Annotated in this window: 48 protein-coding genes and 1 pseudogene (1 of these 49 running past the window's edge); 18 read left to right on the top strand and 31 right to left on the bottom strand. The window is 68.5% G+C overall.

Annotation, left to right across the window (positions count from 1 at the left end):
• Both HG543_RS01500 and HG543_RS01495 read right to left on the bottom strand, forming a co-directional pair.
• On the bottom strand, positions 1–377 hold the start of the coding sequence (locus HG543_RS01500; protein WP_169342817.1) for an SGNH/GDSL hydrolase family protein. The gene continues 382 nt to the left of window position 1, outside the view; 377 of the gene's 759 nt are visible here — the first part of the coding sequence; the start codon lies at positions 375–377; its stop codon lies off the left edge, out of view.
• A gap of 233 nt (positions 378–610) precedes the next feature.
• Positions 611–1045 (bottom strand): YbaN family protein, encoded by a 435-nt coding sequence (locus tag HG543_RS01495; protein WP_169342816.1) that lies wholly within the window; start codon positions 1043–1045, stop codon positions 611–613.
• A gap of 604 nt (positions 1046–1649) precedes the next feature.
• Between HG543_RS01495 and HG543_RS01490 the strand changes: the two genes are divergently transcribed.
• Positions 1650–2477, top strand: a complete 828-nt coding sequence (locus HG543_RS01490) for a hypothetical protein (RefSeq protein WP_169342815.1) — start codon at positions 1650–1652, stop codon at positions 2475–2477.
• Between the two features lie 95 nt (positions 2478–2572).
• Here the strand turns inward: HG543_RS01490 and HG543_RS01485 are convergent, their stop codons facing one another.
• Positions 2573–2773: a hypothetical protein gene (locus tag HG543_RS01485; RefSeq protein ID WP_169342814.1), complete on the bottom strand. Its 201-nt coding sequence runs from the start codon at positions 2771–2773 to the stop codon at positions 2573–2575.
• A gap of 219 nt (positions 2774–2992) precedes the next feature.
• On the opposite strand from HG543_RS01485, the gene HG543_RS01480 reads away from it, so the two are divergent.
• Together HG543_RS01480 and HG543_RS01475 are read left to right on the top strand one after the other, a co-directional pair.
• A complete protein-coding gene (locus HG543_RS01480) occupies positions 2993–5086 on the top strand; it encodes a PAS domain-containing sensor histidine kinase (RefSeq protein ID WP_169342813.1) in 2094 nt (697 codons plus the stop codon).
• A 48-nt stretch (positions 5087–5134) separates the two neighbouring features.
• The gene (locus HG543_RS01475; RefSeq protein ID WP_169342812.1) at positions 5135–6034 is read left to right on the top strand and encodes an efflux RND transporter periplasmic adaptor subunit; all 900 of its coding nucleotides are present in this window, start codon (positions 5135–5137) and stop codon (positions 6032–6034) included.
• Here HG543_RS01475 and HG543_RS01470 read toward each other — a convergent pair.
• Genes HG543_RS01470 through HG543_RS01455 form a run of 4 tightly spaced genes read right to left on the bottom strand, consistent with a single transcriptional unit; the run spans position 6031 to position 13928 of the window.
• A complete protein-coding gene (locus HG543_RS01470) occupies positions 6031–7431 on the bottom strand; it encodes an MBL fold metallo-hydrolase (protein WP_169342811.1) in 1401 nt (466 codons plus the stop codon). The two genes, HG543_RS01475 and HG543_RS01470, sit on opposite strands and share 4 nt — an antisense overlap.
• Before the next feature lie 5 nt (positions 7432–7436).
• Positions 7437–9662: an ABC transporter transmembrane domain-containing protein gene (locus tag HG543_RS01465; RefSeq protein WP_169342810.1), complete on the bottom strand. Its 2226-nt coding sequence runs from the start codon at positions 9660–9662 to the stop codon at positions 7437–7439.
• Complete coding sequence (locus HG543_RS01460) at positions 9655–10620, bottom strand: efflux RND transporter periplasmic adaptor subunit (protein WP_169342809.1); 966 nt, start codon at positions 10618–10620, stop codon at positions 9655–9657. The genes HG543_RS01465 and HG543_RS01460 overlap by 8 nt, the downstream gene beginning before the upstream one ends.
• The gene (locus HG543_RS01455; protein ID WP_246356679.1) at positions 10617–13928 is read right to left on the bottom strand and encodes a lantibiotic dehydratase; all 3312 of its coding nucleotides are present in this window, start codon (positions 13926–13928) and stop codon (positions 10617–10619) included. The genes HG543_RS01460 and HG543_RS01455 overlap by 4 nt, the downstream gene beginning before the upstream one ends.
• Positions 13929–14322: 394 nt before the next feature.
• Between HG543_RS01455 and HG543_RS01450 the strand changes: the two genes are divergently transcribed.
• Both HG543_RS01450 and HG543_RS01445 read left to right on the top strand, forming a co-directional pair.
• Positions 14323–14493 (top strand): hypothetical protein, encoded by a 171-nt coding sequence (locus HG543_RS01450; RefSeq protein WP_169342808.1) that lies wholly within the window; start codon positions 14323–14325, stop codon positions 14491–14493.
• An 84-nt stretch (positions 14494–14577) separates the two neighbouring features.
• On the top strand, positions 14578–15807 hold the full coding sequence (locus HG543_RS01445) for a lanthionine synthetase LanC family protein (protein ID WP_169342807.1): 1230 nt from the start codon (positions 14578–14580) through the stop codon (positions 15805–15807).
• 152 nt (positions 15808–15959) lie between these two features.
• Here the strand turns inward: HG543_RS01445 and HG543_RS01440 are convergent, their stop codons facing one another.
• From HG543_RS01440 to HG543_RS01430, 3 genes are read right to left on the bottom strand one after another with little or no spacing between them, the layout of a single operon-like run.
• Entirely contained in the window at positions 15960–17120 is a 1161-nt protein-coding gene (locus HG543_RS01440; protein ID WP_169342862.1) for an alkaline phosphatase PhoX, read from the bottom strand.
• Between the two features lie 14 nt (positions 17121–17134).
• On the bottom strand, positions 17135–17893 hold the full coding sequence (locus tag HG543_RS01435; protein ID WP_169342806.1) for a PDZ domain-containing protein: 759 nt from the start codon (positions 17891–17893) through the stop codon (positions 17135–17137).
• 28 nt (positions 17894–17921) lie between these two features.
• Positions 17922–18842 carry an SGNH/GDSL hydrolase family protein gene (locus tag HG543_RS01430; RefSeq protein ID WP_169342805.1) on the bottom strand — a complete coding sequence of 307 codons (921 nt, stop codon included), beginning with the start codon at positions 18840–18842 and terminating at the stop codon, positions 17922–17924.
• A gap of 398 nt (positions 18843–19240) precedes the next feature.
• Here HG543_RS01430 and HG543_RS01425 point away from each other — a divergent pair, with 398 nt between their 5' ends.
• The 4 genes from HG543_RS01425 to HG543_RS01410 all read left to right on the top strand — a co-directional run bounded on the left by HG543_RS01425 (position 19241) and on the right by HG543_RS01410 (position 26911).
• On the top strand, positions 19241–20563 hold the full coding sequence (locus HG543_RS01425; protein ID WP_169342804.1) for a hypothetical protein: 1323 nt from the start codon (positions 19241–19243) through the stop codon (positions 20561–20563).
• Between the two features lie 523 nt (positions 20564–21086).
• Positions 21087–24215: a Kelch repeat-containing protein gene (locus tag HG543_RS01420; RefSeq protein WP_500690496.1), complete on the top strand. Its 3129-nt coding sequence runs from the start codon at positions 21087–21089 to the stop codon at positions 24213–24215.
• 39 nt (positions 24216–24254) lie between these two features.
• Positions 24255–26114 (top strand): serine/threonine-protein kinase, encoded by a 1860-nt coding sequence (locus tag HG543_RS01415; RefSeq protein WP_343073244.1) that lies wholly within the window; start codon positions 24255–24257, stop codon positions 26112–26114.
• On the top strand, positions 26111–26911 hold the full coding sequence (locus HG543_RS01410; RefSeq protein ID WP_169342801.1) for a tetratricopeptide repeat protein: 801 nt from the start codon (positions 26111–26113) through the stop codon (positions 26909–26911). The genes HG543_RS01415 and HG543_RS01410 overlap by 4 nt, the downstream gene beginning before the upstream one ends.
• Here HG543_RS01410 and HG543_RS01405 read toward each other — a convergent pair.
• Positions 26862–28100: a Kelch repeat-containing protein gene (locus tag HG543_RS01405; protein ID WP_439332595.1), complete on the bottom strand. Its 1239-nt coding sequence runs from the start codon at positions 28098–28100 to the stop codon at positions 26862–26864. The genes HG543_RS01410 and HG543_RS01405 overlap by 50 nt on opposite strands.
• A gap of 474 nt (positions 28101–28574) precedes the next feature.
• Positions 28575–29006, bottom strand: a complete 432-nt coding sequence (locus tag HG543_RS01400) for a PPC domain-containing protein (RefSeq protein ID WP_246356677.1) — start codon at positions 29004–29006, stop codon at positions 28575–28577.
• Between the two features lie 242 nt (positions 29007–29248).
• Between HG543_RS01400 and HG543_RS01395 the strand changes: the two genes are divergently transcribed.
• Positions 29249–29854, top strand: coding sequence for a Crp/Fnr family transcriptional regulator (locus HG543_RS01395; protein ID WP_169342799.1), 606 nt, complete (start codon positions 29249–29251; stop codon positions 29852–29854).
• Here HG543_RS01395 and HG543_RS01390 read toward each other — a convergent pair.
• The 7 genes from HG543_RS01390 to HG543_RS01360 all read right to left on the bottom strand — a co-directional run bounded on the left by HG543_RS01390 (position 29832) and on the right by HG543_RS01360 (position 37205).
• Complete coding sequence (locus HG543_RS01390) at positions 29832–30497, bottom strand: DUF4386 domain-containing protein (protein WP_169342798.1); 666 nt, start codon at positions 30495–30497, stop codon at positions 29832–29834. The genes HG543_RS01395 and HG543_RS01390 overlap by 23 nt on opposite strands.
• Positions 30498–30605: 108 nt before the next feature.
• The gene (locus HG543_RS01385) at positions 30606–31181 is read right to left on the bottom strand and encodes a hypothetical protein (protein WP_169342797.1); all 576 of its coding nucleotides are present in this window, start codon (positions 31179–31181) and stop codon (positions 30606–30608) included.
• Positions 31182–31223: 42 nt separating this feature from the next.
• Positions 31224–33650 (bottom strand): CHAT domain-containing protein, encoded by a 2427-nt coding sequence (locus HG543_RS01380; RefSeq protein ID WP_169342796.1) that lies wholly within the window; start codon positions 33648–33650, stop codon positions 31224–31226.
• A complete protein-coding gene (locus HG543_RS01375) occupies positions 33650–34336 on the bottom strand; it encodes a hypothetical protein (RefSeq protein WP_169342795.1) in 687 nt (228 codons plus the stop codon). The genes HG543_RS01380 and HG543_RS01375 overlap by 1 nt, the downstream gene beginning before the upstream one ends.
• Before the next feature lie 51 nt (positions 34337–34387).
• Positions 34388–35053 (bottom strand): hypothetical protein, encoded by a 666-nt coding sequence (locus tag HG543_RS01370; protein ID WP_169342794.1) that lies wholly within the window; start codon positions 35051–35053, stop codon positions 34388–34390.
• 168 nt (positions 35054–35221) lie between these two features.
• A complete protein-coding gene (locus HG543_RS01365; RefSeq protein WP_169342793.1) occupies positions 35222–35830 on the bottom strand; it encodes a hypothetical protein in 609 nt (202 codons plus the stop codon).
• A 940-nt stretch (positions 35831–36770) separates the two neighbouring features.
• Entirely contained in the window at positions 36771–37205 is a 435-nt protein-coding gene (locus HG543_RS01360) for a peptidase associated/transthyretin-like domain-containing protein (RefSeq protein ID WP_246356676.1), read from the bottom strand.
• An 870-nt stretch (positions 37206–38075) separates the two neighbouring features.
• On the opposite strand from HG543_RS01360, the gene HG543_RS01355 reads away from it, so the two are divergent.
• Positions 38076–38906: a CPBP family intramembrane glutamic endopeptidase gene (locus HG543_RS01355; RefSeq protein ID WP_169342792.1), complete on the top strand. Its 831-nt coding sequence runs from the start codon at positions 38076–38078 to the stop codon at positions 38904–38906.
• A gap of 63 nt (positions 38907–38969) precedes the next feature.
• Here the strand turns inward: HG543_RS01355 and HG543_RS01350 are convergent, their stop codons facing one another.
• Complete coding sequence (locus HG543_RS01350) at positions 38970–39677, bottom strand: SAM-dependent methyltransferase (RefSeq protein ID WP_169342791.1); 708 nt, start codon at positions 39675–39677, stop codon at positions 38970–38972.
• A gap of 136 nt (positions 39678–39813) precedes the next feature.
• Between HG543_RS01350 and HG543_RS01345 the strand changes: the two genes are divergently transcribed.
• Positions 39814–40938: a sterol desaturase family protein gene (locus HG543_RS01345; protein WP_246356675.1), complete on the top strand. Its 1125-nt coding sequence runs from the start codon at positions 39814–39816 to the stop codon at positions 40936–40938.
• A 175-nt stretch (positions 40939–41113) separates the two neighbouring features.
• Here HG543_RS01345 and HG543_RS01340 read toward each other — a convergent pair whose 3' ends face one another.
• The 4 genes from HG543_RS01340 to HG543_RS01325 form a co-directional block, all read right to left on the bottom strand.
• Entirely contained in the window at positions 41114–41731 is a 618-nt protein-coding gene (locus HG543_RS01340) for a hypothetical protein (protein ID WP_169342789.1), read from the bottom strand.
• Positions 41732–42239: 508 nt separating this feature from the next.
• The gene (locus HG543_RS01335) at positions 42240–42785 is read right to left on the bottom strand and encodes a hypothetical protein (protein ID WP_169342788.1); all 546 of its coding nucleotides are present in this window, start codon (positions 42783–42785) and stop codon (positions 42240–42242) included.
• Positions 42786–42875: 90 nt separating this feature from the next.
• The gene (locus HG543_RS01330) at positions 42876–43268 is read right to left on the bottom strand and encodes a hypothetical protein (RefSeq protein WP_169342787.1); all 393 of its coding nucleotides are present in this window, start codon (positions 43266–43268) and stop codon (positions 42876–42878) included.
• A gap of 428 nt (positions 43269–43696) precedes the next feature.
• Positions 43697–44152: a nuclear transport factor 2 family protein gene (locus HG543_RS01325; RefSeq protein WP_169342786.1), complete on the bottom strand. Its 456-nt coding sequence runs from the start codon at positions 44150–44152 to the stop codon at positions 43697–43699.
• A gap of 232 nt (positions 44153–44384) precedes the next feature.
• Between HG543_RS01325 and HG543_RS01320 the strand changes: the two genes are divergently transcribed.
• Positions 44385–44948 (top strand): TetR/AcrR family transcriptional regulator, encoded by a 564-nt coding sequence (locus tag HG543_RS01320; RefSeq protein WP_169342785.1) that lies wholly within the window; start codon positions 44385–44387, stop codon positions 44946–44948.
• 718 nt (positions 44949–45666) lie between these two features.
• On the opposite strand, the gene HG543_RS01315 is transcribed toward HG543_RS01320, so the two are convergent.
• Both HG543_RS01315 and HG543_RS01310 read right to left on the bottom strand, forming a co-directional pair.
• Entirely contained in the window at positions 45667–45924 is a 258-nt protein-coding gene (locus HG543_RS01315) for a hypothetical protein (protein ID WP_169342784.1), read from the bottom strand.
• Positions 45925–45983: 59 nt separating this feature from the next.
• Positions 45984–46238, bottom strand: a complete 255-nt coding sequence (locus HG543_RS01310; RefSeq protein ID WP_169342783.1) for a zf-HC2 domain-containing protein — start codon at positions 46236–46238, stop codon at positions 45984–45986.
• Between the two features lie 737 nt (positions 46239–46975).
• Between HG543_RS01310 and HG543_RS54370 the strand changes: the two genes are divergently transcribed.
• The gene (locus HG543_RS54370; RefSeq protein WP_211193660.1) at positions 46976–47119 is read left to right on the top strand and encodes a VOC family protein; all 144 of its coding nucleotides are present in this window, start codon (positions 46976–46978) and stop codon (positions 47117–47119) included.
• 9 nt (positions 47120–47128) lie between these two features.
• Here HG543_RS54370 and HG543_RS56730 read toward each other — a convergent pair whose 3' ends face one another.
• Positions 47129–47314, bottom strand: a complete 186-nt coding sequence (locus HG543_RS56730) for a DUF418 domain-containing protein (protein ID WP_253910447.1) — start codon at positions 47312–47314, stop codon at positions 47129–47131.
• Between the two features lie 1048 nt (positions 47315–48362).
• Entirely contained in the window at positions 48363–48503 is a 141-nt protein-coding gene (locus HG543_RS01295; RefSeq protein ID WP_246356674.1) for a hypothetical protein, read from the bottom strand.
• Positions 48504–48582: 79 nt separating this feature from the next.
• Between HG543_RS01295 and HG543_RS01290 the strand changes: the two genes are divergently transcribed.
• The 3 genes from HG543_RS01290 (at position 48583) to HG543_RS01280 (ending at position 52751) form a co-directional block, all read left to right on the top strand.
• The gene (locus HG543_RS01290; protein ID WP_169342782.1) at positions 48583–50577 is read left to right on the top strand and encodes an ankyrin repeat domain-containing protein; all 1995 of its coding nucleotides are present in this window, start codon (positions 48583–48585) and stop codon (positions 50575–50577) included.
• 580 nt (positions 50578–51157) lie between these two features.
• Positions 51158–52207 (top strand): YaaC family protein, encoded by a 1050-nt coding sequence (locus HG543_RS01285; RefSeq protein WP_169342781.1) that lies wholly within the window; start codon positions 51158–51160, stop codon positions 52205–52207.
• A gap of 16 nt (positions 52208–52223) precedes the next feature.
• The gene (locus HG543_RS01280; RefSeq protein ID WP_169342780.1) at positions 52224–52751 is read left to right on the top strand and encodes a TIR domain-containing protein; all 528 of its coding nucleotides are present in this window, start codon (positions 52224–52226) and stop codon (positions 52749–52751) included.
• A gap of 344 nt (positions 52752–53095) precedes the next feature.
• On the opposite strand, the gene HG543_RS01275 is transcribed toward HG543_RS01280, so the two are convergent.
• Positions 53096–53923 carry a DUF6602 domain-containing protein gene (locus HG543_RS01275; RefSeq protein WP_343073243.1) on the bottom strand — a complete coding sequence of 276 codons (828 nt, stop codon included), beginning with the start codon at positions 53921–53923 and terminating at the stop codon, positions 53096–53098.
• A gap of 802 nt (positions 53924–54725) precedes the next feature.
• Here HG543_RS01275 and HG543_RS01270 point away from each other — a divergent pair.
• Positions 54726–55914, top strand: a protein-coding gene (locus HG543_RS01270) for an IS3 family transposase (RefSeq protein ID WP_169342778.1) whose coding sequence is annotated in 2 segments (ribosomal slippage) — positions 54726–55009 and positions 55008–55914 — 1191 coding nt in all. Because the reading frame shifts where the segments join, the coding sequence is not laid out codon by codon here.
• An 80-nt stretch (positions 55915–55994) separates the two neighbouring features.
• Here the strand turns inward: HG543_RS01270 and HG543_RS01265 are convergent.
• Together HG543_RS01265 and HG543_RS01260 are read right to left on the bottom strand one after the other, a co-directional pair.
• Positions 55995–56846: pseudogene (locus HG543_RS01265) on the bottom strand (IS701 family transposase); the annotation flags it as partial.
• A gap of 220 nt (positions 56847–57066) precedes the next feature.
• Positions 57067–57671, bottom strand: a 605-nt coding sequence (locus HG543_RS01260; RefSeq protein ID WP_169342777.1) for an oxidoreductase dimerization domain-containing protein, incomplete at its 5' end; no start/stop codon positions are given.

Genomic DNA, 57671 nt, shown 5'->3' with positions numbered 1-57671 from the left:
GCGAGCGCGATGGTGGGGATGAGGATGTCGTTTCCTCCGCCGTCCATCACCACGATGCGGCTGTTCGGATTGGCGCTCTCGGCGAGCTCGAACTGCCCACGGATGGAGGGGGTGATGACCCCGCCCTCCAGCTCCGCGCCGGAGGTCGTGTAGTTGCGGAACGTCCCGCCCGCCTCGATGTGGATTGCCTTCTGGATGTCCCCCGAGAGCGCGAAAATCGAGTCGCCCAGGAACACGACGTTGTCGTTGTCCGCATCGGGAATCCACGGAGCGCTCATGAGCTGCCCGAGGCCACAGCCAGCGAGGACAGCGGGGGCCGAAACGGCGAGTGACAACAGGAGCAGACGCGCACGACCAGAGACTTGAAGCTTCTTCATGTAGTCCCTCCCGCCGGCAGGTCCGTCACGCCGGCGTGCACTGGAGAGGCATCTCGAGGAGGAGTGGCCTCTCGGGGTGGTTACTCCGTCATCCGGACATTCCGGATGACGTCCCATTGAGCGCGAAGTTGATTCCGATGTCAAAGCGGAAAAGCCAGCGAGACCGGAGAAGTCGACACCCCTCAACCCAGCCCTGTTCGCCCGATGTTCTGTTGCAATTTTGTTACCACAGCTCAGGGTGGACGACTGGGGCGCGACAGGATGTACGCCGCGCCGGTGAGCATCACCCCACCGGCGAAGACGAGGACGGGCCACTCCACGCGCGCGACAAACGTCAGGAGCGCGAAGCTCACCGCCATGGCGGACAGCGCGCTCACCTTGACCTTGACCGGGACGGTGCCGTGCCGCTGCCATTCCTGGAGCCGGGGCCCGAAGCGCGGGTGGGTGAACAGCCAGTGATGGAAGCGGCGCGAGCTGCGCGAGAAGGCCCACAGCGCGATGAGCAGGAAGGGCGTCGTCGGCAGCAACGGCAGGAACGTGCCGAGCGCTCCGAGCCCCACGCAGACGCAGCCGAGCGCGAGGAAGGCGAGCCGGAAGCGCGGTGGCCCCTCCCCTTCCGGGCCAGGGAGACGCGGCTCCTTCGATGGTGGGGGCGGCACAGCGCTCATGCAGGTCTCCCTCCTCCCGAGGGGTGCTCCGCATCAGAGCACGCCCCCGACCCCATCCAGTCGCGCAATCACCGCCGGGTCCACGGCCTCTCGCTTTGCCATCCTTCCAGAACCTTCGCCGGCAGGGGCCTATGCGAGGACTCCCCCGAGTGACAGACTGACCCGGCGGGGGTCCGCGGTGTGCCATTCAGCGGACTCCGGCGCAAACCCGTTGCGTGGAGAAGACCGTGAGCTCATTTGGCGTCAGGATTTGCACCCTTCTGGCTGTTCTCTCCGGACCGCTGCTGGTGGCCTGTGGTGAGGCCCCCACCTCGAGCCCTGGGCCGGGCGATGAGCCCGTGGGCACCGCCGAGGCCGCGGTGTGCTCCGATGGGAGCTGCACCTGTATCGCGCCGGACTGCGACGCCTTGAACTGGACGTACTGTGGGAAGGTCGAGACCTCGACGACGTGCTCCTGGTTCGACGGCAGCACTTGCAGGACCGCCACCTGCGGCTGCAGGTCGGGAAGATGGTTGTGCCCCTGATGGGGCCTGACCCCTGGCTTCACCCACCCCATCGCCCGTGAAGGGAGCAGGGCGGCCAGGATCTGGTTTAATGGCCGCCCATGTCTTCGCTCCCGCTGTCCGACCCGCCTCCCGAGACCAACCGCGCCACCTTCGCCGATGTGCTGCCGGACGACCTCGAGCGGGCGCGGGCCCTGCTCGCGAGCGTCCCGAGAGCGCCTCGCGTGCCCTCGAAGGAGGCCCGGCGCCTGGTGCTCGCCTTCGCGGGCCCCCAGCGCTACGCGCTCTACACCAGCCTCTTCTTCCTGCTGGGCATTGGGCTCTTCTGTGCCTTCTTCCAGTCCCATCGTGCCGTGGGGGACCTGCTGCTGGACCACCACTCCGTCGAAGTCCCCGGCGTCGTCGACTCGGTCGAGGTGGGGATGCGCAGGCGCAGGTCCCTTTCGCCCGTGTACTGCGCGCGCTTCCACTCGGAGGACGGCACGCTGGTGGGGCGTAGTTGCGAGCCGGGCGGCAGCTTTCAGCCGGGCCAGCGCGTGGTCCTCGAGCGGCGCGGAGGCCTGGCCCGTATCCGCGGTACCACCCTCATCCCCATGGGGCGCTGGGGAGGGATCGCGCTGTTGTTCCCTCTCGTGGGCGCCGTGGGTCTGTTGCTCGTCGTGCGGACCAACCACCGTGAGTCGCGCGCGGCCCGCGTGGGCATCCCGATTCTCGCGCGGGTCACGTACTTCGGCGACGGAAAGCCGGTGAACAAGAAGGCGCCGCCGCCCACGGAGCTGCGCTGGAGCTTCATCGCGCGCGGCGAGCGGTATGAGGGCCGTCTCTCCCTGGACAGCGCGTCCGAGTTCGACTTCCTCCCCAGCCGCGACGTCATCGTCGTGCTCTATGACCCGGCGGCTCCGGGCATCAACACCGTCTACGTGCCCTAGGGGGTGTCCCCCAAAGAGGAAGGGGGGAACCGCGGCCGGGGAGCTGTCCTGCCCTCGGTGGCTTGGAGCCTGTCAGTGGTGCTTCGCGTCGCGGCTCAGCTCGCCCCCCAGCGCTTGCCCTGGGCGTAGCTGAGATCGAGCGCCAGCAGCGACTTCTCTTTCTCCACGAGCCGCCTGGCCATGGGAACGAAGCCCCTGTCCCACGACGTGCCCTCCACGGTGCGGGCCCGGCAGGAGCGCATGCTCGAGGGGTTGAGGTTCCGGCAACCGGACATCCCGTGCATGCGGGAACGCAAGGGGAAGCGGCCCTCCGACCCCGCACCGGGATGGCTGGAGCCGCGCGGATGACCCGCAGCGCGCGGCCCTGTTCAAGCCTGGAGGAGAGCGTGCCCGCGCCGCGTGCAGGTGACGCCAGTGCGCCTCACGGGCAGGCAGAGCACCTGTCGCTTCCGGAGGGAGCCAGAGCAACTCCGCCGGCCAGGTCGTGAAGCGAGGAGTCGCCGGAGGGGCAGCACATGATGGAGATAAGCGGGTTGGACACCTCGCTGGAGCCGACGTCCGCCGCGTTCGCGGCCATGCTGGATGCCGTGGGCCATGGCGTCGTCGCGGTGGACCGCCAGTGGCGCCTGTCCTTCGTCAACGCGTGGATGGAGCGAGTGCTCGGCCGCTCCCGCCAGGAGTTGCTGGGCCACGAGCTGTGGGCGGAGTTCCCGACTCTGCGGACGAGCTCCTTTGGCGCCGCCTACCTGCGCGCCATGCGCGACGGTGTCGAAGTCGTGCACGAGGGTTTCGTCCCCATCTCCAATGCCTGGTTCGAGTCGCGCGCGTCTCCGTGTGCCACGGGGCTCATCCTCTTCATCAAGGATGTGACGGAGCGGCGCCGCGCCGCGCAGGAACTGAAGGACCGGGAGGAGCGGCTGCGCGAGAGCGAGACGCTCTTCCGCAAGCTGGCGGACAGCGCCCCCGTCATGCTGTGGATGACCGATGCCAGGGTGTCCTGCGTCTGGCACAACCGCCGGTGGTACGACTTCACCGGCCAGACGGAGGCGGAGGCTCTTGGGTTGGGGTGGCTGGACGCCATCCACCCAGAGGACCGCGCGAAGGTGGGCGGCGTCCTCCAGGCGTCCATCGCGCGTTGGGTGCCGTACCCCGTGGAGTACCGGCTTCGCACGCGCGACGGCCAGTACCGCTGGACCCTGGCCTACGCCAGCCCCCGGGTGGGCGAGTCCGGCGAGTTCCTCGGCTACATCGGCTCCGTCATCGACATCCACGAGCGCAAGCGCGGAGAGGAGCGCCTGGCCTTCGTGTCCGAGGCGAGCCGCATCCTCTCCGAGTCACTCGACTACGAGGACACGCTCGCGCGCGCCACCCAGCTCGCCGTGCCCGTGCTCGGCGACTGGTGCATGGTGGACCTCCTCCAGGAGGGCGGGGGAATCAAGCGGGTGAAGGTCTCCTGGGCGGACCCCGCGCTGGAGCCGCTGGCCCGGGAGACGGTGCGCTTCCCGCCCCAGGTTTCGGGCCACCCGTCGCACCTGCCCAGCCGGGTCCTGCTCGAGGCACGGGCCCTGCTCGTCGAGGACGCGGACGACGCGTACAAGCAGAGGGCGGCCTACAGCCCGGAGCACCTGGCGCACATGCGTGCCATCGGCTTCCAGTCGGTGATGTCCGTGCCGATGGTGGCGCGGGGCCGCACGCTGGGAGTCATCACCTTCCTCGCGATTGCCCCCGGCAGGCGCTTCACCCAGGCGGACCTGGAGACGGCCGAGGACCTCGCCCGCCGCGCCGCCCTCGCCGTGGACAACGGCCGGCTGTACCACGAGGCGCAGCAGGCCGTGCGCGTGCGCGAGGAGTTCCTCCAGGTGGCCAGCCACGAGCTGAAGACGCCGCTGACGCCGCTGTCCCTCAAGCTCCAGCTGCTGGCGCGCACCGCGGAGTCGCTCCCCCGCGAGCGCTTCCCCCGGCTGTCGAGTGATTTGGACATGATGCGGCAGCAGGTGCAGCGCCTGTCGTCGTTGATGGACGAGCTGCTCGACGTCTCCCGCATCAACGCCGGGCGTTTCTCGATGACGCTGGAGGTCGTGGACCTCAGCGCGCTGGTGCGCGACGCGGCGGCCCGCTTCGAGCCCGAGGTGCTCCGCCTCGGCGGCCGGCTGATGGTGGACGTCCCCGAGCCCCTGGTGGGTGTGTGGGACCGCCAGCGGCTGGAGCAGGTGATGACGAACCTCTTGTCCAACGCGCAGAAGTACGGCGGGGGCCGCCCCGTCCGGGCGCGCGTCTGGCGCGAGGGCCACCTGGCCTGCATCGCCGTCCGCGACGAAGGCATCGGCATTGCCCCGGAGGCGCTGTCGCGCATCTTCGAGAAGTTCGAGCGCGCGGTGAGTGAGCGGCACTACGGAGGCCTGGGGCTGGGGCTCTACATCACCCGGCAGATTGTGGAGGCGCTGGGCGGCACCATCTGCGTGGAGAGCGCGCCGAACCAGGGCTCCACCTTCACCGTGAAGCTCCCGCTGACACCGCCCCCGGTGTCCCCTGAGAGGAAGGAAGGCCCATGGGCCCCGGCGCACCCGCTACCCGGGTCCGAGGGAGCGTGCTACGGCCGCCTCCGGTGACGTCCTCGGTGGAGCCGGCGGCGGGATGGGCTACATTGCGGCCGAGCGATGCGTTCCGGGCCCCGGGCAAGGCGAGGAGGACAGTGGCCACGGTGGCTCACCGCGGGCTGGCTGCTGGCGTGCGCGGGCAGCGCCGGGGCGTCCACGCCCGAGGCCCCCGCCCTTCCCGAGCAGGCCCTGAAGGCCTCCCAGCCGCTGCTGGGCGTGGTGGTGGCCAGCCAGACGCTGGACGTCGTCTCCGAGGTGGAGGGCCGGCTGGCGGAGGTGCCCGCGCACCTGGGCAAGCGCGTGCAGGCCGGGGAGGTGCTGGCCTCGCTGGACGTGGAGCCGCTGCGGCTGGAGCTGGAGGCGCGCAAGGCCAACGTCCGCGCCGCCGAGGCCACCACGCGACGCGCGGCCCTGGTGCTCGTCCAGGCGAAGCAGCGGCTGGAGCGCGAGGAGCGCATCCGCGCCTTCTCCGCCGCCGAGGCGGAAGAAGCCGCGCGCGGCGAGGTGGCGGTGGCGGACGCGGACGTGGCGCTGGCCCAGGCCCGGCAGTCCGAGGCGCTGGCCCGGATGGCCCAGGCCGAGCGGGACCTGGCCCAGGCGCGCATCCGCGCCCCCTTCACCGGCACCGTGACGGAGCAGTACCTCACCCCAGGCATGCGGGTGAGCCGCGCCACCCCGGTGGTGCGGCTGGTGAGCGAGGAGCTGCGGCTTCGCTTCGCCGTGCCGGAGGGGCTGGCGCCAGCCCTGCGCGTGGGCGCCACGGTGCGGGTGCGGCTGTCGGCGGTGGGCGAGGAGCTGACGGGCACGGTGGACCGCCTGTCGCCGGAGGTGGACCCGGCCTCGCGTCACCAGAAGGCCGAGGCGCTGCTCCAGGTGCCGGCGCGGCTCAAGGGCCGGCTGTCCACGGGCCTGCTGGCGGAGGTGTTCCTCCACCCCGAAGCGCGCGTGCAGGGCCGCTAGCCTCCGCGTATCGACGCGTAGCGGTGCAGCCGGAGAGCGCCCCGCTCGAAGCGGGCCACGTCCCCGGGCGCCCAGTCCAGCACCTCGGTGGAGGCGCCCAGCCGTGCCAGGTGCTCGCGCACCACCACGCCACAGGCGGCCTCGGACGGCTCGCCCAGGCCCCAGCCCACGTCGGAGATGGAGCGCCCCACGCCCTCGAAGCCGTTGGCGTAGGGCAGGAAATACCGGGCTCCCGCCGCCGCGCACAGCCGGGCGACTCCCGCGGGCCCGGCCGTGGCGCTGGCCAATCGCCCGGCCTGGGAGTCCGCGTACAGCTCCCTCAGCCGGGTCCACGGCAGCGCGGCCCAGTAGTGGCCCAACCCGCCGAAGAAGGGCGACAGGAACTCGCGCTGGCACACCAGCACCGCGTCCACCGGGCCGTGCTCGCGGCACGAGCGCGCCACCACGTCCTCCATGCGCCCGTCCGGGTCCGTCCCGCTGTCCACCAGCAGCACGCAGGAGAAGTCCTCGGTGGTGAAGCGGTAGCAGTTGCCCCAGCTTCGCAGCCCCCGCGCCAGTGGCGGCCCGTCCGGCACCGGCTGCTCGCCGTAGAAGGGCAGCACGTCCACGCGGATGTCGCCCACCCACACCGTCTCGCCCCACGCCGGGGCCCGCACCGGCTCCCCGCAGACGTCCAGCACGCGCGAGAAGTCTTGCATGGTCAGCAGGTTGCGGCGGGGCACCCGGGGCACCAGCACCGGCACACCTCCATGCGCCAGCAGCGAGGGCACATGCCAGTGGTCCACATGCCCGTGCGTCACCGCCAGCGCACCGGGGGCGCCAGGGCCCAGGTTGCCCGGCGCCGAGCCGATGTGCGGCAGCCGCCGCTGCAACGCAATGGGGTCCACCAGCACGGACGTGGTCCGCGAGCAGACCCGCACGCTGGCGTGCTCACGCCGGTAGAGGCCGGGCCCGGACGGCTCCGGCCATGGGCCAGGCGGCGGCGCGGAGTCGAAGAGCGAGTCGCGCCAGTCCTCGTCGCCAAAGGGCCACGCGGCGCGCGCCTCCTCCAGCGAGCCCGCCTGTCCGGCGGCGCGAAGGAAGGCGGCGACGACGGGCACCGCGTCCACCTCCAGCCGCGTCGTCCACCGCGCCTCGCCCTGCTGGAGCACCCACCACCACGGGCCCTCCTCGGGAAACAGCACGTCCTCGTCCACGAGGAAGCCGCCGTCGTCCACCGCCCCGGGTCGCAGCAGCGCCTCGCCCGCGCGCGCGTTGAAGGCCTCCAGCGCCCGGCGCGAGGCCTCCGGCTCGAAGCCGTCGCGCAGCAACTGGTGCAGCACGGCGCCGAAGGGCACCCGGCCGGCGCGCTCCGGCAGCGGGGTGAGGTCCAGGATGACGTCCGGGGCGAAGCGCATGCGGGCTACCCCGCCGCCTTGCGGGCCGGGCCGCCGTCCTGGGCGGTCACCAGCTCGGCATAGTCCCCGCCGCGCGCCAGCAGCTCCGCGTGCGTGCCGCGCTCCACCAGCCGGCCGCCCTTCATCACCAGGATGAGGTCCGCGTGCTTCACCGTGCTCAGCCGGTGGGCGATGACCACGCGCGTGCACTTCAGCTCGGCGATGGCGTCCTGCACGGCGCGCTCGGTGCGCGCGTCCAGCGCGTTGGTGGCCTCGTCCAGGAGGAGGATGGCGGGGCTGTTCACCAGCGCCCGCGCCAGGGCCAGCCGCTGCCGCTGGCCGCCGGACAGCGAGGAGCCCATCTCGCTGAGCACCGTCTCGTAGCCCATGGGCATGGCGATGATGTCCTCGTGCACCTGTGCGCGCTTCGCCGCCGCCTGCACCTGGTCCAGCGGCAGCTGCGCGTCCGCGTAGGCGATGTTGCGGCGGATGTCCCCGCGGAACAGCGAGGGCGCCTGGAGCACCACGCCCACCTGCTGACGCAGCTCCTTCAGCTCCAGCTCCGTCAGCGGCACCCCGTCATAGCGGATGGTGCCCGAGCTGGGCAGGTACAGCCCCAGGAGCAGGTGCGCCAGGCTGGACTTGCCCGCCCCCGAGGAGCCGACGATGGCCACGAACTGCCCGGGCTCGATGGTCACCGACACGTCCTGCACCACCAGCGGCGAGTAGGGGCCGTAGCGGAAGGACACGTTCTCCACCTCGATACGGCCCTGGAGGCGGTGGCCGCGCCGGGTGACTCCGGGGGCCTGCTCGGCGGTGGCCTGGAGCACGTCGTCCACGCGCGTCAGGTAGCTGCCCACCAGCTGGAGCTGGAAGGCGGTGGTCACCAGGTTGGACACGGGCACGAGGAAGCCCGCCGCCAGCGCGTTGAGGGCCAGCATCTCGCCCAGCGTCAGCGTGCCCTCCATCACCAGCAGCGTGCCCACCGCCAGCACCACCAGCGGCGAGGCCATGCGCAGCGTCGCGGTGAGCGAGTCGGTGAGCGCCTGCAGCCGGCCTCGCTCCAGCGACACGTTGAGCACGTCCACGTAGAGGTTGGACCAGTGCTGCACCGCGCGGTCCTCCAGCCCCATGGCCTTCAGCGTCTGGACGCCGGTGAACATCTCCACCTCGTAGTTCTGGGCGGAAGCGCTCACCTCCAGGTTCCGCGCCATCAGCTCGCGCTGCCGGCGGGCGGCGAAGGCGAACACGCCGTACTGGAGCAGCGCCAGCCCCGCCACCAGCGCGCCCATGCGCGGGCTGCCCGCGAACAGCAGCGCGAGGTAGAGCAGCACCAGGCCTCCGTCCAGCAGCGCCGACAGCGCGCCCGACGTGAGCAGCTCGCGCACGGTGGTGTTGCTGTTGAGCCGGTTCATCAGGTCGCCGGCCGAGCGGAGCTGGAAGAAGGAGAACGGCAGGTGGACCAGGTGGTCCAGGAAGCCCAGCGTCAGCCGGGCGTCCAGGTGCGTACGCAGCTGCAACAGCAGGTGCGCGCGCACCAGCGAGGACAGGAACTGGAAGACCACCAGCATCGCCATGCCCGCGCCCAGGATGCCCAGCAGCGGCAGGTCCCCTCCGGGCAGCACCCGGTCCACCACCGCGCCGGTGAGCGACGGCAGCGCCAGGGCGAAGAGCTGGAGCAACAGCGACATCACCGCCACGCGCAAGAGGGCGGGCCGCTCCTCCAGGAGCAGGCGCAGGTAGCGGCGAGGCCCCCGGCGGGGCTTCGCCGTCTCGAAGGTTTCCGACGGCTCGAACAGCAGCGCCACGCCGGTGAAGGACTTGCGAAGCTGCTCGGTGGGCACGAAGCGGCGGCCGATGGCCGGGTCCACCACCTCCACGCCTCCGCGCACCACGCGCTCGAAGACGACGAAGTGGCGGAACTCCCAGTGCAGCACGGCGCCCGGCTCCAGCAGGTCGAGCTGGTCCATGTCCGCCTGCACCGCGCGGCCCACCAGGCCGAAGCGGCGGCCGGCCTCCAGCAGGGCACGGGCGCTGATGCCGCGGATGGTGAGGCCCGCGGCGACGTGCACCTCGTCCAGGGTGACGTGGCGGCCCCAGTAGCCCAGCACCATGGCGATGCAGGCGGCGCCGCAGTCCACCGCCGTCAGCTGCGCCACGTACGGAATGCGGCGGCGACGCAGGGTGGCGCCCAGCCGTCCCAGCGCGGGGAAGCGCTCGGACCAGGAAGGTGAGTCGTTGGGCTCAGTCACGTGGCTTCCCGAGCAGCTCCAGGACGGGCAGCAGCGTCATCCAGCCGTTGCGGGCCCGCACCGTCACCCAGGCCTGGCCGGGCATGCCCGTGTAGTACGCATAGGTGCCGTCGCTGGCCTGGAACGAGTCCGAGGGCAGCTTCGCCTCCACCACGACGACGGGGCCGTCATCCACCTTCACCGCGTCCTGGAGGCCGGGGCCCAGGTAGCGGCGCACCTCGGCGGGGCCCACCAGCTCGTCGCTGACGGTGGCCACCTGCAGGGACTGCCACGAGTACGCAAAGCCCGTCAGCTCCATGCGCAGCGGCAGGCCCGGGTGCAGGAGGGGGCGGTACTGGCCGGGCAGCAGCGCCACCGCCCAGGCCTCGGCGCCCTCGCGCACCAGCGACACCACCACCTCGCCCACGGCCAGGAACTGCTGCTCCCGCACGCGCACCTCCCCCACCTGGCCGTCGCACGGGGCCTTCAGCACGCGCTCGCCCATGCGCGCCTCGCTCAGCTCGAGCTGCGCGCGCAGGGCGGACAGCTCCTGCCGGGTGCCCATGTTCTGGGGCTCCAGCAGCCACGCGGCCAGCCGGGAGCGGAACTCCTCCTGCACGCGGAGGCGGTCGGCGGCCTCGCCGCTGGAGTACAGCTCCACCAGCGGCTGACCCGCGCGCACGCGCTCGCCCCGGCGCACCAGCACCCGGCTGACGCGCCCGCCCGCGGTGGCGGTGACTTCCTCCAGGCCCTTGATGCGCACCAGCACCGGCCCGCGCGCATGGTCGTTGATGTCCACCAGCGCCAGGCCCACGCCGGCCACCAGCACCAGCGCCACCACCACCCACCAGGCCGCGTCCATCCACGCGGGCATCACGCGCAGCAGCGTGCCCCGGGCCTCGGGGCGCGCGTGGTAGTCCAGCGCCTCCTGGCGGAAGAGCTTCGGTTGCGGCTGCGGGGGTGGTTGCGGCTCGCTCATGCCTGCTTCATCCGGGCCTGGCGCGAACGATACAGGCGGGAGAGGAAGTCATAAAGAATGAGCTCCTGGGCCCGCTGGTCGGCTGGGAGCATCCGGTTGACGTGCATGTGCAGGAAGCTTCCGGCCAGCGCCTCCACCGGCACGGTGAGCCGGCCCGCCGCCTCGGCCCGCCGCAGCGCCTCGGCCACCGGCGCCAGCCGCCCGGCCCGGCGCTGGAGGATCTCCAGCCCCGGGCGCCAGGGGCCGCCGTCATCGGGCGTGGCGCGCAGCAGCGCCTCCAGGGCCCGGCTCTCCTTACGGTAGCGCGTGTTGAGCTGCTCCTCGAAGCGCTTGTCCACCTTGTGCTCGGCCCCGAAGCCCTGGCGCAGCTTCCGCGTCACGGCCAGCTTCTGCTCCAGGCTCAGCGACAGGGCGTCCAGCAGCCCGTCCAGTCCCCTGAGGGCCAGGCGCCAGCGGGCGTCGGCTCCCGCGTCTCCCGCGTAGGCTTCCAGGAGGGAAAGCACCGCCTCGCTGTCGGCGTGGAACAGGGCCTCGCACGCCTCCATGCCGGCGGGGCCGCCGTAGCGCTCCAGCTCGCGCTCGTAGGTGTCGAGCTGCACGCGCCACGCCTCGTCCACCGCCAGCGCGGCCTCGCACGTCTCGCGCAGCACCGGCCAGACCTCGGACTCCAGCCGGCGCGGGTCCCCGTGGAAGCGCAGCCGCACGTGCGGCTCCGGGTCGTGGTAGCGGAGGAAGAACCACCGGTCCGCCGCGCCCGAGGCCTCCACCTTCCGCACGGCCTCCCGCAGCGAGGTGCGCAAGAGCCGCTCCAGCGTGCTCGTGCCCGCGTACAGCTTGAGGTACAGCCACTCCGAGCCGGGCGGGAAGCGGCGCTTGAAGGGCGCATCCAGGCTGGCGCTGGCCGGAGCACCTGAAGCGCGCGCGCCGCTCACGACCCCGGGCGCCGCCACGGGCCGCGTCTCGCGCGCACCCGCCACCGAAGGCACCTCCTCCGGCTGCCGGCGCACGAAGGGGATGACCACCTCGTGCGTGTACCGCCCCGTCTCGCCCTCCACGCACACGTCGTCCGGGCCGGGCAGCAGCTCCTCCAGCGTGGCACCCGCACGCGAGCGGACGAGCTGCACCAGCGTCTCCACGCACAGCACGTTGTCCAGGTCCACGGGGAGCTGGTTGTCGCCGTCGCGCAGGCACACCCAGCGGGGTAGCCCCACCTCCTCGCGGTAGCGCTGCACGGCGTCGAAGCGGGCCACGCCGCGCGCCTCGCCCCAGGCCCGCAGCGTGGCGGCCCGCACGGTCCACGTGGCCGGCTCCAGCACCACGCGCCCCAGCACCACCCGGGGCAGGAAGGGCGAGTCCGCCAGCGGGCCCCACCGGAACGACAGGCCTCCGCGCCCCTGGGACTGGAGCGCGCAGAGGAAGCGGTACGCCCCCAGCCCGTGCACGCTGAAGTTGTGGGCATTGGACATGCGCGGAATCACCTCGCGTCCCAGCCGGTGGGAGCGCAGCACCACGCGCCCCTCCTCCACGGACACCCACAGGTCCGACATGGGAATGCGCGCCTCCGGCGCCACGCCCGATTGCCCGAGGAACACCAGGTCATGCCCGCGCAGCGCGGGGCGGCAGATGACGTTGCCCACGCGGCCCTCGGGCAGGTGCACCACCTCGGCGAAGAGGGCATCCGGGCGCAGGGCCTCCTCGGCGCGCAGGTAGCGGCGCACCGCCTCCTCCAGCGTCGCGTCGCCGTGGCAGAAGCGCCCCAGGTACACGGCGCCCGACGGGCCGTGTACGTTCTCGAAGAGGAAGCGGAAGCGCCCCGCGTCCACCGCCGCGGCCGACTCCGCCAGCACCGAGCCCACCACGCCGAAGGCCTCTGGCAGCTCCGCGGCCTTCGGCGCCTCCATGGCCTTCACGTCCGCCTCGTCGAGCACCAGCTCCCGCGCACCGCGCCGGCGCACCTCCTCCATCCGGTGCAGCAGGTACGTCCAGCGCGGCTCCCAGCGCGGGCTCTCGCGCTCTGCCCCGGCGGGGAAGCGGAAGCCAGCCAGCAGCGGGCCGGTGCCGGCGCCGGGGGCCTGCGAGGCGTTGAAGCCGATACCGCTCTCCTCGTCCAGCGCCTCCAGCAGCGGGACGGCGCGGCCCTCGTAGCGCTCCTGTAGACGCTGCTTGAAGCGGGTGATGGGGTGCGTGCCGTCCTGCGCGGGCACCATGCGCCGCAGCGCCGTCACGCCGCGCAGCACCTCGTCCACCACGCCGCGCGGCAGGCGCACCTCGCCGGGGGCGCGGAACATGTCCACCTGGAAGAGGCGGGACATCTCCAGCGGCACGGGCAGCGACTCCAGCGGGCGGGCCGCCTCGCGGTACGTGGCGGGCGGCAGGCCCACGGGTTGGGCGTCGATGCGGGAGAGGGCCTCGCCCACGGCGGCCAGCTTCTCGCAGACGGGCGCCAGCACCGGCATGGCGCGGGCCTGCTCCAGCAGCGCGGGCAGCGGCTCGGGGCCGGTGACGAGCGGCGCCCAGGCCGGCACCAGGAGCTGCGCCGCGACCAGGCTCTCCAGGTACTCCAGGGCCTCCTCGCGCGGCACGTCCGCCTCCGCCGCCAGCGGTCCTGCCAGCTCCTCCAGCGAGACGCCGCCCAGCGCGGCCCCGGCGCGCTCCAGGGTGGCGTCCAGCACGGGCTCGGGCTCCACGGCCACCAGGTGGTAGGAGCGCTCGCGGTGGTGCTGCCGCGAATCCAGGTAGCGGAGCTGGCCGCCGGCCCGGTAGATGCTGGAGTTGGGCACGTAGCGCAGCTCGCGCACCGCCTCGGGCGAGCGGCACACGTGGGCGACGAGCGCGGTGACGTAGTCCATGTCCAGCCGCGTGTGCCGGCGGATGCCGGAGCGCCCACGCATGCGCAGCGCGGCGCCCTCTCCCAGGCTGCCCACCGCGTGCCCGGCGAAGAGGCCGAAGGGCGTAGCCCGGCCCGCCATGCGCGCCAGGTAGCGCACCAGCGTGTGCTCCACCTTCAGCCCCGCCTCCGAGTCCGGCCGCTCCAGCCACGCCGGCAGGCTCTCGTCCAGGGAGGGCGAGGCGATGAAGAGCGCCTCGCGCACCACCGGGTCGGCCACGTGCGCGCGCAGCCGTTGGCGCAGCAGGGCTCGGTCCTCGGCGAGCGCGGCCTCGCGCTCCTCTGGGCGGGCCCCGGGGGCCTTCAGGCCCTGGCTCCATTCCACCAGCACGTCCAATGGCAGCAACGGGGTGCGGATGGCGATGAAGCCGTCATCACGGAACGCGGCGGCGTCTCCGGTGAAAGGTCTGATGTGTTTCAAGAAAGGTCCCGGGTGGAGGGTCGGCGCCCCCGGGTGAGTGGATGCACGAAATGAGCGTCGATGCCAACCCCCGCCCGGTGGGGCCGAAGGAACAGCCTCCCATCTCCCCTTTGCGTAGCGCCTGAGCCGCTCGCGACGCGGCCTCCGAAGCGGATGTAACGCGGAGCGCCGTAGAGCCGAAGGCAGAAACAAGGTGTGTTCATGAACCGCGGCCCGCCGCCCGAGAACAGGGTCTGAGCAGACTCGGCAAGAGGTTATGGCAAAGCCACGTCACCAGGCTGATAATCGTTTTCGTGGCTCAAACCACGATGTCGTGCGTGGTCAGCCACGCGTCGAGCCTGACGCCGCGGAGGCACATCCCGTGCCCTCGCGCATCCCTTCGAAGGAGCCCCCCATGGACCAGAAGGACCCGAAGCCCCAGAAGACGAAGCTGAAGCTGAAGCGCGAGACGGTGCGCACGCTGGACAACAGCGCGCTCAACCTGCTGGACGCCGTCGCTGGCGGTACTCAGCCGAGCACCGAGCCGATGTGTGATGGATCGGCGCAGAGCTGGTGCTACTGCTAGCGCGCTGACGCCGAACGGCACCGCCCTCCCCGAGGCCCGCCCTCGCGGTGGGCCGGTGCCCGTCGAGCCTCGCGTGTCCCCCCCATGTCCTCTGCCCCTGCCTGGCATCCCGTGCTCGACGGCGCGGAGCGTCTCCGAGCGCTCGAACTCGCCCGGGGCGTGTACGAGGCCCTTCGGGCCGGCGCCCTCCGCCGCGCCAATCCCTCCCTGGACGACGGCCTGCCCTCGGCGGCGCTGCTGAGCGCGTACCTCGCGCGCGCGGGGCTCGATTCGGGGGAGCCGGAGGCGCTGCTGGAGGCCGCCGCGGCCCGCGCGGCCGACGTCACGCTGGACGCGTCGCTCTTCCGGGGCTTCACCGGACTCGCATGGGCACTGGCCCACCTGGACGCAGCGGACGCGGACGGGCTGGAGGATGTGGACGAGCAGCTCGAGGAGGTCGCCGCTGGCGCACCCGCGCCGGGACGCGGGTTGGACCTCATCTCCGGGCTGGCGGGCGTGGGCGTGTACGCGCTGGAGCGGCTGCCTGACCCGCGTGCGCGCGCGCTGCTCGCACGCGTCGCCGTCCGCCTCACCGAGGCCGCGCAGCGTGCGCCGCAAGGCCGCGGCTGGTGGACTCCCGCCGAGCACCTGCCCCCAACCAAGCGCGAGCGCTTCCCGTCGGGTGCCTGGGACCTGGGCCTCGCCCACGGGGCCGCCGGGATGCTCGCGGTCCTGGCGGGGGCACACCGCGCCGAGGTGCTCACGCCGGCCGGTCGCGACGTGTTGATGGGCGCGCGCACCTTCCTCGAAGCGCAGTGCGAGGCCCACCGCGCTCCCGCCTACCTCCCGCCGACCGGTCCCGCCGCCAGCACCCGGCCCGCCTGGTGCTACGGCACGCCCGGCGTCGCGCTCGGGCTTTTCTGGTGCGCGCGCGCTCTGGATGACGCCGAGGGCGAGGCGCGCGCGCTGGTGCTCGCGCGCGCCGCCGCACGGGAGGCACGGGAGGAGGAGGCCCGCTTCGAGGAGCCAGGGCTGTGCCATGGCACCGCCGGTCTCGCGCACTTCTTCAATCGCCTGTACCAGGCCAGCGGGGATGCCACCCTGGGGGAGGCCGCGCGGCAGTGGCTGCGACGCACGCTGGATTCGCACCAGGTGGGACAGGGCGTGGGGGGCTTTCGTGCGCGAGGGCGGCAACCCGACGGGCGCCTCGGGTGGACCGAGGAGCCGGGCCTCGTCGTGGGAGCCACGGGCGTCGCACTCGCGCTGCTGGCGGGGGCCTCGGCCATCGAGCCCGGGTGGGACCGGACGATGCTCTTCTCCGTGCGAGGCCTTTGAGCGGCGCCGCGGGCAGCGTGTTCCGGGCGGCGCCCCACCCTGCCAGACCGTGGACCTCGCTCCCCACCGAGGTGGGAGCGCGGGCCCACGGTCCGGCATGACTCATGATTGGGTCAGCGACTTCTCTTCGCGGCTCACCGCATGAAAGGGCCTCAGCGGAAGGGCCCCGTCACCTCGAAGGTGATGCCCTGGCCCTGGCCATTCACGCCACGCTGCGAGCTGAAGTAGAGCCGGTGCCCGTCCGGGCTGAACGCGGGGCCGGTGATTTCCGAGCCTCCGTGGCCCTCGATCTGGAGGAACGGCGCCACCATCCGGTCCGGGGTGATGATGCAAATCTGGAGGTCGCCGCCGTCCTCGACCACGTAGAGGTCGCCCGAGCGCGACACCGTGACGTTGTCCACGCCCGTGAGCGGCGAGTCCGGGTAGATGTTGTCGTCGTAGAGAATCTCCATCCGCCCGGTGGCTGGCGTGTGGGCCCACACGCGGTTGTCGCCCTTCGTGGTGAAGTAGACGACGCCGCTGTCGTACCAGCAGCCCTCGCCACCATTGAAGGCGGAGGTCCGGAGCCCCGCGAGCTGGAGCCACGCGGGCAACGACGCGGACACCCTGTACCAGCTCAGGCTGGCGGTGCCCGCCAGCGCGTCACCGGAAATGCGCGCCGCCTCCAGGGTGCCGGACGCCAGTGACGGCCAGTTGGACGGCGTGAAGCGGTAGAAGCGCCCGTTGGCGCGGTCCTCCGTCAGGTACAGCCGCCGGCCCTCCGGGTCCACCGCCACGGCCTCGTGCGCGAAGGTGCCCAGCGCACTGCGCCGCACGCCCTGGGAGGGATTGTACGGGTCGCATTCCCAGACATGGCCTCCGTCCCACTCCTCGCAGGACAGCCACGTGCCCCACGGTGTCGGGCCACCGGCGCAGTTGCTCACGGTGTTGCCGAGGATGCGGTACGCGGACACCACGTTGCCGCCGCCGTCGAAGCGCACCGCGGACACCCCGCCGCCCACGGGCAGCTCGCTGTTGGACGTGTAGACCCAGCCGCCGTCACCCGTGGCGAAGCAGGCGCCACCGTCCGGGTTGCCGTGCCACGTGTAGCCCGTGCCCGGAACCACCTCGCCCGTGCGCGCGATGATGCGCGAGGCGAAGCCCGCCGGAAGCCGCACGCCATTGACATCCGCCGAGCCGGAGATGGCCCCATAGGGGCACGGTCCGGGCTGGGCCGGCGCCGCGTAGGCCTTCTTCCAGAAGCCGGGGCCCAGCACCAAGGCCCCCCCGCCCACCGCGGAGAGGTGAAGGAAGTGACGACGGTTCAGCCGCATTCCGCCGGGCTGGCTCATGGGCCGTCCACCGTGAAGGTGAGGGTCTGGAACGCGGACTCGCGGAACACCTCGAGGCGCACCGTGCTTCCGGGCTCGGTGAGCCGGTCGGCCAGGGAGCCCAGGTTGTCGGGAGTGAGCCGCTCCCCGTTCATGCTGAAGAGCAGGTCGCCCTCGCGGAAGCCGAGCCGCGCGAGGACGCCAGCTTCCTGGACGTGGGTGAGCCGGATGGCCGGTTCCGGAAACACCTTCACGGACTCCGCCCGTGCGGCCGGGCCGAACTGGCCGCGAATCCGTGCCACCACGTCTCCCTTCACCCGCCAGTGGAGCCGGCCCTCATGAACGGCGGCCCTGTCGAAACGATGGTGGATGACACGAAGGGGCACATCCCGGCCCACCGAAAGCACCCGGGCGCCCTCGGCCCCCGTCAGCTGAAGGCCCTCGGGGGTGATGGCCGTCACCCGGAGGTTGCGGCCCAGCAACTCACCCACGTACAGGTTGCGAGTCTCCCAGGTGGAGGTCTCCGCCAGCGTCGCGAAGGACTCGGACGGGACCTGACTGAGCTGGACTCCGAAGAGGCGATACCGGTGGGTGCGTGCCTCGTAGTCCGCCGCCGTCGCGCCTGGCTCCGGCGCCAGCAACATCGAGAGCTCCGCCTCGCTCACGCCCGTGTGGAGCGCCTCCCCGGTATTGCCCTCACGCGGAAGCGTCTCGGTGGAGCAGGCGGAGAGCATTGAAACAGCAATACCCAAGGTCAGCATGGAAAGGATTTTCATGGTCGTTTCCCCCGTGATTGCGATGCACTTACTGGAGGCATTCCGAGGCGGTGCCAGCGCCATGCGGATTGGAGGCCCATGCCACGCAGGCCAGCTTTCTCTGCGCGGACACGCTGGGGTGGAAGCAGTCCGTGCCGTTGATGTCCGCCGCGCGGAAGACATACGTGCCCACCGAGGTGTTGGCATAGCCGTTCTCGATGGAGCCCTGCCAGTCCGCCACGAAGTGGATGCCTCTTGGATTGCGGCCGTCGGCGTTGGCCCGGTACAGCTCGACCTCGGCGCGGGTCGCCTCGTTGTACTCATTGACGCGGGCGCCGATCTGCGCTCGCCGGGCGCCGCTCCTCTCCGCGGTGACGATGCGGCAGATGCCCGCGCCGGGCCAGACGACATAGGGGCACCACAGGCCCTTGGCGTACCCCGCGCTATAGAGGAAATCCACCCGCGGGAAGCTCAGCACGTGCACCGTCGCGCCAGGCGGGAGGCACGCCGCGAGCTGGTCCAGTCCCGCTCGTAGCGCGTTCACCCAGGTGTCGAGCGAGTACATGTTCGCGGTGGCATCCGCGCTGGAGGACCTCGGCCGGTTGCACACATCATTCGACCCGAGCAGGACCGAGACGGTCTGCGGCTTCTCCTCCTGCGCGCAGACTCGCGCCGCCTGGGCCGCGAAGTTGTTGCCCCCACCCACCATCTCGGCGCCCGAGACGGACTCGGGCTGCTGGGTGAAGGACGGCACCAGCTCCTGATAGCGCATGAACACCGAGTAGACGTTGCTGGACGTGCCTCGCACCCAGCTCAGCTCGGGGTGGTCTCCAGGCCACCCATCCGCGCCGGCGCCCTGGGACATGCTGTCACCGACGTTGGCTTGTTTGGTGGGTAGCTGCGCCAGCGATGCACCCGCCAGGAGCCACGCCGCCACTCCGCAGAGAATCTGCACTCGAAATGCGTTCACGCCGTTTCCTCCAGTCCGTGGAATCGACGCGGCGTGTACAGGAAGGGCCGCGCGCAACGAACTGGCGGCTCGGGCACGGCGTTGCCCACCACACGCGTTCAGGCGCGTGAATTCACGAGTGACCGTCCCCCACGCCAGGAGTCTGGCGTGGTGACGTCTGGTGAGCAGGTGGAACGGCGCGGGGTGCGTCACCTACGGGCACGGGGCATCCGTTCGCGTTTCCGTCGTGGTGCGCGAAAGCCATTGCTCCAGTCTCACTTGCGGCACTCAAGGCCCGGATTGGGCCGCATCGGGAGGAGCTGCGCTTCTGCATGGAGTTCTTCGCGGCGGCGTGGCGAACTCCATCTGAAAATGGATATGCTGCGCCGCGATTCATCGCAGCAGCCCAGGGAACCTTCGTGAAAGCCCAATCCGCATCACTGCTCCGTCTGGACGGTGCATCGCTTGCCGCGCTCCGTGAGCGCCGGCTCCTGACGCTGGCCTTTCTCCTGGGGCTGCTTGCCACTGCCTTGCGCGACCCCATCTTCTTCCTACACCCCCGCTTCTGGGCGGAGGAGGCCACCGTCTACTTCGCCATGGCCTTCAACGACGGGGGCTCCGCCCTCTGGCGGCCCGCGCTCGGCTACTACTCGCTCATCGACAACGTGGCCGCCCAGCTCGCGGCGAACGTGGTGCCGCTCGAAGATGCGCCGCTCGTCACCACCCTGATTGCGCTCCTGGTGCATGCCGTGCCGCTGTGGCTGGTGCTCTTCGGCCGGCTCTCGTTCCTGCCCACGCCGTGGCACCGGCTGGTGGCCGCGGCGCTGGTGGTGGTGACGCCGCCCTGGAAGGAGGTGCTGCTCAACACCATCAACTCGCAGTTCCACCTGGCCCTGGCCACGGCGCTCATCCTGCTCGAGGACGAGGCGCCCCTGGAGACGGGAGCGCGCTGGGGACGGCGCCTCGTCCTGGTCGTCTCGGGACTGTCCGGGCCGGTGTCCTGCTTCCTCGTGCCGCTCTACCTGCTTCGGGCGGTGTGGCGGCGCCGGCGCGAGCACGCGGCACAGGCCGCGCTGCTCACCGTGTGCGCGCTGCTTGAAGCGGGGGTCGTGTGGCACGGCCGGGCGGAGCATGCCAAGCGGCGCGCGGAGTTCGACCCTGCGATGGTGGCCACCGCCGTGGGGACACGGGTGGTGGTCGAGCCTGTGCTCGGAAGCCAGTGGGGTCGAGAAGTCGTCGCGTCCATCCAGGCGAAGCGCACCACGAAGGTGCGCAGCCGCAACATCGGAATCACGGTGGCGGTGGCGGTCGCGGTCCTCTCGGCCCTGCTCCTGGTGCGCCGCCAACCGCGCGGCACCGCCATCCTCCACCTGGGGAGCGCGCTCGTCCTCGCCGTCCTCTGTCTGGTGGGTTCGATTGGCACGGTCAAATCCGGCTACATCAACGTGGGGGGCGGAGAGCGCTACTTCTACGCACCCGGGGTGCTGTGGAACCTGCTGCTGCTCGCCGTCGTGCGCTGGGGGCCGAGCCACTTCGAGCGCGCACGGGCCCTCGTGGCGGGAGGGCTGCTCGCCGCCTCGCTTGGGGTGAACATCCTCGCGGTGAGCCGCTACTCCGGCCACCTGGATGACATGCCACGCTGGCGCGAACAGGTGCGGCGCTGGCGCGAGGACCCTCGCCAGCCGCTCGAAGTCTGGCCCGGCGGCTGGTTCGTCCACCTGAATGGGCAGAACGCGCGCTGAGCCGCGAGCCGCGCGGTAGGCGGACCCTCCTCAAGAGGTTGCAGGCAGCTCCGACGAAGCAGGCGGCCATGGGAACGCAGTGCTCCCATGGCCAGCAGGCAGGCAAAGGTTCAATGAGTGGGTTTGAAGTCCCGCGTGGAAGGGTATGTGGACTCATCCTCTGGCCCCATCTGGCAAGCCTGCCCCGAACAAGGGCAAGATGCACGGAGCCGAGAGGTTTGCGGTGCCATCCAGCACACGGGCATCGAGCAGCTCTCCGCGCCCCTCTGCTCCTCCCGTCGCCCATTCAATGGCAATCCTTCCGCTAAGACAGCTTCCCCTCCTGCTGTGTCTTCTGGTGGCCTGCATCCAACCTTCCGAACCGCTTCAGGGCGCCAAGGCCTCTCCCCTGGCCACCCACGCGAGTTCCCTGGACGCCGGCTGGGTCGAAGTCAATAGAGAGCCCCTGAAGACTCGCACCCTGCACACCGCCACCCTGTTGCCTGATGGCAGCATCCTCGTCGCGGGCGGGGTCGAGCTGCTCATGGCGCAGGCCCCCCCCCGCGTCAACTCCATCTCCTCCGCGGCCCGGTATGATCCAACCACCGGCACGTGGTCCGAGCTGAAGCCGTTGAACCAGTACCGGTTCGCACACACCGCGACCTTGCTTCCCAATGGAAAGCTCCTCGTCGTCGGCGGGGTGGCGAATGAGGCCGCCATCCGGCACTGCGAACTCTACGATCCGGTCACCCAGCAATGGGAGGTCGCGGATTCATTGAACGAGGCGCGTGCCTACCATACCGCTACCTTGCTACCGAATGGGAAGGTGCTCGTGGTGGGGGGAGTGTCTCTGGATGGCGAGTTCCCCTCCACCGCGGAGCTGTATGACCCCAGCCAGAACCGCTGGACCCGAACGAAGGATCCGCTGAACGAGGGACGGGCCTTCCACACCGCCACCCTGCTTCGCGGGGGGAAGGTCCTCATTACAGGCGGGATGGCGAAGACCGGGAATCCTGATGACACGCTGGTGGTGCCATGGGACGGGGGAGGTCAGATCACCTGGGCCGGGACGAGCATCGTCAAGACAGCGAAGCTCTACGATTCGACCAGTGACCATTGGAGGGACGCCGCGGCGCCCCTGCTCGAGGACCGGGCCGCACATACCGCCACGCTGTTGCCCGATGGAAAGGTCCTCGTGGTGGGGGGCTGGGGACGAGGCGATGGAAACAAGATTGGGGTGGTCCTGCCGTTCATGACCGCCTCTGGAGTGACGAGCCCCCTCTCCGCCGAGCTGTATGACCCGGCGGCCAACAGCTGGTCTCGCATGAGCCAATTCCTGGAAGCCGGCCGGGCCTTCCACACCGCGACCCTGCTCCCCGGCTCCAGGCTCCTGGTCACCGGGGGAAGTGCTGGCACCGGCCCCCTCGACTCCGCCGAGGTGTACCTCCCGGAGGCAGGCGACTCGGGCACCTGGCTCAGCATGAAGATGCCCGAGAGTCGGGTCGGCCACTGCGCCACCCTGCTGCCTGGCGGCAGGGTCTTCATCACGGGCGGCGCAAGTGCCACCAGTACCAATTGGCAGGTCCTCTCATCTTCGGTGCTCTACGATCCGTCGAACCGCGGCTGGTCCAGTGTCAGCGGGATGGATGCGCATCGGAGCGGGGTCACCGCCACCCTCCTGCCTGGCGGCGGAGTCCTGGTGGTCGATGGGCTCCCCGAGAGTGACGGAGGTGTGGCGTCGGAGGAGTATGCGCATGACCCCGTGATGCGCACCTGGTCCCGCCAGTCCGTGGCAGCCAGGAACCAGGCTCGCCGCGGGCACACGGCCACCCTGCTGCCCAACGACAAGGTTCTCGTCATGGGCGGCGAGTTCGCGGATGGCGGGCTCCTCAACTCCACCATGCTCTACGATCCCGCCACCCAGACCTGGTCCGACGGGACGACGCCACGGAATGGCCGCAGCTTTCATACCGCCACCTTGCTACCGAATGGGAAGGTTCTCATGGTGGGCGGATACACCCGGGACTCGGGTTTCAAGGACACGGCCGAGCTGTACACGCCGGATGACCATGGCGGGCGCTGGGCGCCTGCCATGAAGATGCCGGTGCCAGACAATTCCCATCCTTTAACAAAACTCACCCACCACACCGCCACCCTGCTCCCAGATGGCAGGGTCCTCGTGACGGGGGGAGCGGCTCAGGAGTCGCCCCAGCATCACACCTATCTCTACGCTCCCCTCCAGGATGAGTGGCTTTACGCCGGTCCCCTGAGCCGCGGCCGGCGTTCCCACACGGCCACCCTGCTCCCTAGTGGGGAGGTCCTCGTGACAGGCGGATATGGAACGGGGGGCGAGAGCCTCGACACCACGGAGCTGTACACGCCAGCTCCTGATGGGGGCGTGGGTCACTGGCAGACCGCTGCCACCATGACCTCGCCTCGCGCCGAGCACACGGCCACCCTGCTCCCCACGGGCCAGCTCCTGGTGACGGGTGGCTATAAAAAAGAGGGGGCGGAGCGCCAGTCGCTCAGCTCCGCCGAGGTCTACGACCCGGTTTCGCAAAAGTGGTCCCAGGTCGAGCCCATGCGGGAAGCCCATGCCGGACACGCGGTCGTGGTGTTGCTCGATGGCACTCCGCTCATCGTGGGAGGTGAAGGTGAGGATGGCGGCCTTTCCTTGGCCGAGGTGTACGAGGAGCGCTACCACCGGGAGCTCCCGGGCCTCTCCATCCGGCCCCTGGGTGCCGACGCCTCCCTGGAGCCGGGTGCCGAGGTGCTCATCGAGGGGCTTGGCTTCCGGAACCAGCCGGAAAGCAGCAGCGGCAACGGGTCATCACCTGGCAACTCGCCGCTGCTGTCCCTGCGCTCGCTCGACAACCAACTGTGGGCCCCCTTCCTGCCCTGGGCTTCCTCGGAATGGTCGGACACTGCCGTCCGGACAGAACTGCCAGTCCTTCCCGGGGGGCGCTATGTGCTGAGCGTCACCACGGGCGGCATGACGGCCAGCCAGGTCATTCGCATCAACAACGCCCAGTTTCCCTCGGTGCAGTGCAATGAGCCGCCTTCCGGGCCCACGCTCCAGACGCGGATGGCCTTCTCGTGCGCTTCCACCGCCAAGGACCTGACGTCCCTGGAGTGCAGCCTGGATGATGCCTCCTTCACCCCGTGTGCCGCCGCCCTGCCCTTCACGGACCTGGCGCATGGCGACCACTCCTTCCGGGCGCGCGCCACGGACACGGCGGGCAACCAGAGCCTCGTCGAGTACTCCTGGACGGTGGACCGCGAGGCCCCCGCTGTCCTCCTCCGCTCGAACGTGAGCGGGGAGACCCGTGCCACCAACGCGACCTTCTCGTTCGTCTCGGATGCCAGCGACGTGAAACGCTACGAGTGCAGCCTGGATGGGGCTCCTTTCAGTGAGTGCCGCAGCCCCGTACGCCACGAGGGCATGAGCCCGGGGCCGCATCGCTTCGCGGTGCGTGCCATTGATGAAGCCCGTGACCGGGAGCCTGCTGGCACGGATCGCCAGGATGCGTCACCCGCCACGCATGAGTGGACGGTCCTCGACATGCGCGGCTACTACGATGCGGGCTGCTCCGCCGGTGGCTCCCTGACGTGGCTGGGAGGACCCTGGGCCCTGTTGTGGGTGGGGCTGCTGAGGCGTCGGCGTTCACGGTGAAGTCCCTGGGAGCCCGGCCAGGCAGTCAGGCAGTCGGGGATGTCCCCTGCCTCGTCGGGCTTTCACGCCTGCAGTACGCTCCGGCGGGCGAAGCACTCGACAATGATTCGGCTCGCCCCCCGTTCCTGCCTCCTTTGTGGCACGCCCCTGCCCGATGCGGCTGTCACGTGCACTCACCCGGGCTGCCCCGCCGCTGACAAGATGCCGTCCGAGCCAACCCAGACATTGCACCCCGCCGGGGCCCGGGCACAGCCTGCCGGATTCGAGCCCGGCCCGGTGCCTCCAGCCCCTGAGAGCCCCGGTGCGCTGAGCGGCCGGAGGCTCGGCGAGTACGTGGTCCGCGGGTACATTGGCAGCGGAGGCATGGGTGTCGTCTATGAGGGCGAGCACGCCACCATCGGCCGGAAGGTGGCCATCAAGCTCATCCGTGAGGAGCTGACACGCGGCCCCCATGCCCGAGACCTGTTGACCGAGGCCCGCGCGGCCAGCGCCATCCGCCACCACGGCATCATCGACGTCCATGGCTTCGGCCATGAGCCGGGGGTTGGCCAGTACCTCGTCATGGAGTTCCTCGAGGGCCACTCGCTGGACCGGGTCATCCAGAAGCGCGCGCCCTTCACCCTGGCCGAGGCGGGAGGGGTGCTGTGCGAGGTGCTCGACGCGCTCTCGGCCGCTCACGCCGAGGGGGTCATCCACCGCGACCTCAAGCCGAGCAACATCTTCATCGCCCGGCAGTCCAACGGCGCCGAATACGTCAAGGTCCTGGACTTCGGTCTGGCCAAGCGCACGGACGTGCCCCATGGCACCACGAGCCAGACCCACTCGAGCCTCATCGTCGGCACCCCCCTGTACATGGCTCCGGAGCAGGCGCGTGGCGAGGCGGTGGGGCCTCGAACCGACCTGTATGCGGTGGGCGTGATTGCGTTCGAGTTGCTCACCGGGAAGAGGCCCTTTTCGGGCCGCTCGCCGATGGAGATCGTCGCCCACCACCTGCGGAGCCCACCGCCAGCGCCTTCGTCGCTCGTCGAACTGCCTCCCGAAGCCGATGCGCTGGTCCTGCGGTTGCTCGCCAAGGAGCCCCATCAGCGCCCGTCCACGGCCATCGAGGTGGCGGAGGCCCTGAGGGCGCTGCTTCCACAAGGGGCGAGGTCTTCCCCAACGCCAGCCCGTCGCTTCCTCTCCACCCTTCCTCCCGCATCCGGTGTGGCGACCGCCGATGCCACGACCGCCACACTCCCGCCGCCGCCCGGCGATTCGCGGCCGCCGGGAGCGCTTGCTCCACAGGGGGCTCGAAGGCGCTGGAGCGCGGCCGCGGGCGGGCTCCTCGCGCTCGCGCTGGGGGCCGGGCTCATGGCGCTTCGCGGACCCACGGAGCCCGTGCCCGCGGCGGCCTCCGCTCCGCCCGTCGGGAGCGTCCCCCCGGCGACCCAACAGGCCCCGACCGCACCTGCCGTCGGTGCGCCTGGCACCGAGCTCCAAGCCCCTCCAGCGCGTGAGCCCGCGCCCGTGGCCACCACCCATCCAGGTTCCCCGGTGCGCACGGCCCCGGCAGCCCGGAAGCGAAAGGCGCCGGTGGCCGCACAGCCCTCTGTTGCCACCGCCGCCGCGCCGCCACCACCGACCGCTTCACCCGAGCCGGCTCCCGAGCGTGCCGCGGCCGGGACCCTCCATCTCACAGTGAAGGGAGCCTGGGCGGATGTCTGGGTGGATGACCAACTCCGAGGGAGCGTGCCGCCGCTGCACAGCTACCCACTGCCCGCGGGCGAGCATGTCCTCGAGCTGCGCAATCCCGCCTTCCCGCCCTACCGGCGGAAGGTTGTCATCCCTCCCAATGGGAGCCTTTCGCACACGGTGGACTTCACGTCCCCAGCCCAGGACTCCTCCGAGCCCGATCCATGAACCGCCACCTGCCGCTGCTGTTGTTGCTCCTTGGCCTGCCCGCGTGGGCCACCCCCACAGGCATCGAACTCTATGAGAGGGGTGAATACGAGGCGGCCGTCCAGGGCTTCCAGCAGTCACTGGAGGCTCCCGAGCTGTCTTCCGAGAAGCGCGGGCTGATGCGCGTCTACCTGGCGGCATCCCTGTATGCCCTGGGCCGGGTGGACCAGGCGCGCGAGCACCTGGAGCTGCTCGCGCGCGAGCACCCCGAGCAGCGGGTGGACCCTGTGCGCTTCCGTCCCGAGTTGGTGGGGATGGCCGACATCGTCCGCCAGCGGGTGGAAGCCGAGCAGGCATTCGCCGCACGTGCCGCGGAGATTGAGCGGAGGGCGCAGGAGGAGGCGCTGCGGAGCCGCCCCCGGGCTTCGCTCCACCTGCGGCCGGAGGCGGTTGGCCTCTACGAGAGCATGGCTCGCGATTGGACGGTGGGCGCCGGCCTTGCCTATCAGCGGCAGTGGCTGGAATGCGGGTTCCGGGTGATGCTCGGCGCCGCTCCGGTCCTCAACGTCCAGGGAGGTGTACTGCTCGGCGACAGGCGCATGAAAGCCCTCCTGGGCCTGAGAGCCAGCCTCGTTCCGGGCCTCGACAGCCATGGCGCGGGCCCGCTGGCGGGCGCACGGTTCGCCTTGCCAGCCGGCCTGGTGGCCCTGGCGGACGTGAGCGGCGAGTACTTCTTCCTCGGGAGGAAGGACCGCTATCGCTTCGCTGTCACGGCCCAGGCGGGACTGGGCTTCGGCTTTGATCTACAGCTTCCCTGAACAGGAGGGCTTCGTCGAGATTCAGGTTCTCTGGCGGGAGAATGCTCTCGTTGTCGTATCCGCCGCAGACAAGCACCTGGCCATCATCCAGCACCACGGCCGCGCTCTCACCTCTCACGCGCCCCATGGCCGCCGTGGCCGTCCAGGTTTGCGTATTCCGGTCGTACACCTCGGCATGGATGGCACTGCTGGGGCCGTCGAGAGAGCCGGAAAGGCGGCGGTACCCGCCCACGGCGGCCACGCGGTCGCTGCTCAACTGCAGCAACCTGTAGTTCGTGCGACGCGTGTTCATCGCGGCGGTGATCGACCACTTCCCGGTGTGCGGGTCGTACAACTCGGAGGAATCGAGGGGGAGGACCGACCAATTGATGCTGGGGGTGGAGGTGTATTCCCCCCCTGCGACAAGTACCTGGTTGCCCAATCGCGCCGCCGCGTGAAGGGAACGAGCCGCCTTCATGCGACCCGAGGTCACCCACTTCCCAGTGACAGGGTCGTATACCTCGGAGGAATCGAGATAGCTGCCATCCGCCGCTCTCCCCCCTGCGACGAGCACCTTGCCATCCGGCAATACCGTTGCCGTGTGCGAGGAGCGACGCGTGTGCAGTTCACCGGTCTCCAACCAGTGTCCGGTCTCAGGGTCGTACACCTCGGCGGAGTCGAGCGCGTCACCGCCGTCCTTCTTGCTGCGTCCTCCGGCGACGAGCATCTTGCCGTTCGGCAACAATGTCATCGTGTGGAAGTGGCGCGCATTCTCCATGGCGCCAGTGTCCGACCAGTGCCCGGTCTCGGGGTCGTACACCTCGGCGGAGTTGAGCGCTTCCATCTTCTCGCCGTCGAGTCCTCCGGCGACGAGCACCTTGCCATTCGGCAACAATGTCATCGTGTGGTACCGACGGGGCGTACGCATGGAGCCGGTGTACGACCATTCCCTGGAGACCGGGTCGTACAACTCAGCGGAGTCATGGATCAGGTTGTCCAGACCCATTCCCCCTGTCACAAGCACCTCGTGGTTGGGTAGCACCTGCGCCTGGTGCATGTGGCGAGGCGCTTTCATGGGCTGCGTCTGGCTCCAGGCGCAATCGTCGGCTTGTCCATTGCAATCGTCGTCAAGGCCGTTGGTGCAATGTTCCGGACGGGGCGTCAGGTCGTCCTGGCAAGCACTCCAATCCGTGCCCTCGGCATTGCACATGCGAAACCCCGCATGACACGTGCCCACGCCCTCCGTAGCCGGCGCGCCCGTGTAGCACGCTTCCCTCTGGCCTGGAGTGCACAGGAGGACCTCTCCGCTCGGCTCGCACCCCGTCATGCCGAGGACCAACAACCCCGCCAACCATGTGGGAGCAGAGGCACGCCCGGCACGGCCGGGACGCGTGAGGACAGTCATGAGTGGTTCCTGTTGCGATGACATTCCAGCCATCTCCTGGCCCGCGGCCTGGGAGGCTTCGACAGAGTCTAGCGCCCCGGCATCAGGGGACACCACGGCCTGCCTGGCCATGAGGGATGCCAGCCGGGCTGGAGATGAGGCGAGCAGCCTCGGAAGCTGTGCCCGCGTCGAGCCGAGCGCCACGAAGCGCGGCGGCGTGGGCGCGGTCGGCTCAGTTCATCCCCGTTCGCGGTGCCGTCGTGGTGCACGGAGCGCGGAACCACAGAGAGAAGCCGCGGTTCAGTAGCTGGCCGTGAGCGTGGTGTTGCTGTAGGCCGAGAAGCCATGCAGCATGATGTAGATGCGCTGATCGCTCGATTGAGGAGCGATGTTGCACGTCTCATTGTTGCCGCTGCGGTACGGACGGCAATTGTAACTCGTGGTCGTTGGGGCCGCACCGACACTCACGTACAGGTCCGCGTCCCCCGTGCCGCCGGACATCACGTAGGACGAAGCGTGCCCGGCCGGCACGTCGAGGCAAAAGTACTGCCTTCCCAATCGAGTGGCGGAGAGTCCTGTGACGGTGACGCCGTTGTCCAGCGGCTGGCAGAGGTCCTCAATCAGTGCCGCCTGCGCCGAAGTGGTAGCGACGGCTGAGTCCGCATCCTCCACGCCACAGGCGGCCAAGGGCATGGCGAACAGCAGTGCAGCAACGAAACGGATGCGAACCAAGTGCGTTCTCCTGCCAGGCGGAAGTGTGGCGCCATGGCGATGCCATCCCTAGCAGGCCTCACCTCCAACCAGGCAATGTATGGGTCCAAAGCACCACGACCCTGGCTGACGTCAATCCAGCGGTGGCAACGCTTGCCCCGCCGCCTGCTCGAACCCCCATGCGATCGCGACCCGGGCTTTTTCGGACCACGTCCGCCGGCCCGGTGGGATGATGGGGCTCCCGCCGGTCTCACAGTGCGCTCATGAAAAACAAGCTCGTCGACTACTTCCGCCGCATCTCTCCTCTGTCGGACGAGGAAGCCCAGGCCATCCTGGACAGCATGGTGGTGAAGACCTGTCCGAAAGGCACGCACCTGCTCATGGCGGGCCAGGTCTGCACCGAGGCCTACTTCGTCCTCCAGGGCTGCGTCCGCCAGTACTTCGTCGTCGACGGTGAAGAGCGGAGCAACGGGTTCTTCACCGAGGACGAATGGGTCCTCTCGATTCACAGCATGATGAACCAGACCCCGGCGGATCACTTCCTGGTCTGCGCGGAAGACACCACGGTGGTGGTGGGCACCGAGCAACGCGAGGGGGACCTCTATCGACGCTTCCCTCGCTTCGAGAGCATCTCCCGAATGGTGATGCAGAAGGTCCTGGCGGAACAGCAGGAGCGGTTCGCGTCCTATCTCACCGATACCCCGGAGCAGCGCTATCTCAGGCTCTCGAAGACGCGGCCGGACATCCTCCAGCGGATTCCCCAGTACCAGCTGGCCAGCTACATCGGCGTGAAGCCCGAGTCGCTGAGCCGTATCCGAAAGCGTATCGCCACGCGCGGCAAGCCGGCTACGCCGCGACGGAAGGGGTGACCGTCCGGAACCCCTTCGCGATGAGCCAGCCGCCGAGGAACAGCTCGAACAGGCCCCCGGGCCCGGAGAAGAGGATGCCCCACGGCAGCCCGAAGAGCTCGAGCACCGCCCCCAGCGCCAGAAGCCCGTAGCCCACCGCGCCCACCAGCGGGAGCAACGAGGGAAGAAGCCGGGAGCGGTACAGCGACAGGCAGAACGCCACGCTGCCGACCCCCAGGATGATCATCGCGAGCTGGTACGCCCAGAAGTTCCCCTTCGAGAGAAGTTCGAGCAGGGTCACCAGCTCCGGCGTCGTCTGCCCCCGCGCGGATTCTCCGAGCTGGAGGATGCACAGAAGGAACACCACTCCGACGGTGAGGACCAGCGCCTCCATGACCCGCGTGCAGACATACGCGAGGGCAACGCTCGGGCTCCGCTCGCGGAGTATCGGAAAGAACAGCACGCCAATCCCGACGACCATGAGGGAGTTCAACAGGAGCAGCAGCGCGCCGACGACGAACGGCGTCCTCTGACCGGCCAATACGGCCAGGTGCTCCGGCTCCTTCAGGACGGAGGTGACGAGCGCGGTGCCGATGCCGTAGGCGAAGAACGGAAGGAGAAAGAGAGCTCCCAGGGAGCGGGAATGAAGGCGGGGGGTGTTCATCGCGAGGGCTCCAGAACGTTCAGCGACGTTGTGGCCTCGAGAGTAGGAGGGGGCGCCCTCGCCCGCATTGATGAGGGTCAATAAACCGGTTCTCACGCGACGGAGGTGCTACGTGCCCGTCTTCCCACCCGCGCGCCCTCCCCCTTCGAGTCCCTCGGAGCGCCCTGACGGCCGATAGTCATCAGGCGCCTCGCCAGGGACACGGCTGTCGCCAGAAGGCGAGAAGTCGAACGGCGAGGAGGGAGGCAGGGACGGCACGACGCCGGTGTACCCGGACGGGGAGGTGCTCGCCGCCGCGAGCCTGGAGCTGACCCAGGTCGTCAACCCCCAGATGAGCATCGGGACGCCGACCGAGGCGGGAAGGAAGGTGCCGATACAATAGGGGGTACGGGCGTCGCCACGGAGTTCACGACACGTCTCGAAATTCGTCGCGATGTTCAGCGCGCCATAGGCACTGAGCAGCCCGCCAAGCACCGCGTCGCCATTTCCAGGGTGGTCGATGTCGGAGATCTCCAATCGTGGAACGGGGACCTCCACCCCCGCCACTGTTTTGAGGACAAGCGCGTCCTTGGTGCCGTGTTGAATCTTCGCTTCGACCCGCCCTCCGTTGATGAGGGAAATCGTCGCGGTCGTCGAGCAACCGCAGAGCACTGTCAGAAGCGCGGGAATGAGTCTGGTAGGCATGGTTGCAACTCTCCTTGAAACAGGATGCAGCCCGTCGGCGGGCTACTTCCCCGATGACTTGAGAGGGCCAAACGACAGCACGCGCAGGGGGGCATTCTGGCCCGCGGTGATGAAGGGCGCCCAGTAATGCGGGTGAGGATGGATGCGCCGCAACTCGCGCATCGCCTGGTGCAGTGCCGTGGCACGGCCCTGCCCCGCCAGCAGGTGGCGGTAGTAGCCCTCCATGAGCACCCGGGTTATCGCGTCGTTCACCTTCCACAAGCTCATCACCACCGTCTCCGCGCCCGCGGCGATGAAGGCCCGGCGCAGCCCATAGACGCCCTGGCCGAGCTTGACGTCCCCTCGCCCCGTGTCGCAGGCGGACAGGACGACCAGCTGGGTGCCCCACAGGTTGAGTCCGGCCAGCTCCAGGGCCGTCACCATCGCGTTGTCGGGTGGAGGCCTGTCCGCGCCAGAGGCGCCGAGCGTGGCAGCGCGCGCGCCCGCCAGGATGAGGCCGGAGCGCAGCAGCGGGTCGGCAGGGGACGCGGCGTGGGGGTCCTCCCCCAGCGCACCAAAGTGGCCTACGGCGCGGGTGGCCTCCTGCACGGTGGCGTCCTCGAGGAAGAAGCCGTGGGTGGCCAGGTGCAGCACGCCCGGGGCGGAGACGTGCAGGAGCCGCTCCTTGGTGGCCGCGGGCCCCAGGAAGAGCTGAGCGCCAGGAACCATGCGCTGAATGGCCTCGGCCTCTCCCCGGGTGCCAGGCAGGGGCGCCCACGGACGTTCGGCCACGTCGGCACGCAGCGTGGAGAAGAAACGCTCGACAGGAGCGGAGCGCTCCGCCAGCTCCGTCTTGTCAGTGGGGAGAGGGGCCGGGGAGTTGAAGTCCGGGTCGGCCAGGACGACCACCGACTGCGAAGGCGCCACATTCCAGGCGCGCGGCATCAAGTCCCTTCCCGAGGTGAGGTACGTGAAGTCGTGGACGTCCACGAGGAACTGGTGGCCGTTGTGGAGCGCGGCGAAGGGAACGAGGCCCAGCTGCCCGTCCGGCGCGAGGAAGACGTGCTGGGTGCCATCCAGGAACCGCCAGAGCGGACGGAGGACGCGCTGATAGAGCTCGCGCGTTGAGAACAAGAAGTCCGCGTCGCGGTTGGCCAGGGCGTCTCGCATCCTGGCAGCGGCGCTGTCGATGAGCGCGGCGGGGCCAAGGTCCGCGGCGCGGATGTGCCCGTCCGGGAAGAGCACCAGCGCCAGGTAGCGGAGCTGCGGGGTGCGAGGCTCCTGCGTGCCAGGCTTGCGGAGGATCGCGCGGTCCATGTAGGCGACGAACTCGACGAGGACGCTGCTCTTGGGGAGGGCCGCCGCGACGCGGCGGACGATGTATTCGGGAGGTGGCAGCGAGGTCAGCGCGCGCAGGGGCGCGGAGCGCATGGCCAGCTCGGCTTCGAGCGCATCGCCCCGGCTGGCGAGCTCCTCGAGGCGCTGCCGGTAATCGCCGGGCGTCAGCGGACCGGGCCCTTGAAGCGAAAGGCTTGCCAGCTCGCTGCGCAAGCCTCGCAGCCGCTTGAAGGTGTCACGGTCCTGAGCACTCACGCGCAGGAAGGCGGTGCGCGAAGTATCCGCAATCTGCTCGACGGAGCGCCCCTTGCGCATGAGCGCGGCGGTGAGCGCCAGGTGCCGCACGTCATCGTCGTCGGGTGCTGCTCGCAGCAACTCGTAGAGCAGCTCTTCCTGGGTGCGCAGATGCGCGATGAAGTGGGCCAGACGGGACTCGGAGAAGCCGAGTGCCTCCCGGCGCAGGCGTAACTCGGAGATGGCGAACGCACGTCTCAATGGAGGAAGGGCGTCATCGAGGCGAGCGTCGGCCATGCGCAGCCGGGCCAGGTCGTTGAGCAGCTCGGCGACGTAGGGATGGTTCCTGCCCTGGGTCACTTCGACAATCTTGAGCGCGCGCGCGTAGGCCTGCTCGGCCTTGTTGATGGAGCCGGGTCTGGCGAAGACGAGGGCGAGGTTGTGGAGCGTCGAAGCGATGGCTGGATGGTGCTTGCCGAGGGCCGCCTCCTGAATGGCGAGCGCGCGCTCGTAGAGCGGCGCGGCCTGTTCATATGCCCCCTGCGCCTTGTAGAGAGAGGCCAGGTGGTCCAGCGAGGAAGCGACGTCCGGATGGCTCCTGCCAAGGGCTGCTTCCCGAATTGCGAGCCCGCGTCGAAGCAGCGACTCGGCCCCTGTCGGGTCTCCCTGCAGCTGGTGAAGAACCCCCAGCAGGTCCAGACACCGGGCGACTTCTGGATGTGAGCTGCCCAGCACGGCCTCACGCAGCACGCGCGCGTGCTCGCCCTGGACAAGGGCTTCGGAGTACCTGCCCGCCGCGTGGAGCTCTTTCGCCCGCGCAAAGGCCACCTCCGCCTCCACCAGTCGCGCCTCCCCGTCCGCGGCTCCCGACGCGCAACAGAGGACCGCGACCGCCATCCACGTGAGCGCCGGCCGCATCACAAACTCCCGGCAATGCCGACCGTGCCCCCCAGCCCCCGTCCCGTCAGGGTCAGCACCGGAACGAAACGAGGCGCCGGAGGGGCACTGCCCGACGCATGGCCCTGGGACAGCCAGGAACGGGGCGCCGAGGTCTCATAAGCCAGGGTCGCTCCAACGGCGGGCAGCAGGCCTATGGCAAGGGCCAGAGGTATCAGGAGGGGACTGCATTGACTGAGTTCGTTGAATGGAGTGGAACCGTGGCTCTCGCAGCCCAGGACCAGGACCGTGCCGAGGAGCGCCGGCGCCATGAAGCCCATGACGCTACCGAGCATGGCGTAGTTGTGGCTGCCACGTCCGTCCATCGCCTCGCCCGTGAGGGACACGGCCAGGCCGGGTCCCACCGCGAGCAGCAGTAACGAGGTCACCATCAACTCGAACCTCGGGTATTCGGTGAGCACCAGGTAGCTTGCCGCGGAGATTGCGGTACTTGTCCCGATTCCCGCCAGGAGTTCGAAGACGACACGGCTGCCGGTGTTCTGCGTGTAGTCCTCATCGAAAGACTTCGTATCCAGCAGGTGGAGCGTCCCACGCTGGGAGTCGGGCAGCGTCAGGGCAGGAAGCGCCTCGAGGCGAGCGGGAATGGGGGCATCCGCGGCTGGAGGCAGGGAGAAAAGAACGGCGGACAGGAGCAAGAGCGTGTGCACGGTGTTCTCGTGGGGTGGGTTGTGTAGGAAGTCAGGATGCGCGCTGATCTCTTATTGTCCGCTGCAGCTCGCAAGCATCTGGTCCCTCTCCGCGGCTGACGCATTCCTGAACCCTGGCGTATCGGTGCATGCACTGAGCGGACGCTTTCCGAAGAATTCCTTCACGAGGAAACCCTGCGCGTGGGTGATGGCCTGGGCGATGGCCGCCGTGACATTCCTGTAGTCCGGTGGCTCATCCCACTCGCCCGAGACCTTGACGGTGACGGACGCGTCCATCTCCGGGTAGGCACGCCACCGGACCGCGTTTGTCTTCAGGTCAATCATCTCTCCCTTGCTCATGCAGATGGCCACGGGTGCGCCCAGGGGGATGAAGGCGTAGTACGAGCGGAGGGTTCCGCACTGATAGACTGAGAGCAGGATGAGCGTGTCGATGTCTCCGCTGGCGCCCAGGGACCGCAGGTCCCGCTCCGCGAACTCCCCGGACGACTCGGACTTGAACGCCGGCAACGAGGCAAGGTCCACCGGCAGGGGAAGCCGCCGTGCGCTGAAGCCCCACGCATTGAGTTTCTCCACGTACTCGTCGGCCACGGTATGGAAGCGGCTGGCATCCAGGGTCTGGAGATGCGCTCCCAGGCCTTCGCTCATCGCACTGTTGATGGCCTCGTCGAGAAGCCCCTGGCTTCCGCCGCGGTAGGCCTGGAGTGGAGGGATGACCACGGTAGCGACGCCAATCCGCTGCTGGGTCTCCTTCCAGAAGTCGGGCTTGAGTGACAGACGCGAGGGGGCACATCCGGCTCCGCACAGGAGGAGCACTGAGATTGCCAGCCCACGAAAGGTAGAAGTGTTCATGGAATTGTATCTCCAGGGTTCGCCAGAGGGCGCCGGCTACAGGGGAAGAGTGAGTTGGACCGAGTACTCCTGGTCGGCGGAAACCAGGGGCTCGACACGCCAGTCGTTCTCCCCGGCGCCGACCGCGAGCCCGATGAGCGCGCCCAGCAACGTGCCCCCGCCGATGACCGCGGCCGAGACAGCGGTGGCGCGGTCGTCGCGAAAGACGTCTGAGTTGTCGACGTGGACCCGCAGGACGATGAGGCCGGAGACCAGCAACCCGGTCCCCGCGCCGGCCAGGGCCAGGGTTCCCGCCCGCGACCCCTCCTTGCGATAGAGGGTCTTGATGTCTTCCCGGAGGACGTCGAGCTGCTTTCCATCAGCCGTGCTGCCGGTGAGCCGGGCCGCGCTCAGGGAGCCGTCACGCCCCTCGATGCGCTCTCCATCCTTGCGCAGGAGCAGGAACTCGCCGAGTTCCCGTGAGTCGTCCGGAGCAGACGCGGCGTTGCGAGTAGGAGCCTGGGCCTGGCGACTGCCCACCGCATTCAGCGTCCTGCTCGGGCCGCAGCCCGTCCACATGCAACCCAAGGCCAGCCACACCCACCAACCCCCACGCGCGACAGGCGCGCGCGGCAGGCCCGGGTCCTCCCCATCCTCCGTCGTCATGGCAACTCCCCCCCTGAAAGGTCCTTCAGTGGGCCTGAATCCCCCCGCCCACACAGTCAGGAGCCCGCGACGTGAAAAATGATGCAGAGAAAGTTCGCGGACTCCGCTCCACCGCGCGCATGACTGCGCAACCGCGAGGTCCGGATCCACCCGTTCTCCCGGTGGGTCCGACTGGGGCGCAGGCGGGTGACTACGACACCGGGATGAAGGAGCTGGTGCTCGCGATTGATGCCGAGCTGGCCGCGCGGCTCAAGGCCGAGGCCGACGCGCTCCAGCGCGACAAGGACCTCATCGCCAGGGCGCACGCCGGGATTGTGTCGCTCGAGAGCCGGATGAAGCAGTCCCGGTACGTGCCGCCGAGCGTCCGAGAGGCGCATGCGTGCGCCGTGTCCGCGGCAACGAGCGCCCAGAGCGCATTCGGAGAGACGGATGCGCGCAAGGCCTTCGACCTGGCGGAACGCGCCGTTACCGGAGGGAGACGCTTCGAAGCCTCAAGGCCCGTTGAACCTCGTGATGAAGGCGTCGGTGTCGCCACCGTAGCCGTACACGTTCGTCGGGAAGTTGTTCGAGGAGGTCGTGCCCGTGACGTAGACCTTCAGCGAAGCATCCAGCGCGATCAGCCCCCGTATCCAGGCTGCTCCCGCCGAGGTAGGTCGAGTACCAGAACGCGTTGCCCGAGGGGCTCACCTGAGTCATGAAGGCATCCGTGCCGCCCCAGTACGTGGGTTGGAACGCGGCTCCCAGATAGCTGGCATAGGCGAGCCCTCCGGACGCAGAACCCCACGCGGTGCCTTGGGAGTCTCCACCGAGGCACCGGGGCGGTTGCCGCGACAGCCCTCGTCAATGTGTCGCACAACGAGGGTCTGGGTCCTGCCTGGCCGCCAGGATGCACCGCGTTCGGCTCGAGGCGCGGCGTGCGGGCCCGTCGCCTGGGCGCGCTTCAGCGGTGGGTGGCGCGCGTCTTGTCGGTGCTCGCGCGGCGTGCCCGAACGGGGGCCGCGGGCGCATCCGTCTCGGTGTCGGGCAGCGAGTTGAGCTCCACGTGGTATGCCTCCCGGTAGTCGGCGGCCCAGAAGAGGGTGGCGAAGACGGGGAAGACGAACAGTCCCCCGACGATGCCGCCTGCGGTGCGCGCCCCGTTCCACTGGTCGCGCCGGATGGTGACGTACTCCGGAGCGTAGCCCTCCAGCTCCAGCGTGAAGCTCTCGGTGTGGTTGACCGTGGCCGAGTCTCTGTATTCGTACGGCGTCCGGCCAAGCACTTCGCCCGAGTGCGACCGGACCAGGGCGCCACTGGGACTGGAGCGAATCACCGTCGAGCTGGCGCAGCCAGTGGACAGGAGGACGACGAAAACGGAGACGATAGAGCGCTGCATGGGATGGACCTTCCAGGTGAAAGGGGTCGCGCTCTCGGTGCAGCCCTTGGACCAGTCCTCACCGCCCGTGTTCTGGCCCACTTGCGCGGGCCGGGGCATCCACGCACGGAGCCACCTGTCCCGGATCGTGGATTCCGGTCCCGGAGCGGCCGTGGCCGGGGAGCGTCCAGGGGTCATCAGCGGTTCACAACCCTCCCCGAAAGCAGCCTCGGTGCGCCTACCTGGAAGGCTTCTCCCTGCATGCCAATACGCACCTCCCTGCCACGGCGAGGGCGCGCCTGGCCCCTGCCCCGCCCCGCCTGGCAAGGCCGCTGGGCCAGGCGGGCGTGTGTCTGCTGGAGCTGAATCGCTTCTGCCCGAGCCCGCCGTACGGCTCATGGGCTCCCCGTCAGCGTCCCTCTCCTCCCCTCACTTCAGGAGCGCGTCTCGAAGCTCCGAGACCTTCGCTGAGTGGTGGGTGCCTGCCGCGCTCCTCCTGGGAGGGCGGCCAGGGCCGATGGTCAGGTGCCCCCGTCTGCGGGGGCCGGCGGGTCCCCGGGCAGGGTGAAGGCGCCCTCCTCCACCCAGGCGCTCTGCTCCATCACCTTCTGGTCTCCTTTCACGGAAACGTGCTCGCGCCCAGGTCGACCGCCGTGCACAACGCGTCGAGTCTCTCGATGGCGACGGTGGAGCACGGGCGCGTGCACAGTTGCGCGGTGAACCACATGACTCCTCCTTCTCCGTCTTCCGTCCTTCACGCGCAGTGGGTTCTGTTGCGGTGCTCGCCCTGCAACGGTGGAGAGCACGGCGGCAGGGTCCGCGCGATGGGCAGGTCGGTGCACCAGCTCGCCCCTCAAACAGGCCCCCATTCCGGCTGGGTCGGAGACTTCGATGATCGGCATCTTCAAAGATAGCGTCGGCCGGCTCCGCAATGGCTGGTGGCTCCTCGTCTTCTACCTCACCCTCGGTGCCTTGGTCGTACCGGCGACCCTTTACGCTTCCTCATCGGGAAGCTCCGTCAGCCCAGCCCTCCAGGCGTTATTGGCAGTCATCGCCACCTGGATTTGTCTGTCCTTCAGGCGCGAGCGTCTTTCCTCCGTGGTCGGGACCGCGGCCAGCTGGAAGAGGGACGTCCCGCTGGGGCTCGCGCTCGGCGCGTTGATCTGGGCGTTGGCGGCGGGAACGGTTTGGCTGATCGGCGCCGTCGAATGGGAGTGGGGCCAGAGCAATGCCCGAGCCGTCATCGACGCCCTTATCGACTGTGTTGCAGTGGCCGTGGTCGAAGAGCTCCTGTTTCGCGGCTTCGTCTTCCAGCGCCTCATCGACGGTTTGGGTGCATGGGCCGCTCAGATCCTGATGGCGCTCTACTTCGTGCTCACGCACTCGACCGGAATCAGCACCGCCGGGGAATTGCAGGTGCTCGCCATGACGAACATCTTCGCCGCCAGTCTTCTATTCGGAACCGCATACCTGCGGACGCGCTCACTCGCCCTGCCGATCGCGCTGCATTTCGCGCTCAACTTCGTGCAGGGCCCGCTTCTGGGCTTCGGTGTGAGCGGAAATCAGGCCCAAGGCGTGTGGATGCCCGTCCTGGCGAATGGCTCCGAGTGGTGGACGGGGGGTGCATTCGGCTTGGAGGCGAGCATTCCGGGTACGGCCGCCATCATTCTGGCACTTGCCACGGCGCTGATGTGGCGCCGACGTGCGGCCCCAGCGGCGTGAGCACGGCAATGCGGAGCTGGTTGCGACCCCACGACCGATGGCCCGGACGGGCCGGCGAGTGGCTCAGACACGCTCGAAGATGAGTACGTACTGGTGCGGGAGCTCCCGCTCACCGACCTTCCGGTAACCGGCGGCGGCCAGCTCCTCGATGACCTGCTCCGGCGCGAGCTTGTGCTCCTTGCGCGGCCCCAGGGGCGAGTCGACCTTGAAGTCCACCACGATGACCCGGCCCCCGGCGCGCAGCGAGCCCGCCAGCGCGCGGAAGTACGCCGGGCGCTCCTCGATGTGATGGTAGGTGTCGACCAGGAGGATGCGGTCCACCGGCTCCGGAAGCTTCGCGTCTCCGGGCTCGCCCAGCACCGCATGGATGTGGGTCAGGCCCTCCCTCCTCGCGCGCTCGTCGAGGTAGCGGACCATGTCCGGCTCGATGTCCACGCCGTACACCTTCACGTCGGGATGGGCCCGGGCGATGCGCACCGGGAAGTAGCCCGTCGCCGCGCCGATGTCCGCCACCCTGCTCCCAGGGGGGATGTCCATCGCGGAGATGACCACGTCGGGCTTCTGCCACGCGTCGCGCTCCGGGTCCTCGAAGCGCGCCGCCCACTGCTCGGCGTCCTCGAAGCGGTGCGCCGCGGGGCCGCCGTGATGATGGCCCTTCGGGGGATGCCCCTGCTCCGGCGGAGGCGGGGCCGCCGTCCGTGAGGCACAGCCGGAGACGACGAGCGCCAGGGACACGAGGAGGATTCGCGTGAATTCAGCGGCAGGGGGCATGCCCCCGAGCCTACGCCGACCCGTGACAACGGTGCGCGAAACCGATGCGGCGGCGTGTGGTCCTGGCGGCCCCCTACCGGAGCGTCCCGGGCGGCGGGTAGAGTGGGCCGGGTCCTCACTTCTCCAGGCCCACCTCTTGAGCACCCTCCTCTCCCCCGCCGTCCGCACGAACCTCGGCAAGCGCGCCGGAGTCACGGCCGGCCTGCTCGGCGTGCTGTGTGTCTTCGCCGAGTTCTGCTTCCTCTTCCCGCACCTGCTGGTGACGAATGACGCCCGGGGCTTCTACGCCGACCACCTCGGCGTGTTCCGGGCCCTCCTCCAGGCGTCCATCATCGCCACCTTCGCGCTGGGCATGGTGAGCGTGCTGGCGCTGCGCTCCAAGGCGCACGGGGGCATCGCCATGGGACTGGCGCTGGTGGCGCTGCTGCTGGGCGGCGCGGAGGCGGAGCCCCTGACGCACCAGGCGCGGGCCATCAGCGCCGGGCTGGACTACTTCATCCTGGAGCTGCTGGTGCTGGGGCTGCTCTTCGTCCCCATGGAGCGGCTGTGGGCGCAGCGCGAGCAGCCCATCTTCCGCCTGGGCTGGCAGACGGACCTCAAGCACCTCTTCGTCAGCCACATGGGCGTGCAGCTCATCTCCTTCGCCACGCTGATTCCGGCGCAGGTGTTCTTCGCCTGGGCGGTGAAGCTGGACTTCCAGGCGGCGGTGGCCGCGCAGCCACTGTGGCTCCAGTTCTTCGAAGTCCTCTTCGTGGTGGACCTGGTGAGCTACTGGCTGCACCGCGCCTTCCACACCATCCCCTGGATGTGGAAATTCCACGCCATCCATCACTCCAGCCAGCACATGGACTGGCTGGCCAGCTCGCGCTCGCACCTGGTGGACGTGCTGCTCAACCGCACGCTGGCCTTCGTGCCCGTCTTCATCCTCGGCTTCGCGCCGCCGGCCATCTACGCGTACCTCGTCTTCGTGTCCTTCCACGCCGTCTACATCCACGCCAACGTCAACCACCGCTGGCCGGTGCTGCGCTGGGTGTTCGCCACGCCCGAGTTCCACCACTGGCACCACACGTCCGACGAGGAGGGCATCGACAAGAACTTCGCCGTCTTCCTCTCCTTCATCGACTGGATGTTCGGCACCGCCCACCTGCCGGACCACTGGCCGTCGAAGTACGGCACCACGAAGTTCCAGCCGCCAGAGACGTACCTCGGCCAGCTCGCCTACCCCTTCCAGAAGCACGAGGAAGAGACCCCGTACGGGTAGCCCCGCCCAGCTCGGCTGGAATGTCCCTCCAGGGAAGCTTGATGTACCCAGGTGGTCGGGAAGGTGTGGCTGGCGAAAAGCCTGCGCGCGTACGCCCGGCACGTCTACAACGTGCCGCCGGAGCTGGCGGGCGACACGTCCTCCTCCAGCCGCATGCCGACAGTCCCGGCGAGCCTCAACTGCTTCGCTTCGCCCTCGCCGCCTTCTTCACCACGCTTCTCTCCTTCGCGGCCTTCTTCACCACGCTCCTCGCCTTCGCGGTCTTCTTCACCACGCTTCTCTCCTTCGCGGTCTTCTTCACTCCGGCCTTGCGCGCGGCCTTCTTCGCTCCCGTGCTCCCGGTCTTCGGGGTCTGCTTGATCGCCTTGGCCACGGCTTGCTGCGCGCGGGGCGCCCGAGGTTCGGCGGGTAGGCCCGGGCCCATGTCATAGGCGGTCGTCCGCCACGTCATGCGATTGCGAAGGTGCTCACCCCACGCCGGGTGCGTCAGTTGGATGTCCAGAAAGGAGCCGGACCGCTTCACCTTCGCCACGAACGCCTGCGCGTTCGCGTTCACCCACGCGTCAGTGAAGCCATTGTGCGCCCGCACCTCCCGCGCGAGCGCCGAGTCCTCCAGGTGGCGGTACTTGCTGAACTCGGGGTCCTTCGACTTCTCGATGGGGTCGTACATCAACATCAACGCGAACACGGCGTGAGGCGCGGGCCGCTCGGCGTCGGGGTGCACGCGGGTCACCGACAGGCGGACTGCCTTGGGCTTCACTGAGAGGACACGGACGGAGAAGAGATCAGACATCCCACGATGATACCGCCTCGGCGCGCCGGCGCGGTCACCCAGTGCGTCATCGTGGGCGCCGCATCTGCTCTGAAGTCATGGCGCCGAGCGGGCGCGTCCTGCTGAGTCTCGACAGGCTCGTCCTCGACGAGACTGTGCTCGGCGACGTGCCGCTTCCGGAGCGGATTGCCTTTCGGCTCGTTGGCTGGAGACCCTGAAGACCTCCAGCCCGTAACCGAATGATTCAGACGACTTGGGTGGTCGGGGAGTCAGGAACTGAACCTGCGCCTCCTTGGTCCCGAATCACCTGATGTTTCATGGCTTCATCATCGTCCGCTCGTTGCGCCCGCTGAGCGTGTGCTTCATGGGCTTGAAGCTACTGACGTAGACGTCCACCTGCCCGCAGCGCTCGCGCGCCTCCAGCTCCTCTGCTGGAGCTCAATCGCTTCTGCCCGAGCCCACCGTAAAGGGTTGGTAGGCCAGGGCCGGGCTCTCCTCCTCCAAGCCCTGGCTCCGCCCCCGCCCAAGCTCAGATGGGTGAGCCGGGCTCCTCGAGTCGGAGCTGCTGGTTGTTGAAGGCCGTCAACAGCTTGCGCACCAGCTCCATGTACTGAGACGCGCTCATCTGCCCACGAAGCGTCCGCAGCTCATGAATCTGTGCGCGGCCCCAGCTTCCGGCGGAGAGGCGGTCCTCCACCAGCCGATGGGCCTTCTCGTAGGCGGCCATGTTCTCGGGAGTGGGCGGCGGTGGAGCCTGCTCCTTCTCCGGGAGCCGGTCGTCATCGGCGGAGGCCACCGCCGTGCTCAGCTCCTCCCGCAGCATCTGGCGCAGCTCCACCCGCAGCCCCGACAGGTCCATGCCCACCCTGGCCTGGGGAGCGGGAACCCCGGAGACACTCGCCGCTGACGCCTCCAGTCTGCGCGCCAGCGCCTCCATCCGCGCGTCCTGCTGGTCGAGCCGCCTCATCAGCTCCTCGGCGGGTGGGCTCGGAGTGAAGGTATGGGCGAGGCCGAAGCCCGCCAGCGCCGTCAGGAACGGGATGCCAATGCGAGACACTGTCGATGGGATGCGCATGAGAACCTCTCGGTCGGGGAAGGCGTGCCACCAGCGAGCCTCCGCCGCGCCTCCCCGCGACAGGCGGGAGGCGCGACAGGCCGGTGAGGACTACGGGGCCTTCAGCTCCAGATAGGACGTCGCGCGCACCTCGACGAAGGTGCAGTTGTTGTTCGCATCCCAGGTCACATAGATATACCCGTCATCCGTGATGGTCCTCAGCGCCGCCAGGATGGAGGGATTGGACGCGACGCAGACCCCCATCTGCCCCGACGCGTTCCGGGCGGCGACGATTGCGTGCTCGACGACGCTGCTGCCCACGAACACGACTTCGACGAACGAGTTGACGTCGGAGGCGTTACGCGCCCCGCCCATGCTCGCGTAGAAGTTGCGATTCGTGGTGTCGAGGAGGACAGGGATGTTGTCCCGGTACCCGGCCCAGGCCGTGCCGCCAGCACCGAGGATCGCAAGAACGACTCCCAGGCCCATCATTCGCTTCACCATTGATACAACCTTTCGTGTGTGCGGCCCACACGGCCGTCAATCCATGAATGGCTTTGCTGCCCTCATGGTGACGCGCACCCTATGCACCCCGTCTGACGTGTATCTCCAGAGGTTACAAACCCATCCACCCTGTAACATGAATGGCTACAAAGGCTGTCATGCCGCAAGCCCTTCCAAGGTGTTCGCGGCGCTCCAACCCGGCGCCGAAGCTGACGCTTCACGCGCCTCCAGTGCGCCGGAGCGAAGCGCCTTCTCGACGACGTGCAGCCAGGGGGCATGATGTGCCCCTTACAAGAGCATCCGGTGTGCCCGAACGGCTCGCGGAGGAGCCGAGCGATTTCCCGGGACTTGCGCGCCGCCCCGCGCCGCCGGGTTGCGACCTGCACGAAGCGTCACGGGACGTCGTGCACGATGAAGGCCCGCGGGCCTCAGCCGAGGTAGGCGGCGCTGATGTTCTCGGCGCCCATGGCCTTCATGGCGACCAGCGGGTTCCAGAAGTCCACGTAGCGGGTGATCTTCCCGTCCCGCGTCTCCACGAGCGAGATGTACGTCTGGTTGTAGGGGCGGCCGGTCTCCAGCGCCTTGCCCTCGCTGGAGAACTCCGCCACGACCAGCGACGGGTCGGTCGTCTCGTGGAAGCGCAGCCCGGTGAAGCGGACCTGGAAGTGGCGGGGGAAGTTCTTCATGTACGCGTACAGCTCGCCCTTTCCGGTGACCTTCTTGGGGAAGCCCTCCGGGCCGTAGGGGAACTCCAGCACGCCGTCCTCGGCGAAGAGGTCCACCCACTCGGAGATACGGCCGCTCGACAGGTACTCGAGGTGGTTGGAGAAGGTCTGCTGGGCCTGCTTGCGGATCTGCTGCGTGGCGGTGTTGGCGGTGCTCATGGTGACGTCCTTTCAGGGTGCTTCCGAATTGAGAGTGGCTGACCACTCACAGTTGAGGTCCGAAAAACGGGCCGCCGTTCGCGACCCATGGAGAGTAATTAACCACTCACAGTTTCCATGTCAAGCGGGCAGGTTCATCAGCAGGGAGGAAGGCCGGGCTTGGGGGGTTCCGCGCGTGGACCGGGGGCGCCATCCGCTTGACGGTGCGGACAATGAGCGATTACTTACTCATATGCCTATCGCGTCCCGCAAGCTGTCCACCGCCGAGGAGCGCCGTAGCACCGTCCTCCGCACGGCCATCCAGGCCTTCGCGGCGCGGGGCTATTACGGCACGACGACCGTCGAGGTGGCGAAGGCCGCCGGCATCTCCCAGGCGTATCTGTACCGGCTGTTCCCCGACAAGGAGGAGCTCTTCGTCGCGGTCATCGACCACTGTGCGGCGCTCCTGCGCGACAACATGGTGGACGCCGTGGCGAAGGCCCGGAGCCGCGAGCCCGAGGCGGTCCTGGACGCGATGCGGACGGCCTACGCCCAGCTCATCGACAGCGACCGCGACCTGCTGCGCGTGCTGATGCACGCCAACTGCGCGGCCTCGGAGCCTCCCATCCGAGAGGCCATCCGTACCTGTTACGCGAAGCAGGTGGAGTACGTGCGCAGCGCATCGGGTGCCTCCGACGACCGCATCCGGAGCCTCGTCGCCGACGGACTCCTGACCAACGTGCTCGTCGCCGTGGGCGCCGATGAGGTCGACGCGCCCTGGACACGCACCCTGCTCGCGGGACGCCACCCCACCTGAGCTCCGGGGGCGCCGTGAGTCGGCGGCCCCGTGCGGCCGGTGCGGACGATTCGCTGACGGGGCGGGGACCTCGCGATGACGCCCGGCTCCAGGGGCCCCGCCGCCAGGAAGCGCCCCTGCTCCGGGAGGAAGGTCCCCGCGCGCAGCAAGGCGGGAGGCGGGCTGCGATAGGCCTCCGAGTCGTCGCCACCCTCGGTCCTGGGGGCGGGAGGCCGCCATTGCAGCAGTGGCAGCCCGAGCCGCGCGGCCTCGCGCCACGCGGACTCCAGCCTGGGAAGGCGGGCCGTCAGCGCCTGTCCTGGCGCGCTCTCGCGCAGCGCGGTGAACGCCGGGTCGGAGCGCCAGGCCAGCGCGAAGCGCGGCAGGTCGGCACGCAGCAGCGCATCCATCCGCCGGGCGGCCGTCTCGAAGTCCCCCGCCCTCGCCCCGGCGTGGGCCTCGCGCAGGAGTTGCTCAGCGTGCGCGGGCCCGTCCGACGGGGCCATACCGAGCGCGGCTGTGTCCAAGGACGGAGCAGCGGGAGACGGAGTCGCTGGGGGTGGAGTCCCGGTGGGCTGGCGCTGCTCAGAGTGACACGCACCCACCATCAGCGGCAGCGCCAGGGCCAGGAGCAGCGACAAGCGCGGGCGCCAGGCACCGGGCCAGGGCTGGCGCGGCGTGGAAGCCTGGAGGTGCTGTCCGGCGAAGGCGGGCATGGGGCGCATCGGGGCCCTGAGCGTCAGGGCTCCACGCCGTGGGTGCGCAGCCACGCGTCGGCGTGGCGCAGCTCGCGCTGGATGAGCGGCAACGTGGACGTGGACAGGCCCTGCTTCGCCTCCTTCACCAGGGCGATGGCGCGGGGCGTGGCCTTGCCGGGGGCCAGCCCGTAGGCCTCGATGACGTCATAGACGGACACCACGTAGGGGCTGGCGAGCTGGGCCATCAGCTTCGCCTCGCGCAGGAGCTGCGCCGGGTCTCCCGCCGCTCGCGCAGGCACTTGAGCGCGACACGCCGGTCCAGCCGCGCGTCGTGCGCCGCGTAGACCAGGCCCGTGCCTCAGGCATCCAGCGGCCCGTCGAGCTCGAAGGGCCCGACGCGGGTGCCTCGCGGCAGCACGGACAGGTTGCCCACCTCGCTCCCGCTCCGCGAGCCCGTGACTCCCGTGGACCGGGACATGCCCGCCTTCGCCAGCATGGACACCCACTCACGGCAGGCGGAGCAGGTGTCGATGTGCTCCTCCACGGCTCGGGCTTCTTCCGGTGTCAGGGCGTGGGCGGTGTAGGCGGCGATGTCGGCGTCGAGGCAGGCCAAAGACAGTTCCCCCGGGGAATTCCGCGCGAGGCTACTACAGCCGCCGAGGCGCACCCCAAGCCCCTGGACTCACAGGCGCGCGCTGACGCGACGCTGTACCGGCTCCCTCCCTACAGCTCCAGCCCATTGAGCGGCTGTAGCGGACTCCGCGCGCCAGCGCGCCACACACAACGTCCTCTTCGGCGGGATGACCGAATCGCGGCACGCGCTGCGCTCGGGGCTCGGCTACTACCGAGCGGGGATGTGCGAGACACCCTCTGTTCCGCCGGGAGGCCCGAACAGGTGTGTACCGGGGAATGAGCCGCGCACCTCGTGGTGCCCTGCCAGCGACGCTGTTACGCTCCTGGCCCCGCGATGGCATACACACCGTACGCAATTCCACCTGACCTCCTGCGACGGCTGCGGGAAGTCCAGGAAACCCGCCAGCAGCGCGACGATGTGACCGATGCCGAGTCGGCGTTCCTGCTCGACCCCGGCCTGGGCCCTGCTCTCTACCTGACGTCCGACGGCCGAGTGCTCGTCGACGGCCGGGGATGGGATGGAGACTCGGTCCGCGACGCAGACGAGGACCTGTCGGTCGCCGCCATCGTGTGCGGTGCGAAGAAAACGGGCATCCCGGAGCTGTTGACGCTGCTGCCCCCGAGTCCACCTGGCGCCGTCACATGCTCGCAGTGCTCGGGAAGCCGGTGGGCGCTCATCGGCAATGGTGTCAATACAGGCCGGCCCATTGAAATCGTGTGTCCCAGATGCTCTGGCCGCGGATGGACCGCGGGACCGCGCGCACATTCCTGATGCGTGGCGAGCCGAAGAAGATGGGGCCGGTCACCGTCGTGTCCTTCGAGGACACGTGCGGCAACCTCATCATGAGGGTCCAGGGCTGAGTTCACGCATCAGCTCACCGAGGGCTCCACGGTGCTCCGAGGGGCCAGACGCATGGGCTGTGCCCGTCCGTAGGTGAGCGAGCGCCACAGCCACTCGGCCGGGCCGAAGCGGAAGCGTGCCAGCCACCACTGGCTGAGGGGCACCTGGAGCGCGAAGAGTAAGCCCAGCTCCCCGAGAGTGGGCAGGGCGACCATTCAGTGGTCCTTCGCCGGATCCACGACCCCCGCGATGCGCAGGCGCTGCGCCCCCCCATGCGCTGTTGCCCAGCACGCCCACCGCTCCACCCCAGACGAGCATCCGGCGGTACGAGGCCCGGTGGCGCTCCACGTCCTGGAGCAACAGGTACCGCCCCGCGAGCAGGCCCAGCAGGAAGCGGCCCAGGGTGACGCCCATCCAGAGCAGCCGTTTGAGCTGGGGGAGGACGAACACGGCGTATTGCGCGTTCGCCGCCTGGGCCATCTGGAAGGAGCCACTGGAGAGTCCCTCCAGGAAGAGTGTCCGCGCCTGGGCCTCTGCCCAGCAGCACCAGCAGCCGCCGCGAGTACAGGGGGACGATGGGGACGCACCGGGCCTCGGCGCGCGTGAGCTGGATGGAGAAGCCCAGCCCGAAAAGGAAGAAGAAGAGGACGACGAACTTCTGGTTGACGAAGAAGTAGTAGAGCGCGGTGACGACGCTCTCGAGGGGAGGCGCCGACAGCGCCTGGATCTGCTCGCGTGGCAGGAGCGCGCGGCCGCTGAACCACGAGAAGCTGTTGGAGACGAAGACGCCGCACAGCGCGAAGCCGCGCAACACGTCCACGAGGAGTACTCGCTCGGTGACGTCCACCGGGCGGGCGTGGGCTCCGGAGGGCGGCGCGGGAGGAGTGGGCTCGGACATGCGTCCAGCAGATGCCCGAGGGACTCCTCCGTCAATCCGACCCTCCCCGTCGTACGGGGGGGGCGACCGTCCACCACACGACGGCCCTGTCGTTGCACTACGCGGGGGTCATGCGGAACTCTTCCCTGATGAACACCCGCGGCCCGCCTCGACGAGTTGCTGCCGCACCGATGGCGACCTGCGTCTGCGCTCGACTCGTCCTGAGGCGCAGCAGACGAGCGCGACGTGGGCCTCTATCAGGCGGGCGCGATTACCACACTGCCCACGAGCTCCGGTGTGCTCGCCGAACGCCGGCCATCGGTCGGCTACATGCAGGCATCGTCCGTCAGCTCCATGTAGTTCTGGATGGGGACCGGCACGCCGCCTCAGCTCGTAATTCCCGCCGTGCAGCCCTTGTGGGAGCCCTGGTCCTGGTACCACGTCGTGTCGCAGTAGGACATGACGTCCGTGCTCGGGTTGCCCGAAGGGTCCACGGTGGCGAGGAAGAACTCGATCTTGCCATCCACTCCGGCGCCTCCCGGACTGCGTGAACCTCGCCGACGTTCCTCGCGCATTCGTCTACAGCTCGTGCCAGATTTCCGCGCCATGGCACGCGCCCAGGCTTCAAAGAAGGTCGATGTCGCTGCGTTGATGAAGAAGGCGGACAGTCTGCTGGATGAGATGCCGCCGCAACTGGACCGGGCGATTCCCATCCTGCGCGAGGTGGTGGCGGCAGACCCCGAGCACCTGCTGGGGCTCCACTCCCTGAGCTGGGCCCTGGACCCGACGCGGCGCATGGAGCCCCATCGCTGGGAACGCGAGCTGAAGGCCGAGCACTGGGGGATTCGCGACCGGGTCCTGAAGCTGACCGAAGACACCCGGCCCGGCGGCGGGAAGCTGACGACCGCCCAAAAGGCGCGCTCGCTGGCCCTGAGCCAGTGGGCGGAGGACGTCGTCCGGCGCAAGCCCACCGCGGCCCAGCTCGAACAGGTGGAAGCCGCGCTGGACGAGGCCACGAGCCTGCGGCCACTCCCGGACCATGCTCGTGGGCGCCGAGGACTTGAGGCCTGGCGTGCGCTGGCGCGGGGCACACCTGAGCAGGGCTACCGCCAGTTGCTCTCCAGGGTGGAGGAGTTCCCCCGCATGCGCGCCCATGGCGTGACGGACGACGACGACCCGCTCAACTTCCAGGGCCTGGAGGGTGTCTTCTCCGATGAGGGGTTCCTGGCCTGGCTACGGAAGCAGAAGCCCGCGGCGCGCCCCAAGGGGAAGAAGGGCAAGGACCTGGATGAGGGGCTCCTGCTCGCGGCGGGGCTGGACGCGAAGCCGTTCTTCGGCCCCGGCTTCGAAGGAAACAGCCGCACGGGCCGGGTGCTGGCCCTGGTCGCGCTGGGAGCCGACTTGGAGGCGAAGGACTCGGACAAGCGCGGCGCGCTCCACCTCGCCGCGTTGGTGGATGACGCGGCACTGGTGACGGAGTTGCTCCGCCTGGGGCTCGCCCCAGACGGTGTGGATGCGAAGAAGTCCACGCCGCTGCACGCCGCCGCCGAGCACGGCAGCGTGTCCTGCATTGCCCCGTTGGCGAAAGGTGGCGTGCCCGTGGACGCGCTCGACACATCAGGGCGGACCGCGCTCTTCGACGCGCGCCGGGCCGACGTGGCCCGGGCGCTCATCGACGCGGGAGCGAACCCCAACGCGGGCAAGAGCTGGACGCCGCTGCATCAGCACGCGCGCTTCAAGGAGCGGGGCCCCGTCATCGAGGTCCTGCTCCAGGCGGGAGCGGACGTCACCCGCAAGGGCGGCGATGGCCAGACGCCCGTGCAGGAGGCCCTGGAGCACAAGAACGCGCACCTTGCCCAGCTCATGGGGGCGAAAGCGTCCTCGGGCGTGGCGGGTGCGCTCGACGTGCAGCCTCTGCTGGAGGCGCTGGCGCGTCAGCGCGAGGCGCTGCTCAAGGCCTGGTACTTCGAGGACAAGGATGTGGACGGCGTCGAACAGGTCCTGAAGGGGCTCGCGCTGCAAGGCGCTACGTCGTGGGACCAGCTCGCGGCCGCGCTCCAGGGGGAGTTTCCCTGGACGGTCATGGCGGTGGTGACACTCGTGCGCGATGTGCTGCCTGCCGAGGAGAAGACGCCGCGTCTCTCCAAGCTGCCGCGCTTCGTGCGCGGGAACCTCGTGGTGAAGGGCGACGTGAACCTGGATGGACCGCTGCTCGTGACAGGGGACCTCACGGTGGAAGGCGTGCTGCGCAACGCGGGCATGGAAGGGCTGCTCGCGGTGGGCGGAAGCGTCCGCGCCACCGGTGTGGACACGGACGGTGAGGTCATCGTGGGCAAGGACCTGGAAGCCCAGGTGGTGTGGGGCCATGGCAACGACGCCTCGCTCCGGGTCGGCGGCGTGGTGAAGGCGGACGTGGTCATCGCGGACGACCACGACGTGCAAGCCAAGGTGAAGGCGAAGCACTACTACAAGAATGGCGAGTTCGACGCCTCGGACGCGGCGCTCAAGAAGGTCTTCTGCTCGAAAGCCTTCGCCGCATCGGAACTGGCTAGAGACAAGCTGTTCAACGTGCTGCGCAAGGGCGGGTCCGCCCTGGCCTGAGCGAGCCCACGCCGCGTCACGCCTTCGGCAGGTGGGCCACCGCCCGGTTGGCGGAGGCCCTCCGCAAGCAGGCACCTTCGGCGCGAGCGCGTCCTCCAGTGGGCTGACGGCCACGCGAATGTGGCCCAGGTGCAGCTGAACAAATGGATGAGCCACGTCCAACGGCTGGCCGGGCTGAAGGGTGGTCGGGGAGACAGGATTTGAACCCGTGGACACGGGGTGCCCTAAACACGCGACGGCGCACGCCTTTCGCTAAATCGTGAGTGAATCCGGGCACTTCGAGTCCACGGGGCAGTTCCCGCCAGTCCCGCCTGTCGCCTGGAGTCCCCTCCCGTTTTGGAGGCATTCTGGAGACAAAATCAGGGGAGCCGGTGCTCCAGGGAGGTTTGTGGAGCCCATCGGCAGCGCGTGCCCTGACGAGGTGTGACCGCAGCATCACCGAGCGCTCCCCCTATAATTCGGCCCTGCTCGGCCCCTCCGTCCCCGCTCTCTCCCACCACAGGGTTCCCGTCCCTCCTATACTCCAAACTCCAGGTCCGCTGTCTTCACCCCAAGTTCTCATCGACCGTCTGCTCACCCCATGATCCTCCCCGTACGCGTTCGTGACCGCGACTTACGACCACATAAATCAGCGGTCGCGCCGATCCTCGACGCGCGGACCGTACTGACCAAGAGCCCGTGGGACTTTGTATCGCTGTGGCTTAAGACCAACAGTACTAAGCCAGCCCAGTTGTACTGGGAGCAAGCGCGACGATTCGCATCAGCCTCCACTGAGATGCCGGTGCAGTCCGCACCGTTGCTCCACTATTACTCATTCATGAACGCCGCCAAAGCTTTGCTGGAATCCAAGGGCTTAGCGTTCAAGGAGCATCATGGTGTCAGGTCGCACAACATGCGTAGTGCGTCTGCGGTCATTGACCTCACCAACGAAGGGGTGCGCATTGAAAAGCATGGCATCTTGCCTGCTCTCGCCACCTATCTTGGAGACACAGACCCACGAAACTCGTACAGCCTTCAGGAGATCCTCTTCAATCTTTCATTCGTGCATCGCACGTACTGCCTCACCTACAAGACGCAGGAAGATCTGTTCTACGCTGTCACCGAGCCTGCGTACAAGTTCGACACGAACACCAGCGAGGCGTACCTCTCGGCCTATATCTCCAGGGATTTTGCGCACCAGAAGTACATGAAGGCGCTCCCCGCATCGTTTGTGGCAGACCCGGGCGGGAACGATCCTCGGGCCATCCGGTCCACAGCAACGGCACGAATATCACAGGCGGAGATCACCTCATCCGCCGACATGGCAAGCTTGAATGCGCTGCACAGGACGCTCCGGCGTGATCTTCACTATATCGCGGGAGCGCAGACGCTCTGGTACGTAAAGGCGGCGAACGTTCCCGGCCCAGCGCGCATTGATCGGTCACCGATAACGTTAACGCTAGCGGGCATGCACCGGTTGAGCGAAATCTGTCGGTACCGTCCGGTGGAACTCGATGCGTTTCTCTCGGGCTCAGAAAATTGGCTATTGACCGAGTTTGTCTTGATGTCACCCGAGCAGTACCTGGACGCTATCGCGGCTGAGATTACGGGACATCAGTTCCTCCTACCCAACGTTCGAATTGCGACGTAAGCCGAGATCTTTGCCAATGAAAAATGTCTACATCGCGTGTGGCTTGACGCATGTTCCGCGCGAGGAGTTCAATGGGTACGCCGCACTCATACATGCCCTCGCGGCCACCTTGCACACGCGTGGCATCGCCCGAGTGCGCTACGCTCTGCGGGACAGCGACCCCCAACTGGCGCTGAGGCCGGCCAAAGACCGAGCACGGCTCTGCTACGAGTGGGACCGGGACATGGTACTTTGGGCTGACGTGCTTGTCGCGGATGTCACCTATCCGTCCATTGGTCTTGGCATTGAGTTACAGATCGCCGCTGCGCGCGCCACGCCCACGCTGCTTTGCTTCCGTCATGACGAACGCCACAGAGCTCGACCGGTCGAGTATCGGAACCCCGACGCGTCGCGCCATTCGCTCCAGATCGGCGAGGGGTACGTGTCACTTATGGCGCTCGGGCTACCAACTGTGCGCCAAGTCATTCCTTACACATCCTCGGACGAGGCGATCCAAAGTGTCTGTGCGGCGATGACAAACCCGATAGTTCTTTCAGGGGAATGAGGAGATGCTGAGCGTGCCGCCCAACACTACTCGGTCAGATGGTTCGAGCGAGGCCATGCCGTGCTGACGGAGCATGATGCCCGCCCAATTGCGCAAGCTCGACCGAAAACTGACCGACTACTTGCACTCAATGACGGTGAGAATGAGCTGCGCCGAGAGCCGTTGTGCCCTTGGCGACTACGTCACCGACCTGATGCTCAACGGAGAGCAACGCGCAGGCCTCGATGAAATGAAATGCGCGGTGCTGGTTGCGGTCTGCCGCGTTACGGGTTCTTACAGAGCATTAAGATGGTTTATGCAAGCACTCGCCAGCAACAAGAGCAGGTCGAGTATCCTGGCTATGGCTAATCCATGTTTGTTCCCAAGCCTGTTCCCGGGCGCTTCTCTGGGCATACGAACGTGCGAGACGCCACTGGATTGAAATGGCTATGTATCTCACTGTACAGTCCTTTAACAGGAGACTCCCCTCCGATCTCCATAAGCATGTCAATAAGCTCAAACAGAGTCAAATCCAAATCGGAGGATGGCTCAAATGCAGTGAGTACGAATCTCGGCCGTGGCTTCTCGGGGTGGAATTCCGTCATCGTGATAACGAGTCTACCGAGCACGATGATCGGATAGATGCGGTGATCGAAGAATTCAACGGTATTATCGATTGATTCAAGGATCTCCTGCGCCGTCAGATGAGTCTCATATGCGAACAATGCATACCGAGATCCGAGACCGGGGCCTACGCTTTTAGTTGTGACCAGGGTTCTGAGCGCCGAACAAAGCTCTTTGCGCGTGAGCTTTGATTTCACCTCGATGCAAGCCACCACGGTATCTCGGAAGTAGATGCCGAAATCCCCAATCTCTTCGATGGGTGGGTGCCGTCGAGTATCCACGATGAGGATATCCTGCTCCGAACTTGCGCCGTGCCCTGGAACATAGAAGGCGCCGTGTCGAACTGCGAGGTGAGACGGGAGGGCACGCTCAAGAGTCTCTGCAAGGTAGAGTTCTCGCGAACGACCAATCGACGGAGCATGCCTGAAGAGATCTGAGACACGTTCGTACCGAGCCTTCAATTCATGCGCCCAAGAAGAATAGACTCTGAGCAACCCGGGGTCCGAATCAGCGTGGCCAGGGTGCTGCAGCGAGGTCCGAGACAGGGAAGGTTTTGACTTGGCCGGCATATATAGTCTCAGGGTGTTCGTCTAACAGTTCGACAAATCACGACTGCATCCGGGTGCTTCGAGTTCACGGACTTGTTCCCATGAGGCTCGCTTGCCCACCGCAACCCCTAGACTTGGAGATACTTTGGAATTCAGAGTTGCGCCATGTAATCCATCTACTTCTTCGTGAACCCCCAAGACCGATCTACTGGCAATTGGGGATTCATTCTCTCCCATTCGCTGCAATCATCGCCGAGAGTGCCCTCCATCCAATCCGTTACGTCATCAAGAGGGAATTGCGCTTCGCCCTGATGCCAATTTGGATCAATGGCGCTGAGACGAACGTGGTGTCCCCTGATCCTTGGGAGCCTTCCCTTGTAGACACAGAGCGTGCCGTTTCGCTCGATGCGAAGATAAACAACTGCGCTCTCATGATCTTTGATGAACTGCATGAACTCGGCTGTCCGCCCTCTTGAAATGCGCCCCCTGGCAGTTCCACAAGTGGGGCACGTGCTCGCTAGGTACTCACGTAGGGCAATTTGCAGAACATCGGTTGCCGTCCCAGAGAATTTCTTCGTGTATTTCTCTAAGCGTTCTTTGAGCGCGGTGTTGAGGCGGAAGGACACTGGTGTCGTAGAGCTTTCGGCCATCGAATATCTCCTGAAATACACCGTATATACCCTGCAATACGATAACCTCCGAGCCAGCGGATTGCAACAGCGCGAGTCGAACCCACTAGGAAGAAGAATGACTCGCCTGCTCTCCCCGAAGTGAGCTTGGCCCAGTTCCGTGGACACCCGAGATCTGATGGAAGGAGCACGGGATGTCCGCAACTGACGAGAAGCCGAAGAAGCCCCGCCGGCCGCGCCGGGAGTTCACCGCGGAGTTCAAGGCCGGAGCGGTGAAGCTGGTGCTGGAGGGGAAGTCCATTCCTCAAGTGGCCAAGGAGCTGGACCTGACGGAGTCGGCCCTGCGCCTGTGGGTGGAGCAGGTGAAGACGGACCGGGGTGAGGGCAAGCCCGGGGCCCTGACGACGGAGGAGCGCGAGGAACTCTCCCGGCTACGCAAGGAGAACCGCGAGCTGCGGCTGGAGCGGGAGATACTAAAAATGCGGCGGCCTTCTTCGCGAAGGAGATGAAGTGAAGTTCGCCTTCATCGACGCGAAGAAGGCCCACTTTCCAGTCGCCACGCTCTGCCGTCACCTGGGCGTCTCTCGCAGTGGCTACTACGCCTGGGTGAAGCGTCCGGAGGAGTCCGAACACACGAAGAGCGACCGGGCCCTCGGCGTCGAGGTACTGGCCGTGCACCAGGAGAGCCGGGGCACGTACGGCGCACCGCGGGTTCATGCGGAGCTGAAGGCGCGCGGCCGGCGGGTGGCCCGCAAGCGCGTGGCTCGGCTGATGCGCCAGGCTGGGCTGCGCGCTCGTGCCCGGCGTCGATTCGTGCGGACCACCGACTCGGCGCACAGCCATCCCGTGTCTGCGAATTCGCTGGAGAGGAACTTCCAACCCGGCCAGCCCGAGCGCGCCTGGGTGGGCGACATCACCTACGTCTGGACCGAGGAGGGCTGGTTGTACCTGGCCGTGCTCTTGGACCTCTTCAGCCGCAAGGTGGTGGGCTGGGCGATGGGCGAGAGAATCGACCGGCACCTGGTGCTCAGTGCGCTCGACATGGCGCTGCTCGACCACCCCGCTCCCGAGCTGCACCACTCGGATCGGGGCAGCCAATACGCCAGTGAGGACTACCGCCAATTGCTCAAGGAGCGAGGCATCGAGTGCAGCATGTCACGCAAGGGCAACTGCTGGGACAACGCCGTGGCGGAGAGCTTCTTCTCCACGCTGAAGCTGGAGCGGGTCTACCTCACCCGCTTCGAGACACGCGCGGCGGCGAAGGGGACCCTGTTCGAGTACATCGAGGTGTTCTACAACCGGAAGCGGCGCCACTCGGCCCTGGGCTACGTCAGCCCAGCGGAGTACGAGCGGATGGCCGCAACGAAAAGGCTGGCAGCGTAGTCAACCTGTCCACCGAATCGGGCCAAGCCCATCCGGACGATGACGACCTTGAGCATCCGCTCTCCGGTCGCACTCCTCTAGCGGGCCACCACTTCCTTGTAGTCCACCTGCCGCGCCTGGCCGTAAAGCCAGGCGGTCAGCCGCTGCCAGGGCCGCGCCGAATCCCGAGCGAGGACCTCGGGCTTGGGCACCGGCACATCTCGCTTCAGCCACCGGCCGGTTTTCGGCGAGCGGCAGCGCTGCGTGCGCGGGCGCGTCAGCACGGCGTCTGGGCGCATGGCGCCGACAAAGACGAGCCGTGGCGGCAAGCCGTCGAGCACGGTGCTGCACGAGTAGGCCTCATCCGCGGCGAGTTCCAGGGGGCCCTGGGGCAGCCAGCTGAGGACACGCTCCACCAACTCGCGGCCCAGCTGCGTCTTCTTCCGGTGCGCGAGGCCCTTCTTCTGGCACTCGGTCTGAGTGCGGTAGAGCCGGAAGAGGAGGGGCAGGGCCCAGGGGCGTGACGCGAAGGGGACGTGAACCAGCACCGCGAGCGTCACCCAGACGTGGCCGAAGCAGAAGACGTGCACGGCCCGGGTAGAGCGCACCGCATCCAGGTGGCTGCCCAGGCCGAAAACCTTGGGCCCTTTGTGGCAGCACAGGGTGTCATCGAGAACCAGCCGCAGCGGCCCCAGCGCCGCCAGCTTCCGCAGCAGCAGCCGGCCCACCTCATCCGCGCTCCAGCGGGCCTGGGAGAAGAAGCGATGGAAGGCCGCATGGTGCTGCACGCCCGCCACTCCCGCGGCCACCAGCGCCTCGGTGACCGCGTGCGTGCCGCCACAGCACACCCAGCCGGCGAACAGGACCACCAAGCGCAGGAATGAGGGCTCGGTGAATGCCGGGCGGACCAGCTGCAAGACGCGTAGCAGTGCATACCAATGAGAGGCGGCCATCGGGAGACCTCGAAGGTGCTGGAGGAGGCGTGTCTTGCCGGACACCTCTCTCAGCTGGCCTCGATGGCCGCTCTTCCCCTACCCTCGACTCTTCCTCCCCTCGCTCCCCTGGTCAGGCTACCCAGCCGAAAAGGGCGAAAGTCGAGTCAGAGCGATTTGTCGGTAACAAGACCCACGACAGTGACAGGCTCGGAGAAACCGCTCACGCCGCGACCGGACCTCAGTGCGAGCCGGTGGCCCCCGCGTCGTGCCCGCGCTCGGCGGCCAGCCGCTCCTCGGGGTCCGGCCGCTTGTCTCGCATGGTGACGAACTCCTCCGCGGCCGTGGGGTGGATGCCCACCGTCGAGTCGAAGTGGGCCTTGGTAGCGCCACACTTCACCGCCACCGCCAGGCCCTGGATGATTTCCGGCGCGTCCGCCCCCACCATGTGCACGCCCATCACCCGCTGCGTGGCTCGCTCCACCACCAGCTTCATCATGGTCCGCTCGTTGCGCCCGCTGAGCGTGTGCTTCATGGGCTTGAAGCTGCTGACGTAGACGTCCACCTGCCCGCAGCGCTCGCGCGCCTCCAGTTCCGTCAATCCCACGCACGACACCGGCGGCTGGCTGAAGACGGCGGATGGCACGTTGGTGTGGTCCATCTTCATGGGGTTGTCGTGGAAGAGCGTCTCCGCCACCGCGCGCCCCTCCGCGATGGCCACCGGGGTGAGGTTGATGCGGTCCGTGATGTCTCCCACCGCGTAGATGTTCTCCACCGACGTGCGGGACCACTCGTCCACCATCACCGCGCCCCGGGCGTCCAGCTTCACCCCCACCTCCTCCAGCC

The organism is Pyxidicoccus fallax (assembly GCF_012933655.1).
GTDB classification, from domain to species: domain Bacteria; phylum Myxococcota; class Myxococcia; order Myxococcales; family Myxococcaceae; genus Myxococcus; species Myxococcus fallax.
This window is presented reverse-complemented; position numbering and strand designations above follow the sequence as displayed.

What these genes read in the sequence shown, in the direction of transcription:
- HG543_RS01495 (WP_169342816.1), bottom strand. Translation starts at nt 1,045, where the DNA reads ATGAGCGCTGTGCCGCCCCCACCATCGAAGGAGCCGCGTCTCCCTGGC.
- HG543_RS01490 (WP_169342815.1), top strand. Translation starts at nt 1,650, where the DNA reads ATGTCTTCGCTCCCGCTGTCCGACCCGCCTCCCGAGACCAACCGCGCC.
- HG543_RS01480 (WP_169342813.1), top strand. Translation starts at nt 2,993, where the DNA reads ATGATGGAGATAAGCGGGTTGGACACCTCGCTGGAGCCGACGTCCGCC.
- HG543_RS01475 (WP_169342812.1), top strand. Translation starts at nt 5,135, where the DNA reads ATGCGTTCCGGGCCCCGGGCAAGGCGAGGAGGACAGTGGCCACGGTGG.
- HG543_RS01470 (WP_169342811.1), bottom strand. Translation starts at nt 7,431, where the DNA reads ATGCGCTTCGCCCCGGACGTCATCCTGGACCTCACCCCGCTGCCGGAG.
- HG543_RS01460 (WP_169342809.1), bottom strand. Translation starts at nt 10,620, where the DNA reads ATGAGCGAGCCGCAACCACCCCCGCAGCCGCAACCGAAGCTCTTCCGC.
- HG543_RS01450 (WP_169342808.1), top strand. Translation starts at nt 14,323, where the DNA reads ATGGACCAGAAGGACCCGAAGCCCCAGAAGACGAAGCTGAAGCTGAAG.
- HG543_RS01445 (WP_169342807.1), top strand. Translation starts at nt 14,578, where the DNA reads ATGTCCTCTGCCCCTGCCTGGCATCCCGTGCTCGACGGCGCGGAGCGT.
- HG543_RS01440 (WP_169342862.1), bottom strand. Translation starts at nt 17,120, where the DNA reads ATGCGGCTGAACCGTCGTCACTTCCTTCACCTCTCCGCGGTGGGCGGG.
- HG543_RS01435 (WP_169342806.1), bottom strand. Translation starts at nt 17,893, where the DNA reads ATGAAAATCCTTTCCATGCTGACCTTGGGTATTGCTGTTTCAATGCTC.
- HG543_RS01420 (WP_500690496.1), top strand. Translation starts at nt 21,087, where the DNA reads ATGGCGCAGGCCCCCCCCCGCGTCAACTCCATCTCCTCCGCGGCCCGG.
- HG543_RS01415 (WP_343073244.1), top strand. Translation starts at nt 24,255, where the DNA reads ATGTCCCCTGCCTCGTCGGGCTTTCACGCCTGCAGTACGCTCCGGCGG.
- HG543_RS01410 (WP_169342801.1), top strand. Translation starts at nt 26,111, where the DNA reads ATGAACCGCCACCTGCCGCTGCTGTTGTTGCTCCTTGGCCTGCCCGCG.
- HG543_RS01405 (WP_439332595.1), bottom strand. Translation starts at nt 28,100, where the DNA reads ATGTGCAATGCCGAGGGCACGGATTGGAGTGCTTGCCAGGACGACCTG.
- HG543_RS01395 (WP_169342799.1), top strand. Translation starts at nt 29,249, where the DNA reads ATGAAAAACAAGCTCGTCGACTACTTCCGCCGCATCTCTCCTCTGTCG.
- HG543_RS01390 (WP_169342798.1), bottom strand. Translation starts at nt 30,497, where the DNA reads ATGAACACCCCCCGCCTTCATTCCCGCTCCCTGGGAGCTCTCTTTCTC.
- HG543_RS01385 (WP_169342797.1), bottom strand. Translation starts at nt 31,181, where the DNA reads ATGCCTACCAGACTCATTCCCGCGCTTCTGACAGTGCTCTGCGGTTGC.
- HG543_RS01380 (WP_169342796.1), bottom strand. Translation starts at nt 33,650, where the DNA reads ATGCGGCCGGCGCTCACGTGGATGGCGGTCGCGGTCCTCTGTTGCGCG.
- HG543_RS01365 (WP_169342793.1), bottom strand. Translation starts at nt 35,830, where the DNA reads ATGACGACGGAGGATGGGGAGGACCCGGGCCTGCCGCGCGCGCCTGTC.
- HG543_RS01360 (WP_246356676.1), bottom strand. Translation starts at nt 37,205, where the DNA reads ATGCAGCGCTCTATCGTCTCCGTTTTCGTCGTCCTCCTGTCCACTGGC.
- HG543_RS01355 (WP_169342792.1), top strand. Translation starts at nt 38,076, where the DNA reads ATGATCGGCATCTTCAAAGATAGCGTCGGCCGGCTCCGCAATGGCTGG.
- HG543_RS01350 (WP_169342791.1), bottom strand. Translation starts at nt 39,677, where the DNA reads ATGCCCCCTGCCGCTGAATTCACGCGAATCCTCCTCGTGTCCCTGGCG.
- HG543_RS01340 (WP_169342789.1), bottom strand. Translation starts at nt 41,731, where the DNA reads ATGTCTGATCTCTTCTCCGTCCGTGTCCTCTCAGTGAAGCCCAAGGCA.
- HG543_RS01335 (WP_169342788.1), bottom strand. Translation starts at nt 42,785, where the DNA reads ATGCGCATCCCATCGACAGTGTCTCGCATTGGCATCCCGTTCCTGACG.
- HG543_RS01330 (WP_169342787.1), bottom strand. Translation starts at nt 43,268, where the DNA reads ATGGTGAAGCGAATGATGGGCCTGGGAGTCGTTCTTGCGATCCTCGGT.
- HG543_RS01325 (WP_169342786.1), bottom strand. Translation starts at nt 44,152, where the DNA reads ATGAGCACCGCCAACACCGCCACGCAGCAGATCCGCAAGCAGGCCCAG.
- HG543_RS01320 (WP_169342785.1), top strand. Translation starts at nt 44,385, where the DNA reads ATGCCTATCGCGTCCCGCAAGCTGTCCACCGCCGAGGAGCGCCGTAGC.
- HG543_RS56730 (WP_253910447.1), bottom strand. Translation starts at nt 47,314, where the DNA reads ATGGTCGCCCTGCCCACTCTCGGGGAGCTGGGCTTACTCTTCGCGCTC.
- HG543_RS01290 (WP_169342782.1), top strand. Translation starts at nt 48,583, where the DNA reads ATGGCACGCGCCCAGGCTTCAAAGAAGGTCGATGTCGCTGCGTTGATG.
- HG543_RS01285 (WP_169342781.1), top strand. Translation starts at nt 51,158, where the DNA reads ATGATCCTCCCCGTACGCGTTCGTGACCGCGACTTACGACCACATAAA.
- HG543_RS01280 (WP_169342780.1), top strand. Translation starts at nt 52,224, where the DNA reads ATGAAAAATGTCTACATCGCGTGTGGCTTGACGCATGTTCCGCGCGAG.
- HG543_RS01275 (WP_343073243.1), bottom strand. Translation starts at nt 53,923, where the DNA reads ATGCCGGCCAAGTCAAAACCTTCCCTGTCTCGGACCTCGCTGCAGCAC.